Origin of the sequence: Rhizobium sp. BK418 (assembly GCF_004341105.1) — a bacterium.
GTDB lineage: Bacteria > Pseudomonadota > Alphaproteobacteria > Rhizobiales > Rhizobiaceae > Rhizobium.
In genome coordinates this window covers 113,719-170,601 of the sequence record NZ_SLZK01000003.1, presented here as the reverse complement: position 1 = coordinate 170,601, position 56,883 = coordinate 113,719, and the positions used below count along the sequence as shown (strand labels likewise).

At 59.2% G+C, this 56,883-nt stretch carries 55 protein-coding genes (2 of these 55 cut by a window edge); 22 read left to right on the top strand and 33 right to left on the bottom strand.

Annotated features, from left to right (window positions below; genetic code table 11):
- From EV281_RS12325 to EV281_RS12300, 6 genes are all read right to left on the bottom strand, one after another.
- A protein-coding gene (locus tag EV281_RS12325; RefSeq protein WP_132653390.1) for a branched-chain amino acid ABC transporter substrate-binding protein crosses the window boundary here: on the bottom strand, positions 1-277 show its 5' end (the start). The gene continues 845 nt to the left of window position 1, outside the view; only the first 277 of its 1,122 coding nucleotides appear in the window; it begins with the start codon at positions 275-277; its stop codon lies beyond the left edge, outside the window.
- A 120-nt stretch (positions 278-397) separates the two neighbouring features.
- Entirely contained in the window at positions 398-751 is a 354-nt protein-coding gene (locus tag EV281_RS12320) for a DUF6867 family protein (RefSeq protein WP_132653389.1), read from the bottom strand.
- 25 nt (positions 752-776) lie between these two features.
- Entirely contained in the window at positions 777-1,508 is a 732-nt protein-coding gene (locus tag EV281_RS12315) for an ABC transporter ATP-binding protein (protein ID WP_132653388.1), read from the bottom strand.
- Positions 1,508-2,374: an ABC transporter ATP-binding protein gene (locus tag EV281_RS12310; protein ID WP_132653387.1), complete on the bottom strand. Its 867-nt coding sequence runs from the start codon at positions 2,372-2,374 to the stop codon at positions 1,508-1,510. The genes EV281_RS12315 and EV281_RS12310 overlap by 1 nt, the downstream gene beginning before the upstream one ends.
- The gene (livM, locus tag EV281_RS12305) at positions 2,374-3,771 is read right to left on the bottom strand and encodes a high-affinity branched-chain amino acid ABC transporter permease LivM (RefSeq protein WP_132653386.1); all 1,398 of its coding nucleotides are present in this window, start codon (positions 3,769-3,771) and stop codon (positions 2,374-2,376) included. The genes EV281_RS12310 and livM overlap by 1 nt, the downstream gene beginning before the upstream one ends.
- 3 nt (positions 3,772-3,774) lie before the next feature.
- Positions 3,775-4,677 carry a branched-chain amino acid ABC transporter permease LivH gene (locus EV281_RS12300; protein ID WP_132653385.1) on the bottom strand — a complete coding sequence of 301 codons (903 nt, stop codon included), beginning with the start codon at positions 4,675-4,677 and terminating at the stop codon, positions 3,775-3,777.
- Between the two features lie 502 nt (positions 4,678-5,179).
- On the opposite strand from EV281_RS12300, the gene cysQ reads away from it, so the two are divergent.
- A complete protein-coding gene (cysQ, locus tag EV281_RS12295) occupies positions 5,180-5,977 on the top strand; it encodes a 3'(2'),5'-bisphosphate nucleotidase CysQ (RefSeq protein ID WP_132653384.1) in 798 nt (265 codons plus the stop codon).
- Positions 5,978-6,627: 650 nt separating this feature from the next.
- Positions 6,628-7,353 carry a sugar transferase gene (locus EV281_RS12290; RefSeq protein WP_165911882.1) on the top strand — a complete coding sequence of 242 codons (726 nt, stop codon included), beginning with the start codon at positions 6,628-6,630 and terminating at the stop codon, positions 7,351-7,353.
- 29 nt (positions 7,354-7,382) lie between these two features.
- Here EV281_RS12290 and EV281_RS12285 read toward each other — a convergent pair whose 3' ends face one another.
- Positions 7,383-8,129, bottom strand: coding sequence for a LuxR C-terminal-related transcriptional regulator (locus EV281_RS12285; RefSeq protein WP_132653383.1), 747 nt, complete (start codon positions 8,127-8,129; stop codon positions 7,383-7,385).
- A gap of 400 nt (positions 8,130-8,529) precedes the next feature.
- On the opposite strand from EV281_RS12285, the gene EV281_RS12280 reads away from it, so the two are divergent.
- On the top strand, positions 8,530-8,805 hold the full coding sequence (locus tag EV281_RS12280) for a DUF1153 domain-containing protein (RefSeq protein ID WP_007533628.1): 276 nt from the start codon (positions 8,530-8,532) through the stop codon (positions 8,803-8,805).
- Positions 8,806-8,825: 20 nt separating this feature from the next.
- Here EV281_RS12280 and EV281_RS12275 read toward each other — a convergent pair whose 3' ends face one another.
- Complete coding sequence (locus EV281_RS12275) at positions 8,826-9,338, bottom strand: paraquat-inducible protein A (RefSeq protein ID WP_184326772.1); 513 nt, start codon at positions 9,336-9,338, stop codon at positions 8,826-8,828.
- Between the two features lie 52 nt (positions 9,339-9,390).
- Here EV281_RS12275 and EV281_RS12270 point away from each other — a divergent pair, with 52 nt between their 5' ends.
- Positions 9,391-9,669 carry a GNAT family N-acetyltransferase gene (locus tag EV281_RS12270; RefSeq protein WP_132653381.1) on the top strand — a complete coding sequence of 93 codons (279 nt, stop codon included), beginning with the start codon at positions 9,391-9,393 and terminating at the stop codon, positions 9,667-9,669.
- A 118-nt stretch (positions 9,670-9,787) separates the two neighbouring features.
- On the opposite strand, the gene EV281_RS12265 is transcribed toward EV281_RS12270, so the two are convergent.
- On the bottom strand, positions 9,788-10,138 hold the full coding sequence (locus EV281_RS12265; protein WP_132653380.1) for a flagellar export protein FliJ: 351 nt from the start codon (positions 10,136-10,138) through the stop codon (positions 9,788-9,790).
- 436 nt (positions 10,139-10,574) lie between these two features.
- Between EV281_RS12265 and ctrA the strand changes: the two genes are divergently transcribed.
- On the top strand, positions 10,575-11,276 hold the full coding sequence (gene ctrA, locus EV281_RS12260; RefSeq protein WP_112562832.1) for a cell cycle two-component system response regulator CtrA: 702 nt from the start codon (positions 10,575-10,577) through the stop codon (positions 11,274-11,276).
- 125 nt (positions 11,277-11,401) lie between these two features.
- On the opposite strand, the gene EV281_RS12255 is transcribed toward ctrA, so the two are convergent.
- Both EV281_RS12255 and EV281_RS12250 read right to left on the bottom strand, forming a co-directional pair.
- Positions 11,402-11,764 (bottom strand): response regulator, encoded by a 363-nt coding sequence (locus EV281_RS12255; protein ID WP_132653379.1) that lies wholly within the window; start codon positions 11,762-11,764, stop codon positions 11,402-11,404.
- A 112-nt stretch (positions 11,765-11,876) separates the two neighbouring features.
- Positions 11,877-12,524, bottom strand: coding sequence for a histidine phosphotransferase family protein (locus EV281_RS12250; protein ID WP_132653378.1), 648 nt, complete (start codon positions 12,522-12,524; stop codon positions 11,877-11,879).
- A gap of 181 nt (positions 12,525-12,705) precedes the next feature.
- Between EV281_RS12250 and EV281_RS12245 the strand changes: the two genes are divergently transcribed.
- On the top strand, positions 12,706-13,293 hold the full coding sequence (locus EV281_RS12245; RefSeq protein WP_132653377.1) for an EipA family protein: 588 nt from the start codon (positions 12,706-12,708) through the stop codon (positions 13,291-13,293).
- A gap of 129 nt (positions 13,294-13,422) precedes the next feature.
- Positions 13,423-14,583 carry a hypothetical protein gene (locus EV281_RS12240; RefSeq protein WP_132653376.1) on the top strand — a complete coding sequence of 387 codons (1,161 nt, stop codon included), beginning with the start codon at positions 13,423-13,425 and terminating at the stop codon, positions 14,581-14,583.
- 6 nt (positions 14,584-14,589) lie between these two features.
- On the opposite strand, the gene EV281_RS12235 is transcribed toward EV281_RS12240, so the two are convergent.
- The gene (locus EV281_RS12235) at positions 14,590-15,414 is read right to left on the bottom strand and encodes an RNA methyltransferase (RefSeq protein ID WP_132653375.1); all 825 of its coding nucleotides are present in this window, start codon (positions 15,412-15,414) and stop codon (positions 14,590-14,592) included.
- A gap of 7 nt (positions 15,415-15,421) precedes the next feature.
- Complete coding sequence (locus EV281_RS12230; protein ID WP_132653374.1) at positions 15,422-15,814, bottom strand: hypothetical protein; 393 nt, start codon at positions 15,812-15,814, stop codon at positions 15,422-15,424.
- Between the two features lie 42 nt (positions 15,815-15,856).
- Here EV281_RS12230 and EV281_RS12225 point away from each other — a divergent pair, with 42 nt between their 5' ends.
- Positions 15,857-16,882 (top strand): RluA family pseudouridine synthase, encoded by a 1,026-nt coding sequence (locus EV281_RS12225; protein ID WP_132653373.1) that lies wholly within the window; start codon positions 15,857-15,859, stop codon positions 16,880-16,882.
- Between the two features lie 13 nt (positions 16,883-16,895).
- On the opposite strand, the gene EV281_RS12220 is transcribed toward EV281_RS12225, so the two are convergent.
- Positions 16,896-17,057, bottom strand: a complete 162-nt coding sequence (locus tag EV281_RS12220) for an entericidin (RefSeq protein ID WP_132653372.1) — start codon at positions 17,055-17,057, stop codon at positions 16,896-16,898.
- 267 nt (positions 17,058-17,324) lie between these two features.
- On the opposite strand from EV281_RS12220, the gene rpoH reads away from it, so the two are divergent.
- Positions 17,325-18,233 carry an RNA polymerase sigma factor RpoH gene (rpoH, locus tag EV281_RS12215; protein ID WP_132653371.1) on the top strand — a complete coding sequence of 303 codons (909 nt, stop codon included), beginning with the start codon at positions 17,325-17,327 and terminating at the stop codon, positions 18,231-18,233.
- A gap of 82 nt (positions 18,234-18,315) precedes the next feature.
- Here rpoH and EV281_RS12210 read toward each other — a convergent pair whose 3' ends face one another.
- A complete protein-coding gene (locus EV281_RS12210) occupies positions 18,316-20,694 on the bottom strand; it encodes a hypothetical protein (RefSeq protein ID WP_132653370.1) in 2,379 nt (792 codons plus the stop codon).
- Between the two features lie 60 nt (positions 20,695-20,754).
- Entirely contained in the window at positions 20,755-22,053 is a 1,299-nt protein-coding gene (locus EV281_RS12205) for an adenylosuccinate synthase (RefSeq protein ID WP_132653369.1), read from the bottom strand.
- 187 nt (positions 22,054-22,240) lie between these two features.
- On the opposite strand from EV281_RS12205, the gene EV281_RS12200 reads away from it, so the two are divergent.
- On the top strand, positions 22,241-23,158 hold the full coding sequence (locus EV281_RS12200; protein ID WP_132653368.1) for a DMT family transporter: 918 nt from the start codon (positions 22,241-22,243) through the stop codon (positions 23,156-23,158).
- Here EV281_RS12200 and EV281_RS12195 read toward each other — a convergent pair.
- Together EV281_RS12195 and EV281_RS12190 are read right to left on the bottom strand one after the other, a co-directional pair.
- Positions 23,155-24,003, bottom strand: a complete 849-nt coding sequence (locus EV281_RS12195; protein ID WP_132653367.1) for a GNAT family N-acetyltransferase — start codon at positions 24,001-24,003, stop codon at positions 23,155-23,157. The two genes, EV281_RS12200 and EV281_RS12195, sit on opposite strands and share 4 nt — an antisense overlap.
- A 266-nt stretch (positions 24,004-24,269) precedes the next feature.
- Positions 24,270-24,608, bottom strand: coding sequence for a hypothetical protein (locus tag EV281_RS12190; protein WP_132653366.1), 339 nt, complete (start codon positions 24,606-24,608; stop codon positions 24,270-24,272).
- A gap of 265 nt (positions 24,609-24,873) precedes the next feature.
- Here EV281_RS12190 and EV281_RS12185 point away from each other — a divergent pair, with 265 nt between their 5' ends.
- The 3 genes from EV281_RS12185 to EV281_RS12175 all read left to right on the top strand — a co-directional run bounded on the left by EV281_RS12185 (position 24,874) and on the right by EV281_RS12175 (position 26,473).
- A complete protein-coding gene (locus tag EV281_RS12185; protein WP_132653365.1) occupies positions 24,874-25,083 on the top strand; it encodes a KTSC domain-containing protein in 210 nt (69 codons plus the stop codon).
- Between the two features lie 129 nt (positions 25,084-25,212).
- Positions 25,213-26,055 carry a DUF6030 family protein gene (locus tag EV281_RS12180; RefSeq protein WP_132653364.1) on the top strand — a complete coding sequence of 281 codons (843 nt, stop codon included), beginning with the start codon at positions 25,213-25,215 and terminating at the stop codon, positions 26,053-26,055.
- Between the two features lie 217 nt (positions 26,056-26,272).
- Positions 26,273-26,473: a KTSC domain-containing protein gene (locus EV281_RS12175; protein ID WP_132653363.1), complete on the top strand. Its 201-nt coding sequence runs from the start codon at positions 26,273-26,275 to the stop codon at positions 26,471-26,473.
- A 100-nt stretch (positions 26,474-26,573) separates the two neighbouring features.
- Here EV281_RS12175 and EV281_RS12170 read toward each other — a convergent pair whose 3' ends face one another.
- From EV281_RS12170 to EV281_RS12145, 6 genes are all read right to left on the bottom strand, one after another.
- Positions 26,574-28,355: a GGDEF domain-containing phosphodiesterase gene (locus EV281_RS12170; protein WP_132653362.1), complete on the bottom strand. Its 1,782-nt coding sequence runs from the start codon at positions 28,353-28,355 to the stop codon at positions 26,574-26,576.
- 158 nt (positions 28,356-28,513) lie between these two features.
- Positions 28,514-30,298: an IlvD/Edd family dehydratase gene (locus EV281_RS12165; RefSeq protein ID WP_132653361.1), complete on the bottom strand. Its 1,785-nt coding sequence runs from the start codon at positions 30,296-30,298 to the stop codon at positions 28,514-28,516.
- Positions 30,295-31,251 (bottom strand): NAD(P)-dependent oxidoreductase, encoded by a 957-nt coding sequence (locus tag EV281_RS12160; protein WP_281026258.1) that lies wholly within the window; start codon positions 31,249-31,251, stop codon positions 30,295-30,297. The genes EV281_RS12165 and EV281_RS12160 overlap by 4 nt, the downstream gene beginning before the upstream one ends.
- A gap of 106 nt (positions 31,252-31,357) precedes the next feature.
- Entirely contained in the window at positions 31,358-34,555 is a 3,198-nt protein-coding gene (locus EV281_RS12155) for an efflux RND transporter permease subunit (RefSeq protein ID WP_132653359.1), read from the bottom strand.
- Between the two features lie 122 nt (positions 34,556-34,677).
- Complete coding sequence (locus EV281_RS12150; protein WP_132653358.1) at positions 34,678-35,868, bottom strand: efflux RND transporter periplasmic adaptor subunit; 1,191 nt, start codon at positions 35,866-35,868, stop codon at positions 34,678-34,680.
- A 46-nt stretch (positions 35,869-35,914) separates the two neighbouring features.
- Positions 35,915-36,727 (bottom strand): alpha/beta hydrolase, encoded by an 813-nt coding sequence (locus EV281_RS12145; RefSeq protein WP_132654268.1) that lies wholly within the window; start codon positions 36,725-36,727, stop codon positions 35,915-35,917.
- Between the two features lie 165 nt (positions 36,728-36,892).
- Here EV281_RS12145 and EV281_RS12140 point away from each other — a divergent pair, with 165 nt between their 5' ends.
- Positions 36,893-37,804: a LysR family transcriptional regulator gene (locus EV281_RS12140; protein ID WP_132653357.1), complete on the top strand. Its 912-nt coding sequence runs from the start codon at positions 36,893-36,895 to the stop codon at positions 37,802-37,804.
- Positions 37,805-38,041: 237 nt separating this feature from the next.
- Here the strand turns inward: EV281_RS12140 and EV281_RS12135 are convergent, their stop codons facing one another.
- Both EV281_RS12135 and EV281_RS12130 read right to left on the bottom strand, forming a co-directional pair.
- A complete protein-coding gene (locus tag EV281_RS12135; protein ID WP_132653356.1) occupies positions 38,042-38,944 on the bottom strand; it encodes an SDR family oxidoreductase in 903 nt (300 codons plus the stop codon).
- 83 nt (positions 38,945-39,027) lie between these two features.
- A complete protein-coding gene (locus tag EV281_RS12130) occupies positions 39,028-39,768 on the bottom strand; it encodes an SDR family oxidoreductase (protein ID WP_132653355.1) in 741 nt (246 codons plus the stop codon).
- A 120-nt stretch (positions 39,769-39,888) separates the two neighbouring features.
- On the opposite strand from EV281_RS12130, the gene EV281_RS12125 reads away from it, so the two are divergent.
- The 3 genes from EV281_RS12125 (at position 39,889) to EV281_RS12115 (ending at position 41,838) form a co-directional block, all read left to right on the top strand.
- Positions 39,889-40,803 (top strand): LysR family transcriptional regulator, encoded by a 915-nt coding sequence (locus EV281_RS12125; RefSeq protein ID WP_132653354.1) that lies wholly within the window; start codon positions 39,889-39,891, stop codon positions 40,801-40,803.
- 19 nt (positions 40,804-40,822) lie between these two features.
- Positions 40,823-41,137: a hypothetical protein gene (locus EV281_RS12120; RefSeq protein ID WP_132653353.1), complete on the top strand. Its 315-nt coding sequence runs from the start codon at positions 40,823-40,825 to the stop codon at positions 41,135-41,137.
- An 86-nt stretch (positions 41,138-41,223) separates the two neighbouring features.
- Positions 41,224-41,838 (top strand): DNA-3-methyladenine glycosylase, encoded by a 615-nt coding sequence (locus EV281_RS12115; protein ID WP_132653352.1) that lies wholly within the window; start codon positions 41,224-41,226, stop codon positions 41,836-41,838.
- A gap of 30 nt (positions 41,839-41,868) precedes the next feature.
- Here EV281_RS12115 and EV281_RS12110 read toward each other — a convergent pair whose 3' ends face one another.
- From EV281_RS12110 to EV281_RS12100, 3 genes are read right to left on the bottom strand one after another with little or no spacing between them, the layout of a single operon-like run.
- Positions 41,869-43,410, bottom strand: coding sequence for a DHA2 family efflux MFS transporter permease subunit (locus EV281_RS12110; protein WP_132653351.1), 1,542 nt, complete (start codon positions 43,408-43,410; stop codon positions 41,869-41,871).
- Positions 43,411-43,415: 5 nt separating this feature from the next.
- Positions 43,416-44,639 carry an HlyD family secretion protein gene (locus tag EV281_RS12105; protein WP_132653350.1) on the bottom strand — a complete coding sequence of 408 codons (1,224 nt, stop codon included), beginning with the start codon at positions 44,637-44,639 and terminating at the stop codon, positions 43,416-43,418.
- Positions 44,632-45,096, bottom strand: a complete 465-nt coding sequence (locus tag EV281_RS12100) for a MarR family transcriptional regulator (RefSeq protein ID WP_132653349.1) — start codon at positions 45,094-45,096, stop codon at positions 44,632-44,634. Before EV281_RS12100 ends, EV281_RS12105 begins: the two co-directional genes overlap by 8 nt.
- Before the next feature lie 495 nt (positions 45,097-45,591).
- Here EV281_RS12100 and EV281_RS12095 point away from each other — a divergent pair, with 495 nt between their 5' ends.
- Together EV281_RS12095 and EV281_RS12090 are read left to right on the top strand one after the other, a co-directional pair.
- Complete coding sequence (locus EV281_RS12095; protein WP_132653348.1) at positions 45,592-46,767, top strand: efflux RND transporter periplasmic adaptor subunit; 1,176 nt, start codon at positions 45,592-45,594, stop codon at positions 46,765-46,767.
- On the top strand, positions 46,764-49,943 hold the full coding sequence (locus EV281_RS12090; protein WP_132653347.1) for a multidrug efflux RND transporter permease subunit: 3,180 nt from the start codon (positions 46,764-46,766) through the stop codon (positions 49,941-49,943). Before EV281_RS12095 ends, EV281_RS12090 begins: the two co-directional genes overlap by 4 nt.
- A gap of 102 nt (positions 49,944-50,045) precedes the next feature.
- On the opposite strand, the gene EV281_RS12085 is transcribed toward EV281_RS12090, so the two are convergent.
- Positions 50,046-50,822, bottom strand: coding sequence for a metallophosphoesterase (locus tag EV281_RS12085; protein WP_132653346.1), 777 nt, complete (start codon positions 50,820-50,822; stop codon positions 50,046-50,048).
- 161 nt (positions 50,823-50,983) lie between these two features.
- On the opposite strand from EV281_RS12085, the gene EV281_RS12080 reads away from it, so the two are divergent.
- Positions 50,984-52,108, top strand: coding sequence for an acyl-CoA dehydrogenase family protein (locus tag EV281_RS12080; protein ID WP_132653345.1), 1,125 nt, complete (start codon positions 50,984-50,986; stop codon positions 52,106-52,108).
- Positions 52,109-52,172: 64 nt separating this feature from the next.
- Here the strand turns inward: EV281_RS12080 and EV281_RS12075 are convergent, their stop codons facing one another.
- Entirely contained in the window at positions 52,173-52,634 is a 462-nt protein-coding gene (locus EV281_RS12075) for an Rrf2 family transcriptional regulator (protein ID WP_132653344.1), read from the bottom strand.
- A gap of 212 nt (positions 52,635-52,846) precedes the next feature.
- Positions 52,847-53,635 carry an SDR family oxidoreductase gene (locus EV281_RS12070; RefSeq protein ID WP_132654266.1) on the bottom strand — a complete coding sequence of 263 codons (789 nt, stop codon included), beginning with the start codon at positions 53,633-53,635 and terminating at the stop codon, positions 52,847-52,849.
- Positions 53,636-53,799: 164 nt separating this feature from the next.
- On the opposite strand from EV281_RS12070, the gene EV281_RS12065 reads away from it, so the two are divergent.
- Positions 53,800-54,567, top strand: coding sequence for a TIM barrel protein (locus EV281_RS12065; RefSeq protein ID WP_132653343.1), 768 nt, complete (start codon positions 53,800-53,802; stop codon positions 54,565-54,567).
- A 36-nt stretch (positions 54,568-54,603) separates the two neighbouring features.
- Here the strand turns inward: EV281_RS12065 and EV281_RS12060 are convergent, their stop codons facing one another.
- Entirely contained in the window at positions 54,604-55,662 is a 1,059-nt protein-coding gene (locus EV281_RS12060; protein WP_132653342.1) for a LacI family DNA-binding transcriptional regulator, read from the bottom strand.
- 185 nt (positions 55,663-55,847) lie between these two features.
- Here EV281_RS12060 and EV281_RS12055 point away from each other — a divergent pair, with 185 nt between their 5' ends.
- On the top strand, positions 55,848-56,883 hold the 5' portion of the coding sequence (locus tag EV281_RS12055) for an ABC transporter substrate-binding protein (RefSeq protein ID WP_132653341.1). The gene runs 890 nt beyond the window's last position; only the first 1,036 of its 1,926 coding nucleotides appear in the window; it begins with the start codon at positions 55,848-55,850; its stop codon lies beyond the right edge, outside the window.

Genomic DNA, 56,883 nt, shown 5'->3' with positions numbered 1-56,883 from the left:
TCACGCCGTCAGCAACGAACTTGTTGGCGACGGAGATACCCTGCTTCGGGTCGGAAACGTCGTCGCCGAGCTCGATCTTGATCTTCTCGCCGTTGATGCCGCCAGCAGCGTTGATGTCGGCGGCTGCCTGCTCCGCACCCTTCTGAAGCTGGGCGCCGAATGCAGCGTTTGGACCCGTCAGCGGGCCGCCAACGCCGATCACGATGTCAGCTCGTGCAATGCCGCCGAACGCGACGATCGCCGTCAGTGCCACCGCTGACAAGAGAGACTTCTTCATATTGTTACTCCCAATTTTTGGGCGGGTTTTGTTCCACGACCCGGCGCACTACCCACCATTGACTACGCCGGGAAAGCTGTTCCACTCTGAAGGCAATTCATGCCTAGTTTCAACGGGCTGTCAATGTTTCTCCTTCCACGAAAACGCGGAAGTTTTTTCGTACAGCCAGTAATAGTTGTTGACCATTTGTTGGGTGCGGCGATAGCGGAACCCGGCCGTCGAGAAGATCAGCAAAGTTACGAAATCGATGATGTAGAAGAAGGCGCTGAGCATTGGTCCATTGAACAGCGCATGGTGCAGAAATTGCATCGCCCAGGCGAGCAGGAAAGTGTAGACGACGACCAGCGGGTAGGTGTTCCAACCGTCCGCAACCGCCCTGCCAGCGCGCCACGCCGTCCAGAAACCGATCAGCACCACAAACGCACGGATGACGAGCTTTACGCCGTTATCGCTTTCGAAGAAAAGTCCCTGCATAGTCAAACTCTCCCTTCCGCGGCGCTCAATGCCGTCCGCCTTCGAGATAGGCGGCGCGAACTTCCGGATTGGCAAGCAATTCCTTGCCACTGCCGCTCATCGTCACCTTGCCGTTGACGAGCACATAGGCCCGGTGCGACAGTTTGAGCGCTGCGAATGCATTCTGCTCCACCAAGAAGACGGTTAGCCCCTCCTTCTCGTTCAGCTGTTTGATCGCTTCGAAAATGCCCTTGACGATCAGCGGCGCGAGGCCGAGCGAAGGCTCGTCGAGCAGAAGGAGCTTTGGACGTGCCATCAGCGCGCGACCGATCGACAGCATCTGCTGCTCACCGCCCGAAAGGGTGCCGCCGCGCTGCGACTGGCGCTCCTTGAGGCGCGGGAACATCACGAAGATCTTCTCCACGTCCTCATTGAAATATTTGAGGTTGTCGAGGCCGGCTCCCATCTGGAGGTTTTCCAGCACGGTCATGCGCGGGAAGATGCGGCGACCTTCCGGCGATTGTGCAATACGCAGCCGCGCAATCTCATGCGTCGGCAGCTTGGTAATGTCCTGGCCGTCGAAGATGATCGAGCCGGTGCGGGCCTGCGGGCTGCCACAGATCGTCATCATCAGCGTGGACTTGCCGGCGCCGTTGGCGCCGATGAGGCTGACGATCTCGCCCTTTTTCACTTCGACATCGATCCCGGCAAGGGCGCGGATGTTGCCGTAATAGGTTTCGACGCCCTGAACCCTGAGAAGCTGTTCGCCGGCCGCCATCAGATTGCGCCCCCTTCTACGGTCGCAATGACCTCTTCGACTTCTTCATCCTCGACACCCAGATAGGCCGCAATAACCCTCGGGTCGTTCCTCACATCGTCGGGCGTGCCGTCGGAAATCTTCTGGCCATATTCCAGAACAATGACGTGGTCGGAGATTTCCATGACCACCGACATGTCGTGTTCAATGAGCAGGATAGAGGTACCGGTTTCGGTGCGGATACCCTTCAGCAGCGCGTTGAGCGCTGCCGATTCACGCGGATTGAGGCCTGCCGCTGGCTCGTCGAGGCAAAGCAGCTCCGGACCGGTACACATGGCACGGGCAATTTCCAGGCGGCGTTGAGCGCCATACGGCAGATCGCCGGCCGGATCGTCGGCGCGGTCGATCAGGTCTGCCTTCTCAAGCCAATGGCGCGCAAGCTCGATGGCAGCGGCAGCTTCCCGCTTGTAGGGACCGATCCCAAGCAGACCAAGCACGGTGAAACCCGAAGCCCTCATCAGCTTGTTGTGCTGTGCGACGAGCAGGTTTTCCAGAACAGTGAGGCCCGAAAACAGGCGGATGTTCTGGAAAGTACGTGCGACCTTTGCTTCCTTGGTGATGCGGAAGTCCGGCAGGCGCTCGAGCAGGTATTGCTTACCGCTGTTCTGCGTCAGCGTGATCATACCCATCGTCGGCTTGTAGAAGCCGGTAATGCAGTTGAAGACAGTCGTTTTGCCTGCGCCGTTCGGACCGATCAGCGCGGTGATTTCGCCACGCTTGGCCTCGAAGGAGAAGTCATTGATGGCCATCAGGCCGCCGAACTTCATCGACAGGTGCTCGACCTTGAGCAAAGTGTCATTCGACATCGTGTTCTCTACAGGGCTCATCAACCATGGCCCTCCTTGGTAAAGCTTCCGGATACGGCCTTGCGCTCTTTGAGGAAGGCAGTCGGTTCACGCGAGCCGACAAAACCGCGCGGCTTGAACAACATGACGACGACCATGGCGAGGCCGAAGAGCAGCATACGGTAGAGTTCAGGCGTGAACTCCGGTCCGAAGACGACCTTGAGGAAGTCCATTTCACGTAGCACTTCCGTACCGCCGACCATGACGACGGCGGCGATCGCTATACCTGTCAGCGAGCCCATGCCGCCGAGAACGACGATGGCGAGAATGACCGCCGATTCCAGGAACACGAAGGACTCCGGCGACACGAAGCCCTGGCGGGCAGCGAAGAAGGAGCCGGCGAAGCCGCCGAACATCGCGCCAGTGGCGAAAGCCGTCAGCTTCGTCGTCACCGTATTGATGCCAAGCGAACGGCAAGCGATTTCATCTTCGCGAAGCGCTTCCCACGCACGGCCGATCGGCATGCGGCGCAGCCGGATCGTCACATAGGCGGTCAGCATGCAGAGCGCCAGAATAACGTAGAACAGGAAGATCTTGTAATAGGCCGATGACGACGGCAGGCCGAAGGCCTTGGTGAAATTGTTCGCCTTGCCGACATCAAAAGTCCAGATGCCGAAGATCGAAGCCTTGGCGATGCCGGAGATGCCGAAGGTGCCCTTGGTTACCTCAGTCCAGTTGACGATGACGAGACGGATGATTTCACCGAAGGCAAGCGTCACGATCGCCAGATAGTCGCCGCGCAGGCGCAGCACCGGAAAGCCGAGGATGACACCCCAGAGAGCTGCGAAGATGCCGGCGAGCGGCAGCAGCACCCAGAAGGACAGGCCGAAATGGGCCGACAACAGCGCGTATGAATAGGCGCCGACCGCATAGAAGGCGACATAGCCGAGGTCGAGCAGGCCGGCGAGACCCACGACGATGTTCAGGCCCCATGCGAGCATGACGTAAATCAGGATCTGGATGCCGAAATTGTCCACCCATTTCAGCGCACCCTGTGGGCCAAGGAAATAGGCCGTCGCAAGCGGATAGACCAGAAGGAATGCGAGGGCGATCTTCAGGAAATGGGTCCGCAAGAAGCCCTTTTCCGTCGAAATCTCGAGTTCGCCGTGACGAGCCTTCGAGAGCTTGCGCTGATCAAGATGCGGCCTGACGAAAACGACCATGATGAATCGGCCGATGGCAGCGATCAGCACGAAAACTGCAAGCAGACCCCAGCGCTGAACGATGATCAGCTCGTTGTTGATGTTCTGCTGCGTGCCGAGGCCGACGTAGAGAACGAACATGCCGAGCGCGATGAGGCCGGTAAAGAAGGCTTCCTTAAGCCCCTTCTGGACAAGCGCGGCGTCGAGCTTGCCAGAGGAAGTGTCGATGTTTGCCATGACTTATACCTTCTCGACTTCCGGTCGCCCGAGAATACCTGTCGGCTTGAAGATCAGCACGAAAGCGAGGATGGCGAAGGTGGCGACATCCTTGTACGCAATAGTGAAATAGGCCGACCAAAGAGATTCGATCAGACCAATCATCAGCCCGCCGAGAACGGCGCCGGGCAATGAACCGATGCCCCCGAGAACGGCCGCGGTAAAAGCCTTGACCCCCGGAATGAAGCCGTCCGTGAAGGAAGCAACACCATAGTACATCAGGTACATGGTCCCGGCGACGGCAGCGAGTGCCGCACCCATGATGAAAGTGATGGAGATCGTCTGGTCGACATTGACGCCGAGCAGAGCCGCCATCTTGCGGTCCTGTTCCGTCGCGCGCTGGGCGCGCCCGAGAGCCGTCTTGTTGACGATGAACCAGAAAGCCGCAAGCAGGACGACGGTGACGACGATGATGATGATCTGCTTCAGCGAGATCGACAGGCCGCCAATATTATAAACCGTGCCGACGAGCGGCGGGATAGGCTTGTTGCGCGGGCCCTGCGTGACCTGGATGAAGTTCGACAGCGTAATAGACATGCCGATCGCGGTAATCAGCGGCGCCAGGCGGAATGAACCGCGCAGCGGGCGGTAGGCGACGCGCTCGATCGTCCAATTCCACAAACTCGTCATCAGCATCGCGATCACAAGCATCGCCAGCAGCAACACCGCTACCGGAAGACCTGCAAAGATGGATGTGAGAACGAGAAAGACGATAAGAGCAGCGAAACCACCAAGCATGAAAATGTCGCCATGGGCGAAGTTGATCATGCCGATAATGCCGTAAACCATCGTATAGCCAATAGCCACAAGACCATAGATGGATCCGAGAGTCAGCCCGTTGAAGAGCTGCTGGACGAAATACTCCATATGTCATTTCCCCTGGATGCGAACCAAATTTAAGTTGCATCTCTTATTGGTTTTATCGCTCATGCTTTCACATGAGCCACTGGCTCGCATTGCATAGCGGTTTCGTCGAAAATGTGAAGACAAAAAGGGGTTACTTCGCCAGAATCTTGGGCAACCAGCTGTAAATGGCGCAATTCAGACCAAAATCCACACAAAAACGGCACTGGCTGGCATTTTTTTAGCCAGAACGAGATTCGGTAATTGATCTTCTAGCCCTCAAATGGGACTGGAACCGTCACTTTGCGCGTAAACTGTTCCACAAGTAAGGAAGATAACGAAATTTCAAACTCGAAGATCTCATTATTTGCGGAACGCCATTTCACAGGCAAATGCTCATAACGTACTTTGTGGACGCGCATAAGATTGATAGTATTTATCCAGCGCGGCAAGGGATGCGGCGGCACTCTTCCAACACTATATCAAATGACGATCACGGGCGAATTCGCAGACGAACGGCAGGAAAATGCTGAAGACATTTGAACGGGCAGCGCTCGAAGCCGGCAAGGCCATCATAAAGGTCTTCTGCAACGGTTGTCCGGTAGAAATGAAGGCTGATGCAAGCCCGGTCACGATCGCTGATCAGGAGGCCGAGCGCATAATACTCGCCTATCTGGAGCGCGACTTCCCTGATATTCCGGTTATTGCCGAGGAATCCGTGGCCGCCGGCAAGATTCCTGATATCGCCGGAAAGTCCTTCTTCCTCGTCGATCCGCTCGACGGCACCCGTGAATTCCTCGACAAGCGCAATGAGTTCACCGTCAATATCGCTTATGTGGAAAACGGTATCCCCATTGCCGGAATCGTCTATGCCCCGGCGCTCTGTACGGCTTTTTCCGGCGAACGCGGAAGCGCGGAGAAACTGATGATCAACGAGAATTTCGCAGTCGTCGAGAGAAAACCGATCAGAGTCCGCAAGCAGCCGACCGAGAGTGTTGCGCTCGCAAGCTTTCGCCACGACAGCCCCGAGACTGGTCTCTTTCTCGCGCGCCATGCGATCTCAAAATGCACCAATATGGGCTCGTCCCTGAAATTCTGCCTGCTGGCCGAAGGCAAGGCGGATGTCTACCCGCGCTTCACCCGAACCATGGAGTGGGATACGGCCGCCGGTGACGCCGTTTTGCGCGCAGCCGGTGGATCGACCGTCACGATGGACGGCCAGCCGCTCATTTACGGCAAAACCGGCGTGGCTGGTGATGTCGACTTCGCAAACCCGAACTTCGTCTCCTGGGGCAGCATCAGGCCTTCACTTGAGCGGGCATAGCCCACGAAGTTCGGCATGCGTCCTTCGGCCGGAGCGATACCGCTGCCGGAAAGTTGTGCCTCTATGGCTGCCAGGGACGGGCGATTCGCCACCTCCATCGTTGTTGATTCGGAGGTGGCAATTGCTCCTCGGCTTTACCCAGTTGAGGACACAATCTAGCCACAATTACCGTCGGTTTCGCCATGTTATTTCGGCAACACGGCAGGAAGACACTTCTATAATTATGGCAGCTTAGCCGCAGCTCAGGCGGTCTCGCCCTGCCCTCTGTCGGCCATTCTCGTTATGGGACAATACAACCTGAATTCGATCGCGACAGGACCGGGATCGCGCTGATCTTGCAGCGGATGGCCCGTTTCGGCACGGTGTAGACCGCAACCACCACAACCCTCCGTTTATCGTCCCGAATCTGCCAAGCTCCTAAAATTCCTAATAAAACGCTGGTTGAAAAATAAAACCCCTGATTTTGCATTAACTTAACGCAGGTGCGAAATTTGTTGCGATGCGAAATTTCTCTGGACTCGGTTAAACAAATGTCGCAAATTTAGGATGTAGTAGGGTTAAACGTCGCCTAACATTGTGGCGCCTTATTCTGGCGCTACCAAGCCATTGAACGACATCACCGAAAGCTTCAAAATACAAAGGGTAGATCCTTGAGCGTCATGGACCTTAACAAAAGTATTTCTGAAGAGAGCTTTCGCGTTGCGCCTGTTCGCCAGGTAAATGCGAGGTTCCCAGTTGCCGCACTCGACACCATCGTTCCGCCACCTGCCTCCGTGCAGTTCGCGCTGAAGCGAGCATTCGATATTTTTGCGTCGATCAGCGCACTCATCGTGCTCGCTCCGCTTCTTTTGGTCGTCGCCGCCCTGATTAAGGTGGACAGCCCCGGCCCGGTGCTTTTCAAGCAGACCCGGTGGGGCAAGAATTGCCGCGCCATCAAGGTCTACAAGTTCCGCTCCATGCGCACGGATATGCAAGACGTCACTGGCGTTGCCCAAACCGTCAAGAACGATCCGCGCGTCACCCGTGTCGGCGCTTTCCTGCGTCGCTCGAACATTGACGAACTGCCACAATTGCTCAACGTTCTGAAGGGTGACATGTCGGTTGTCGGGCCGCGCTGCCATGCAATCGGCATGCGTGCCGGCGGTATGCTGTACGAAGAGCTGGTTCCGCAATACCATCATCGCCACGCCATGCGTCCGGGTATCACCGGTCTGGCGCAGATGCGCGGCCTTCGTGGCCCGACGGACCGCCCCGCCAAGGCGCGCGCCCGTATCGCCAGCGATCTCTACTATGTCGAGAATTTCTCGCTGCTGATGGACATTCGCATCATCTTCGGAACGCTGATTTCCGAGCTGAACGGCGGCAAAGGCTTCTGATCCGATTGGAAAAGAAAGCGTATCGGCTGCTACAGCAGCCGATACCGGAAGGCTCGAGCCACGGCCTGCATGCGGTTGACCGAATCCAGCTTACGCATAGCACTCTTCAGATATCCCACCACAGTATGCGATGAGAGATCGAGAATGATCGCAATCTCGTCGCTGCTTTTGCCAGCAGCCGACCAGCGCAGGCATTCGATTTCCCGCGGGGTGAGACTCTCCGATGGCCGATCTTTCGGCTTCTCGTCGCTCGAGAGCGAGTCCAGAAGTTCCATACAGCCAAAAAGCAGCGCCGTCGCTTCTTCGCGGGAAGGCATGGCGCGCGCGCCCGAAAAAGCGAATATGTATTGTTTCAGGTCAGCATCGTGCAACGCGAATCCGAAGGTATGTTTCAGCCCGTGCATCTGAAACATCGTGTTCAAGCGACGGTTTTCCTGATTTGCTGCATTGCCCCCAAAAGGCCCTTCGTCGCAGAAGACAGGCATGATGGTGCGCTTCATGACAGCGACCAGCTTGCTGCAATGGAAGAGGTCCGCCTCCTCGTAAAAATTGACGAGGCTCTGCGGCCAGTTGCTGATCAGCTTGTTTTCGAGAAAGGCCGTCCGGTCCCCGCGCGGGAACACGGAAAACAGGTAGAATTCGAACCCGGCAGCCTTCGTCAGCTCGTCCAGGCGGCTTGCACCGTTGATGGCCGAAATGCCCGCAGGACGGGCTCCGAAAGGCGAAAATGCAGTATCATCGGCGCAGTCGCGGACGGCGCGTTCACGTCTCTTCATTCTCTTGTTCCTTCACGGACCTGGCTTCGGCTCGGCTCGCAACCGACTGCGGATTAAACGCGCCGGACGATCAGGAAAGACGGCATTTGCCCCGCATCAGAAAGATACGAAGCATTCAAAATGGCAATCTTTATTGATACTACGAGGAGAACGGAGACGAAGTCTTTGCGCTCATGCTTATGTTGCAGCGCTTATAAAAGCGTCCGAGAAAAATATGTAACATTTATTCCGCATGGCTCCCATGCAGCCGCCTCAAATTGACGTAGCGGCAGACGGCCAGCAAATCACCCTGCAACCCAGCGTCTAAAATTATTATCAAAGTCTTACGATGGGTTTAGGCAATTTTTAAATGTGGCAAGTTAGAGTGGCGTCCGTGGTCTTGCGTTGTGTAGAGAGTCCAATGACCGAAATGATACGTCCCCGAGTAAAATATGTCATCGGCCCCGATGGCAGCCCCCTGACGATTGCGGATCTTCCGCCGCCAAATACGCGGCGCTGGGTTATCCGCCGGAAGGCAGAGGTTGTCGCGGCTGTTCGCGGTGGCCTGTTGAGCTTGGAAGAAGCCTGCGAGCGTTACACGCTCACTGTCGAAGAATTCCTTTCCTGGCAGTCCTCCATCAACAGCCATGGCCTCGCCGGCCTGCGTACCACACGCATCCAGCAGTATCGCCACTGATTACGTTCCATTCGAGTTGATTATTTCGGGCCGGGCACATTTCCGTCGAGGGAATGAAGAAGGCCCGAAATCATTGCCGAGGCCGCGTAACACCAGAGACCGGGCTGCGTAAACGCATTCGCAAGCCCCGTCGTCTTCGCAGCCGCAATCACGATCGCAACGAGCAGCACGTCCATCATGGACCACTTGGACAGATGCGGCACGACGTTGCGATAAAACAGGCTGCCGGCGCCGCCGGCAGCCATGGATTCCGCAGCAATCCCGATCATCTTCAGAACCGGCAGCACGATCGAGACGAACGCAACGAGTGCTGCGAGCGCCACATCACCACCACTCCAGAGTGAAGCCACGATTTCCAGCAGCGACGGCGTCTCATCGAAGAACCAGAGCTTCTCGAAGCGGACAAGCGGCAGGACAAGGCCAAGCGCCAGAAGAAACGGTGCTGCAACCAGCAATACGGGCCGGACTACCGAAAGCCTGTTCAATTTTCCGCCCCCCTTTGAACACACTGTTTCCTGCCGCCGGCTTGGCATGCCGAGATCGCCATGTCACGTTCCCGATCACATAATTCATCAGGAGACAGAAATGGATATCAGGATTGAGGAAAACACGTCGGGCGGTCGCTACGTCGCGACTGTGGAAGGTCATGATGCGGAAATGACCTATTCCCGCACATCGCCGAAACTCATAATCATCGATCATACCGGCGTGCCGGACGCTTTGCGCGGCAAGGGTGTCGGCCAGGCACTGGCACTTCATGCGGTCGAGGCAGCCCGAAAGGGTGGCTGGAAGATTATCCCGCTCTGTCCCTTCTTCAAATCACAGGCCCAGCGTCACCCTGAATGGAACGACGTGGTCAGTTGAGAACGCATCTGCCATAGGATAGAAACACCAAAAGCCATGCATGACGGGCGCAGTATCCGTCATGCATGGCTTCTGTGCTTACCCCCCAAGGCGCCGGGACCGGCGCCTGCAATATTCGTCAGGCCCGGGCGCGAACTGCGCCGTCGCGCTCTTCGAGCGCCGTTGCCCTGGCATATTCCGCCTGCATTTCCTCGAGCACCAGTTCCAGTGCCTCCTCCTGAACCTTCAGTTCCTTGATCGAAACCTGAAGATTGTCGGCGCGCTGACGTGCGGCCTTTGCAAAGGTCGGATATGCGAAGTGATTCGGGTCGGAAATACCGGACTTCTTTTCTTCGACGACGATCTGGCTTTCCAGATCCTTCGTCATCCGTTCAAATTCGGACATCATCATCTGCAACTGCTGCAGCTGACGACGTTTTTCGTTCACCTGAAACTCTTTCAGACGAACGAGGCTCTCTCGCGACTTCATACGCATTACTCCCGTGATGCGAGACCCCGGCTCAACTTGAAACCGCCCTTGCGCGCCGCTTTGACACGGTTTGCCGAAAAAATTCCTGCGATATTAACAAAAACCTACCGCTGGTAACCTTTCGTTTACGGGCATCGTTAATGATAGGCCCGATGATTTAAGGCTCGGTAAACACCAGGACAGGAAAGCCGAACCTTTTCATTAGCGAGTCGGATGAATCACTTAGCGCGATTTCTTAATGTCGAAGTTGAGAACTGCGTTATGAGATTTCCATTGGAAAACAGAGAAATGGAAAAATTATTTAATAAATTCGATACTCCTTGCCAGAGTGAATTAGAATTTGTTAACCATTTCGTGGCAGCTTCCAAATCACGTAGCTTATTCGGTATCGCGTAGGGGGCCATGCCACCTTTCGGCGGCGGTAAAGGGGATAATTATGCGGGTACTTCTCATCGAGGATGACAGCGCTACAGCGCAGAGCATCGAACTGATGCTCAAATCTGAGAGTTTCAATGTTTATACGACAGATCTCGGCGAAGAAGGCGTGGATCTGGGCAAGTTGTATGATTATGACATCATCCTTCTCGATCTGAACCTTCCCGACATGTCCGGATATGAAGTGCTTCGCACTCTCCGCCTGTCGAAGGTCAAGACGCCGATCCTGATCCTTTCGGGCATGGCCGGCATCGAAGACAAGGTTCGCGGTCTCGGTTTCGGCGCCGACGATTACATGACCAAGCCGTTCCACAAGGACGAGCTGGTCGCCCGTATCCACGCAATCGTTCGCCGCTCCAAGGGCCATGCCCAGTCGGTCATCGTCACGGGCGAACTCATCGTCAACCTCGACGCCAAGACCGTCGAAGTCGGCGGCCAGCGCGTTCACCTGACGGGTAAGGAATACCAGATGCTGGAGCTTCTTTCGCTCCGCAAGGGCACCACGCTCACCAAGGAAATGTTCCTGAACCACCTCTATGGCGGTATGGACGAGCCGGAACTGAAGATCATCGACGTCTTCATCTGCAAGCTGCGCAAGAAGCTCGCAAATGCTGCAGGCGGCGCCAATTACATCGAAACTGTCTGGGGCCGCGGCTATGTGCTGCGCGAGCCCGATGGTGCCGAATACGCCGAAACCGCCTGATCCGCCGAATCCCTTTATCGAATGAAAATCCCGCCTCATCTGGCGGGATTTTTTATTGGTCATCAATGTCCTGAAATGGAAAAGCCGCACTTTCGGGCGGCTCTTGTTAACGACGTGCGCGCTGATTAAGCCGCGATTGCACGATTTCCGAACACGGCGGTCAGGATCTTGCGGTCAAAAGGCTTGAGCAGGAAATCGGTCGCCCCTGCCCGTTTGCCGGCCATGAGCTTCTTCAGGTCGGCCTCGATGACGCAATAATAGATTTTCACCTCTTTGCCGCCGTCCATGGCGCGAATGCTTGCAATGAGATCGAGCGCGCCTTCCATGCCCGAATCGACGATGAGATATTCGGGAAGCTCGGCTTGGCAGCGCTGCAGCGCCTCTTCGGCATTCGAAGCTTCGCTGACCAGAAAATCGAGTTCGGAAAGGATTCGCTTGCCGACTTTGCGAACGATGTCCGAACTGTCGGTGATCATGAATCTCTGCATGACGGTTCCTTACCCCTCGCGCTGTCTCCGTCGAGGCCTTCCTAACCTTCGAAGATAGGTTCATCAGGCTAACGAATCGTTACCGTACCCGCTTCGACCAGCGATCGATGAACTAGGCTGCAGCGGTCCTGGCGGTAAAGACGATCTCTTCGGCACTGACCGCGTGATCCAGAACCATGCTGCATTCCTCAGCCAACAGCACAGTGTAATAAGGCTGGATCGAATGCGCGTCGATCGCTTCCTCGACGGTGCCCGTGGCGATCTCGACGAATTTCGGCGGCATGCGCATCAGCTTGCCCTTGGCAACGAGCTTGAAGGTGGCGTCGAATTCCGGATTTTCCAGCGTGATCTCCAGATTGCCGCCGCGCGGAATGGAAGAATAGGCGACTAGGAAGAGGTTGAGGAGCAGCTTGACTCTGTTCTTGGCGACAATCGCGCGCGGGCCGTTCCAGCTCACTTCGGTCTTCTTCTCCGCCGCGGCAAAATCCTTGGCTGCGCGCTCTGCCTCACCCGTATCGATCGAAGCGCCGACGGAGCCGGACGCACCGAAGGCAAGGCGTGCGAATTTGAGACGGACTGAAGCATTGAGCGCGCTGGTGCGGATGAGATCCATCGCGTCCGAATCTGCCCCGCCTTCGTCTAAAAGCTCCAGACCGTTGTTGATCGCGCCAACGGGCGAGATCACGTCATGGCATACGCGGCTGCACAGGAGCGCAGCGAGGTCCGGGCCGGACAAAGTGAGATTCGGGTTCTTGGACATCATCGTCTCCTGAGGGCGGCAGTGTCATTCCACCCGGTAGTGTGCTTGATCAAAATTGCGCGAAGTTTGCGACCGTACTCGCCGCCATAATGACACCATATTTGGTAAACCGATTGTTAAGACGATCGGCGCAAAATGCATCAAATGCCACTGTCCCCGACAATGACGAATGGATGACATCATGCGGCTCCAAATTCTCGGAAGATTCATCGGCTTCTGCAGGCTGCTGACGGTGCTTACAGTATCGTCGCTTGTTCTGACAGAGCAGGCTGCGGCTCAGGAGAATGGCCAGTACACGATGCAGGAGATCGTCGATGCCGGCCACTCCTTCTTCGGCTCCACAAGCGGCGGTCTGGCCAAGGTTGTCGAAAATGCCTTCCAGAAATACGGCCTGCCGAACGGCTATATTCTCGGCCAAGAGGGAGGCGGCGCCTTCATCGCCGGTCTCACCTACGGCGAAGGTCAGCTCAATACCAAGAATGCCGGCGAGCATCCGCTTTACTGGCAAGGTCCGTCTCTCGGTCTTGATTACGGTGGCCAGGGCTCCCGCGTCATGATGCTGGTCTACGACCTGCCATCAATCGACTCCATCTACGCGCGCTTCGGTGGCGTCAGCGGCTCGGCCTATGTCATAGCCGGCTTCGGCATGACGCTTCTTAAGAACAACAATGTTCTGGTCGTGCCGATCCGCACCGGCGTCGGCGCCCGCCTCGGTATCAATGTCGGATATTTGAAGGTCACTCCGAACCCGACCTGGAATCCCTTCTGAAAAGCGCAAACCTGCGGTATTGTCATAGGGAATGTGGTCTTGCCGGTGTCTGCAGCCTTGCCGATATGCGCACTGCGTGCTTAATCATCTGAGCTGACCCGTATCAACCTTCGAATCGATGGCCGCGCCGTGATCGAATACGCTCTTTTGTTCGGATTGGGCTTCCTGACCGCGGCCTTTCTCGTCTTTTTGGTCTCGCCTGCCGTCCACCGCCGAATTGTCTGGTATACCGAAAACCGCCTCAAGGCGACGATGCCCCTGAGTCCACAGGAAGTACGGGCGCAGAAGGACATGGTGCGCGCGCTTTACGCTGCCGAAAACGCCCGCACCGCGCAGGATCTGCACCGCGAACGCGAAAAATCGCTTTCTCTCCAACTTCGCCATGATTCACTCGCTGTCGATGCCGGCAGGCTTGCCTCGGAACTCAACGAGGCGCGCGCGCAGATCGGCGAAATGCAGGTGGAAGCCGCCGAACAGCGCTCGCACTTGCGCAAGGACGAGAACTATATCAGCCAGTTGAAGACAAGCCTGCATATTGCCGAACAGGCCAATTCCAACAAGGACAGCGAACTGGAAACGCTGCGCGCCCGACTTTCCAAGCTGCAGGAACAGACTGATAATCTGAAGATCGACCTGGCCGCGCGCGATACCGAAGCCGAGAGCCTCAAGTTCCGCACGAATGCGATGCGAGAAGAACGTGATCGGATGCGCCAGGACTTCACGATCCTGCAGAAGCGCGCCAAAGAGGCCGAGCAGAAGCTCAGCCAACAACAGCACATGGTCATCCGCCTGGAAGACAAGGCTGCCCGTGAGGCCGCCTCTGCCGCAGACAAGGAAGCGCTGCTCGGCCGCCGCCAACAGGAGATCACCAAGCTGAAGGAGCAGTTGAAGGCGGCCAATGCCGAAATCCGCAAGGCCGCCAAAATATTGCGCGATGCCGGCCTTTCCAAAGCAGTTGCCGATCTGCCGGCCGAAGTCGCTGACGGCGAACCCGAGCCTTCTGCACTCGATGTCGCAGCCGTCACCGCGCAAATGGGCGACAACGTGCGCAGGCGCAGCGCAGCACTTGCCGAGCATTTGCAAAAGGCAAGAAACAATACCGGTCGTGACAGCGCCCTTCGCGAGGAAATTACCTCGATTGCCGCGAGTGTGGTGGCGCTCACCGCGCTCAAGGAAGGCCCCTCCTCTCCCATCCTATCCCTGATGCCCGATAAGCCGAAAACGGGATCGAACGACCGCGTAAATCTCGCCGACCGCGCAGCGGCTATTATTGCCGATCCGCAGCGCTGAACTTGCTCAGATTCGGGTCATCGTCGAAGATATCACAAAGAGCGCAATTCCCGTAGCCGTCGCCACGTTGAGACTGTCGAGCCCTTCAGACTGCGGAATGCGCGCACTGCGGAAACGGGAAAGCACCTTCTCTGGCAGGCCCTCCCCCTCCGTGCCGACAACGAGCGCCATGCGATCGGAAGCCGGTATCTGCCGGATATCCGTCTCGCCACGTGGTGAAAGCGTCCAGATCGTAAAACCGCGCTCGGCAAGGCTCAGGAGAAGAGCGAGTGCGTCGCCGCCGCGGTGATACGGCATGCTCAAGACAGAGCCGACGGAAACGCGCAGCGCCTTGCGATAGAGCGGGTCACAGCAGGTCTCGTCGAGGAGGATGGCATCCGCCTTGAACGCCGCGGCATTGCGAAACATCGACCCGGCATTGTCGTGATTGGAAATGCCGCAGCCGACGAGGACCAGCGCCTGCTCGGGCAATGCGTCGAGAAGCGCGGCTTCCGCCACTTGCTCTCTCCGGCCGAGCGCCAGCACGCCGCGATGCATATTGAAGCCGACGATACCATCAAGAACATCTGCGTCGGCCACATAGACGGGCACGTCTTCGGGAAAGCGGCTGAGGATTTCGGTTACGCCGCCCAGCCGATTGCGAAGCAGCAGGATCTTCTGGGCAGAAAATCCCCTGCCCGCTGCATGCGCTTCGGCAAGCATGCGCAATACGACCGTGCCTTCGGCAATAAAGCGGTTTTGCCGGCCCGTCAGATCACGCTCGCGAATATCCCGAAACTCGGCAATCCGTGGATCGTCGGCACGTTCGATCGTCAGGATCTGTCCGGCCATGTCGGCCTCAATTTCCCGACAGCGTGATGTTGGCCACGATACGGCTGGCCTTGATGTCGAGAACCAGCGCCTTGCGCTTGCCGTCCACAGCTGTGCCGTAAAACAGGATTTGCCCGCCCGAAAGCGACGTCTGCTCGATCTTGAAGCCGAGCGGCAGCGATGCCGTCGAGCTCACCGGCGCGTCAGAGGGAACGCCGAAAGAACCAGCTGATGTTGTGGCCTGCGAAGGCTCGGGGCGCGTCACCTTGTAGACAACCGCGCCGAAGACCGCCATAAGGCTCACGAACATGATGGCGCCCGAGACGATCTGCAGGCGGATCATTTTGCGCCGGACATTTTCCATAGCCGGGTCGAGGGGCTTTTCTTCCAGCTCGTCATCGGCCAGCTCGAATTTCGTCATCTATGGCGTTCCATTCTAAAAATACGTCGGAGAAGAAGCGTCTTGAGCGACCCCTTTAAACAAGCAGATGACAATAGAAAAGTCCTGACTGCCGATGAGACGGCTGAAGGTCGCCTTGACGCATGGCTGACCGCGCAGCTCGGCGAGGAGTTTTCCCGCAGCCGCATCAAGGCACTGATCAAGGACGGGCAAGTCCTTTTGAAGGGTGAACCGGTTACCGATCCGCAACGCAAGGTGCGAGCCGGTGATGGCTACGAGATCACTTTGCCTGAGCCGGAAGATCCGGCCCCGAAGGGCGAGAACATTCCGCTCGATATCCTCTACGAGGATGAAGACGTTGTCGTCATCTCCAAGCCTGCCGGCCTCGTCGTGCATCCCGGTCCCGGCAATTGGACAGGTACGCTCGTCAACGCGCTGATCCACCATTGCGGCAACACCCTTTCCGGCATTGGCGGCGTACGCCGCCCCGGCATCGTTCACCGCCTCGACAAGGATACGACAGGCGTCATGGTCGTCGCCAAGAACGATATGGCCCATCGCCACCTTTCGCTGCAGTTCGCCGACCACGGCCGCACCATGCCGCTGGAACGCGCCTACCGAGCAATCGTCTGGGGTCGTCCGCGCGCGCTTTCAGGAACGATCGACGCGCCGCTCGGCCGCGCGACCGGCGACCGCACCCGCCGCGCCGTCAAGCGCGCGGACAGCGAAAGTGCCGACGAAGCGATCACCCATTACGAAGTGCTCGAGCGCTTCCATGAGAGCCCGGACGCGACTGCGCTTGCCTCGCTCGTCGAATGCCATCTGGAAACGGGCCGCACGCACCAGATCCGGGTCCACATGGCCCATATCGGCCATCCGCTGCTGGGTGATGCCGTCTATGGCGCGGGCTTCAAGACAAAGGCCAATCTTCTGCCTGACGAGGCCCGCAGGGTCGTCAAGGCGTTCGACCGCCAGGCACTGCACGCCTTCATGCTGCAATTCGAGCATCCGCGCACGGGCGAGGTGATGCATTTCGAGGTGCCGCTGCCCGATGACATGGTGGAACTCACTGACGCACTGCGCGGATGAGACATGCCGGCTGCTATTTCTTCGAGCCGGCACTCAGAACCCGATGCGTGGCATTGTCGAGAGCGTGGCTCGTGTCGCGCCCGTCCTGCGCCAGTCCCCTTGCGGTATTTCCGCAAGATGAAAGAGCGGCCGAAAGCGTGAGCAGCAGGATGGCGGCAAGGACTGGTCTGATCATCTGGTTCCCCATAAAAGCGCGGCTAGGCAAGAATGCCCACCACTGGAAAAATGCGGCAGCCGCCTATAAAATCAATGGCTCAGGTCGGCTCCGATGGCGGCGGGATAACGCCCTCGTGATAGCCCTGATGACCTTGAATCCCTGTTTCGCCACACTTATCTGTATATGGACTTAGTGCGGGCTTGGAGAGAGCCGCATGTCCCGGTTTGCCTTTAACGCGAGGGCGCGTTCCATCGGGAACCGGAATCCAGATAAGGAGGGTGCATTATGGCCCGAAATACCTTGCCGTCCATAACCGCCGGCGAAGCCGGTCTCAATCGTTACCTCGACGAAATTCGTAAATTCCCGATGCTGGAGCCGCAGGAAGAGTACATGCTCGCCAAGCGTTACTCCGAGCACGGCGACCGCGATGCCGCACACAGGCTCGTCACCAGCCATCTTCGCCTCGTTGCGAAGATCGCAATGGGCTATCGCGGCTACGGCCTGCCGATCGGCGAAGTCGTGTCTGAAGGCAATGTCGGCCTCATGCAGGCTGTCAAGAAGTTCGATCCGGAACGTGGTTTCCGCCTCGCCACCTATGCAATGTGGTGGATCAAGGCCTCGATCCAGGAATACATCCTGCGCTCGTGGTCTCTCGTGAAGATGGGTACGACCGCCAACCAGAAGCGCCTGTTCTTCAACCTGCGTCGCCTGAAGGGCCGCATCCAGGCCATTGATGACGGCGATCTGAAGCCCGAGCATGTGACCGAGATCGCCACCAAGTTAAACGTCTCAGAGGAAGAAGTCGTTTCGATGAACCGCCGCCTCTCTGGCGACGCTTCGCTGAACGCTCCTATCAAGGCTTCCGAGGGCGACAGCGGCCAGTGGCAGGATTGGCTGGTGGACGACCACGACAGCCAGGAAGATGTGCTGATCGAGCAGGACGAGCTCGATACCCGCCGCCGTATGTTGGCCAAGGCCATGAGTGTGCTGAATGATCGCGAACGCCGCATCTTCGAGGCTCGCCGCCTTGCTGAAGATCCGGTAACGCTTGAAGACCTTTCGGCCGAGTTCGACATCAGCCGTGAGCGTGTCCGCCAGATCGAAGTCCGCGCCTTTGAAAAGGTGCAGGATGCGGTCCGCAAGGAGGCGCTGGAGCGTGCCAAGGCCGTGCGCGTGGTCGAAGCGACCGCGTAAGACGGTTATGTCTAGATGATATGAAAAAGGCGGGTTCTTGTGGCCCGCCTTTTTGTTTTATACGTTTCCGGAAGCACCGGCATTACTGGCTGGTCGAAAGGTCCCCGAGCGCAGTCCATTCCTTGATCGCCGTATTGAAGGCATTGCTTCCCGTGGCGCCCTTCTGCAGGGTCAGGAGCGCCCGTCGCCCGTTGCGGTAGGTGATCGGAATGTCGATCCAATCGCGATTGCCAAGCAGGTCCAGATTGGCCTTGCGCGCATCCGGATAATCGTTGAGCGCGATCATGTGGAAATCGTCGGTAATCTTGGCCGGTACCGCAATCAGCGGATCACCGCGATCCTGCTCCGTACGCTTCATCGAGATGCGCTGAACGCTGTCGATGCTGCCGCCCTCGAAATTCGGCGGAACGGAGAAGACGATTTCGACCAGATGGCTTGCCGGCAGCGATGGATCAGAATTGCGCTTGAAGGTCAGGAGAGCCGAAAGATTGCGCTCCGGTACAGTAACGTTACCCTGCACGGTGGCTTCCTGGCGACCGCCCTGTCCGGCCTCATGCTGTACGGTCCAGACGACCGATCCCTCGATTGCCGTTGGCGAGCTTTCGCCGATCCGCTCTTCGTAGAGGAACATCTTTTCCGTGGCGCCGACGGGCGGAACCTGCGCCGGTGCGGCCGCCGGACCGTTCGGCGTCAGATTTTCGGCAGGCGCGGCATCGGACTGGACAGTCGGCGCGCTTGTATCGGCTGCAGCGACATTCTGCTCGGCAACCGACTTGCCTTCCGCCGTGGGCGTGCCCGGCACTGGCGCCGCGCCGTTATCGACTTCTGTCCCATCGGCGAGCAACCGCTGGGTGAACTTGGTATTGGCGGCCGAGCCGTCTAGTGACGCAACCTCCTGGTTGGGTCGCGCCGGCTGCGCTCCAGCATTCTGATTTGCCGGCGGTGTCGTGGCCGGCGTACTGCTCTGCTGCGTCGACGGGGTTGTCGCCGGTGTGACCGCTGTCTCACTGCGCGCAGCCTGTGACGGTGCGGAACTGACGAGGCCGTCGACCATCTCCTTCACCGCCTCGCGGTTCATCCAGCCGGCGTAGGCGCCGCCGGCGATAATGCCCAGCGTGACGAGGATCGCCAGAATCGTGCCGATGCCGAAGCGGCGGCGCTTCGGTTCCATGCGGAAGCTCTTGCCATGCAGCTTGGAAGCGACGATCTGGTCCAGATCCATCGGCGGGTTGCCGTCGTCATCGTCAGCGGTGACGGCATTACGGCGGTCATAGCCGCGCAGCGCACGCGCCTCGCGCCAGCCTTCGCTTGGAGCGGCCGGTGCGGGGGTCGCAGAGCCGGAACCATTGCCGCCGTGCACTTCCGCAAAGATATCGACGTCGTCGAAATGTGCGGAAGCAGGCGTCTTCTTGCCGGTGCCCGCTTCGATCGGCGGCAGGTCATCGAAAGCTGCCGCTTCCCACGAGAAATTCTCCTTGGCAGTCGGCATGACGACCGGCGAAGCGCTGTTTCCGAGTGTCGAGATGACCTCTTCGAATGCGCGCGCCGAAGCATCGGCGGGAACGACTGGCGTAGCCTCGGCGTACGAGTGAAGCTCTTCGCGTGCCCATTCGGTCTCGGCTTCCTGCGGTGCAGGGGCCGGCGTTTCGGTCGCTGGCTCGGACCACATGCGATCGAAGTGCGCCGCCGCATCCGCAGCAAGCGGTTCTTCGCGTGCGTGCTCGACGAATTCTTCGACTTGCGGCTGCGGCGCGAAATCAGCCATCGGCTCCACGAGTCGGTTCGACGCATGCTCCATGCCGCGCGAAACCGGCTGGTGAGCCTCTTCGTGCTGAAGCACTTCTTCCACTTCATGAATGGTTTCGGCTACCGGCTCGGCTGCAACCTCTTCAGGCTGCCGTTCTTCCGGATAATGCTCTTCCAGAGGCTCAGCAAAACGCCCGGGCTCGGCATGAACGTCTGCCTGCTCCGGCGCATGCCACTCCTCTGCAGGCGCCTCTTCCTCATGAGGCGGATGCCACTCGGCATGCTCGGGCACCACCTCTTCGGCTGAAGCGGCCGCATGAGCGACCTCTTCCGGCTCGGCAGGCTCCTCGCGGGCTGGCTGTTCCGTTTCTTGCTGCTCGCGGCTCTCGTAGATGGGAGCCTCTGCGACAGGCGTTGCCTCGGCTATCGGCTCGTGCTCTAGAGGGGCCTCTTGATGGACCTCGGACTCCGGGGCGGCTGCGGCCGACTCCTCGACAACGATGGCCTCGGCATGTTCGCCCTCGACTTCACGGATTGCGGCTTCAAGCTTATCAAGCTGGCGTTGCAGCATAGCTTCCGGCGGACGCGGTTTCATGTTCTCGAGCTGCCGCTGCACAGCGCCTCGCGCACGCTCGTAGACCTTCACCCGCATCTCAGGGGTATTTTCAGACAGGCCGTCGACTGCCCGCCGAATAACTGCAATAAAATCCGCCATCAGTACTTTCTCAAGAAGTCCGGCTCACTCCCGAACACTCACGCTAGGTGACCCGCGACATTAATCCTCAAACGGATCAGTCACAAGTATGGTGTCGTCACGCTCAGGGCTCGTCGAGAGAAGCGCGACAGGCGCGCCGATCAGCTCTTCGACCTGACGAACATATTTAATCGCCTGGGCCGGCAGATCTGCCCAGCTGCGGGCGCCAACCGTCGATTCCTTCCAACCTTCCAGCGTGACGTAGAGCGGCTCGACACGAGCCTGCGCCGCCTGGCTTGCCGGAAGATGGTCGATCTGCTCGCCGTCGAGCATGTAGCCGACGCAGATTTTCAGTTCATCGAGACCGTCGAGCACGTCGAGCTTGGTGAGCGCAATGCCGCTGATGCCATTGGTGGCGACCGACTGGCGCACGAGTGCAGCGTCAAACCAGCCGCAGCGGCGCTTACGGCCCGTGACGGTACCGAATTCGTGTCCCTTTTCACCGAGGAACTGGCCGATCTCATCCGTCAGTTCGGTCGGGAACGGACCTTCGCCGACGCGCGTCGTATAGGCCTTGGTGATGCCGAGAATATAGCCGAGCGAACCCGGACCCATGCCCGAACCCGCGGCGGCCTGACCGGCCACCGTGTTGGAGGAAGTCACGAAGGGATAGGTGCCGTGATCGATATCGAGGAGGCTGCCCTGCGCCCCTTCGAAAAGGATGCGGGCGCCCTTGCGGCGCTGCTTGTCGAGGAAAAGCCACACGGTATCGCGGAAGGGCAGCACGCGGTCAGCGATCGAGGTCAGTTCGTCCATGATCGTCTGATGGCTGACTTCGGCAACGCCGAGACCGCGGCGAAGTGCGTTGTGATGGGTCAGGATACGATCGACCTTGCCCGGCAGGGCTTCGAGGTCTGCGAGGTCCATGACGCGGATGGCGCGGCGGCCGACCTTGTCTTCATAGGCCGGGCCGATGCCGCGCCGCGTCGTGCCGATCTTGGTGCCGCTGTTGGAGGCTGCGTCCTCGCGATAGGCATCGAGCTCGCGGTGCAGGGAGAGGATGAGGGTGGCATTGTCGGCGATGCGCAGGTTCTCAGGTGTGACCTTCACGCCTTGTGCTTCCAGCCGGCCGATCTCGGCGATCAGCGCATGCGGATCGACGACGACACCATTGCCGATGACGGCCATCTTGCCGGGGCGGACCACGCCTGATGGCAGCAGCGAGAGCTTATAGCTCGTACCGTCGATGACGAGCGTATGGCCGGCATTGTGTCCGCCCTGATAGCGCACGACGATATCCGCACGCTCCGAAAGCCAATCGACAATCTTGCCCTTGCCTTCGTCACCCCATTGCGAACCGACCACGACTACGTTCGTCATCAAACTCTTCCTGTTACCGGCGGAGAACCGCACACCTGCTCAAACCCGCGCATCTATAAAGCTTTGTTTTCGGGAAAGCGACCCTGTTGTCACAGCAGATTCGGCTTTTTACGTGACAAATCAGCCGCCGGCAGGCTAAGCCCGACCATAAAGCCTGCCAGAGATGACAAAGACGGGAAGATCGCCCTTGCAAGCCACAGCCTATATCTGCCTTGTCATTGCTACTCTCTGCTGGGGCGGCAATGCCGTCGCGGGCAAGCTTGCGCTTGGCCATGTCAGCCCGATGATGCTGACCTTCCTGCGCTGGTTCCTGGCCATCGTGCTGATCGCCGCCGTCTCGCTGCCGCAACTGAAGAAAGACTGGCCGGTGGCGCGCAAGAACCTGCCCCTTCTCCTCTTCTATGGCGTGATCGGCTACACCACCTTCAACGCCATGCTCTATTCAGCCGTGCAGTACACGACAGCGATCAATGTCGCGATCGAGCAAGCCGGCATCCCCATGCTGATCTTCCTGCTGAATTTCCTCTTTTTCCGAACCGGCGTTTCGCTGGCCCAGGTCGTCGGTTTTGGCATGACGCTTGTCGGTGTTGCACTGACGGCGGCCCATGGCGATCTCGCCACCCTGCTGCAACTGAGCCTCAACCGCGGCGATGCGCTGATGCTGATCGCTGTCGCAGCCTATGCCGTCTATACGATCTTCCTACGTTGGAAGCCCGTCGTCGACTGGCGCACTTTAATGGCGATCCCCGCCCTCGGCGCTGCCCTCACCGCCCTGCCCCTTTTGTTGTGGGAAGCCTCTAGCGGCGCGGCCCGATGGCCTGATCAAGAAGGCTGGCTGATTGCCTTCTACACGGCTATCTTCGCCTCGCTGTTGGCGCAGATACTCTATATCAAAGGCGTCGAAGAAATCGGTGCCAATCGCGCCGGCCTGTTCATCAACCTCGTACCGGTTTTCGGCACGCTGCTTTCCGTCGCACTGCTCGGTGAAAGGCTGCAGCTTTTCCATATGATTGCGCTGGTGCTCGCGCTCGGTGGCATCGCCATCGCAGAAAGGGGACGCCCGAAGACTGCCGCGCTCACCGTGCCGGCGTCACCTGTCGACTAACCAAGCTCCAGCGTCGTCACGCCATAGACGCTCTTCAGCGGGATTTCCGGCGCCGGACCGCGATACATGCGCGCGGTCTCCATGACCGGCTCGAGCCCCACACTTTCTGCCAGCGCAATCGCCTCGGCATTGGCGGCGGGGATATCGATATAGATCGACGCGCCGTGTGCCTGAGGAATGAGGCCAGCCAGAAGGGCGGCAGCGCTGTCCGCGTCCCCAGCGAAAAGCGGGCCGATCTTGTAGCCCTCGTAACAGCGGCGGATCGTGCCGTAACCGCGAATCTTGCCGCTCTTGCGCACGACGACCGAACTGCGCCCCTTGCGGCCGGTACACCAGGCGGCAAGGAAAGCCGCACGGGGCTCTGGGAAAATTCCGCTATCGTATCGGAGCAGGCCTTCGAGACGCGTATCCAGAACCGGCTGCGCGACGAGCGACGATTGCGGCACCGATGTCGGCACACCACCATAACGGATCGTCTTATAAGCCACCTCGAAGCCGGCTTTGCGATAGGCTTCCTGCTGAGCGGCAACACCATCGAGACCGATCGTACGGTCTCCCGCCGACGCGATGCCGGCGTTCCAGATCGCCTTGCCAAAACCCTGGCCACGGAAATCGGGGTGCACGATGTAAAGACCGAGGAACGCAAAGGTGTCGCCATATTTGACGACCGAAATCGAGCCGACCGGCACCTCACCGATGACGCCAACGAAAAATCCGGAAGGATCGGCTTCGTGGAATGCGATCGCATCGTCGAGGCCGGGGTTCCAGCCCTCTTGACGTGCCCATTCCAGTGCAAGCTCCAGTTCACCGGGCCGCATGGAACGAACGGCAAATTCCGAATTCATACAACCTTCCCAGATTGAAATCCGCAAGTCCATTCCGCGATGCGCAAAGCAATCGTCAAGTCGATTGCTCGTGCGCTCAGACCGGTCATGATGAACTCGCGTTCACGGCTTGAACGATGTGTGTCGTCGTTTTGAAATGCAATGCAAAAGAACTTCGACCTCGCACTACCATGAAACAATGTAATTGCAATCTCAAGAAAATTACTGCGCCCGCAAGATGCTTCCGGCGAGCGCAGGTGGAAAGACGGCAGCATAATATCTGGCCGTTAGCGCAGAAACGGACCCAACGCTTCGGCAGTCCCGAAGGTCTGGACAGCTTGGTTGAGAACGCTGCCAAAAACGAACCCGACGGCGATGGTCAGCTGGTGCGAATAGGCCTTCAGCGCATATCCATCGCTTCCGACCTGTGCCGGAGCGCGCAAGGCAAAGGGCACGTTCGGGCGGACGAAGCCGGCGCTCGTCGTCAGCGGCTCCTCGGGCAGATGGCCGATGGCCGACGTGTACATGAGGTCACGGCCAAAGCCGCCCGGACCGAAGGCAAAAGCCGGCTGGCTTGCAGCCGATACAGTGATTGCGAGCGTGGCGGCGAGAAGAAGTCTGCTCATCCTGAAGTCCCCATTTTCCAGTCGGCCGGCGATTTCTGCCTGGCCGCAGCGCCGGTCGCATCTGTCCATGCCCGGCCGCTTTCATGAGGGCACTCTACACGCCGGTTATTTGCAGGCCTTTTAAGCCGATCCGTACAATTTTATTGAAAGCCGATATTTTAGACTGTCGCTATTCGGGTAGAAAACAATCTTTACCATACGTCTTGACGGTATCTTCGCATCCTTACTTCTAAGGTGCCCCAAAACAAAACAGGGCCAGAAAATAATGCACGAAGTTCCAGTCAAATCCCGGATCATCCAGAACGTTTATTTCAGCCAGGAAGACGGGCGGTTGCGCATCTGCTTCCGCAACGGCGAAGAGCGGCTGTTCGAAGGCGTGCCGGCCGCCGATGTCGAGACCATGGTGACCGCACCTTCACCAGGCCAGTACTATATCGACCGGATAAGAAAACAGTATCGCCGTATCGCGGCTTAAACGCGCCGCGATATCCTCGTCGAAGCGACCCTAAATCGATCATGCCATGCTTCGGCCGAGATCGATTGCCACATCGGTGCGAGCCTTATAAATGATGACTTCTACTGTCGGAGGTCTCGCGAACTGACGATGCAATCGTCCGATCAGAACATGAAACTGGCGCCGCAGCCGCGAAAGGGCCGCGCCGTCATGTGGTTGCTGATCATTCTGTCCTTTTCGATCGTCGCCGCTACAGTGCTGCTGTCGAATGATATGCGCCACCTGAAATCGCTGGCCCATTACTTTGGCGTAGAGCTTTTTCCAGCACCGGCGCCGCCACCGCCGCCACCGCCTAAAATCTTCCGGCGCACCGAGCCCTTGAGTATCAGGATCCCGCCGCGCATGTTCGCGCAGCCGCAACCGGCTCTCGCGAGCGTCTTCTTGCGCACCTGGCGCATTTCCGGCCCAGCCATGTGCGAAGCGCTGCGCTCTGCCGGCGTCGAAATGAGCGAATGGGCAGAAACTGCCTTCAATTCCGACACGTTCGAGTGCTCCTTCGAACATATCTACAAGAAGGAGAAAGAGCATATCGTCAGCTCGCTCTTCCTCGTCGTGCGCGGCAATGGCAGAGGCGCAATTACAAGCATGCGCGTGAAGCTGGTCGATCCTGCGACCGACAGCAACGGGCAGCTTGATCCCAGTGTGTTGCGCATTTTCGAGACCATGCTGACACAACCGGCGTGGCTGGATTTCCATGAAGCGCTCTCGGCAATCCGCAATCTCAAGGACATGAAGGAAGAAGGTTTCGGGGCCCTCATCAATTTCAGCCAGGAATACTCGCGTCGCGGCAGCTTCAACTTCACATTGCTGCTGCAAGAAACGTCTGCCCAGCAGCGTCGCACGAAGGATTATTTTTCGCCAAAGACCTGGCTGCCCGCGCCAGACCCCTCCTGGCAAGTGCCTGAACTCATCTTCTGGCGCCGCGCCTTATGATCTGTCGCCGGCAACGAGTTGAGGCACCTCATCTTCACGATAGGCCCGGCCTAATTTAGCGCGTCAAACTTCAGACGCATTTAACTCAAAATAGCTACGGCCAAGCTCTTTCGATCCTTGACTTGAATCGGCCAGGGATTAGCTTTGACGCTGTCTTGAGCCGCTCGTCGGATCCAGCAGCCACCTCTCTCGCGCGAAACACATCGGGGAGCACCGCATGGAAACTAGACTGCAGTCCAAACTTATCGAGGCGATTGATTACAAGCGCGAGACTCGACACCTCACGCTCTATTTGACCAACGGCCAACGCCGTCATTACGAAGATGTCCCTGAGGGCATCGTCGTCGGATTAACCGCAGCAGCGTCTCCTGGTGACTTCTACATGAGCCAGATTCGGGGCCGCTTCCGCACTGCCTGAAAAATACGGCACGCACCCAAGGCGTGCCGTCTCAGTGCGCCAATGCTAGCCCAAAATAATTACTCATTGGACTGATCGAAATCCCCGCATCGGCTCAACATCAGCCGGCCACACTTCGCGATTTGCCGTGGCCAGTTGATGCAAGAAGGCGTCCAATATCGGCAGCGCTAGAAGGATAGCCAAGCGCAAAGCCCTGCAAACTGTCGCAGCCCAGCCATGTGAGCGTTACGGCGTGGGCTTCGGTCTCCACTCCTTCGGCAATCACTTCCACACCAAGAGCCTTGGCGATCTCAACGATCGATCCGACCACACGTCTCTGCTCTGCCGATTCCACAACATCGGTGACGAGCTGACGGTCGATCTTCAACCGCTTCGGTTTCAGTCGCACGAGACCAATGAGCGAGGCATGACCGGAACCGAAATCATCGATCTCGATATCGATGCCCATCTGCTTGATAAGGTCGATATTGGCGAGGAACTTCTCATCGCAGTCGTCGAGAAAGATCGTTTCCACCAGCTCGAAGACGATGGCTCTCGGCGGAATGGCAAGCCGACGAAGTTTGTCCAGCAAAGCTGGATCGGCAAGACGCGCAGGCGAGATATTAACAGCGATACGCGGCACGCTGCACCCCATCGCCTGCCAGGCGAGGCGATCTTCGAGCGCGCGCTGCAGAACCACGGCATCGATCTCCGCAGAAAGCCCGTACTCGTCGGCAATGCGTAGGAAGACACCCGGCGTAAGTACACCCTTTTCCGGATGGTTCCAGCGTGCCAGCGCTTCCAGTCCCGTAATCTCTCGGGTGCGCGCATCGAGCTGAACCTGATAGTAGGGAACAACCTGACCCTGCTCCAAGGCTTGGGCGAGTTCCTCGGCGAGGCGGCGCTTGCCGCGCAGGTCTTCCTGCAGCTGCCGGCTGAAGAATTCGATGCGGTTACGGCCGAGCTTTTTCGCCTGATAGAGCGCCAAATCGGATTCGGCGAGCAGATTGCGCGCCCGCCTGTCGCTGCTCCAGGATACGCCGATCGACGCACCAGACTGCAGCATCTCCTGTCCGAAACGGATTTTCTTCCGCAATCGACGCTGAACATCCTCGACGATCGCCTGCAGCTCGCCGAGGCCGGCGAAGTTGATCAGCACGATGACGAATTCGTCGCCGCCGACACGCGCAGCCATGCCATTTGCAGGAACGGCGGCAGCAATTCTCAGTGATGCCACGCGCAACACGGCATCACCAGCCGCGTGACCATGGCGGTCATTGATCTGTTTGAACTGGTCGAGATCGAGATGCAGTACAGCAAGCGTGGACACGCTTTTGTCCATTGACAGCTCGACAAGCCGCTTATCCAGCAAACGTCGGTTCGGCATGCCGGTCAGATAGTCATGGTCGGCTACATGCTCGATCCGGGCATTGCTTTCCTCGAGCGCCAGCGCCCGGGCCTCGGCCATCATCTTCTGCTTGCCGAGCTCGGCATTGAGCAGCACATCGGACGTCACGTCCCATTCGGCACCAATGAAGGACGGAGCGCCCTCCTCATTGACATAGAAATGCGCTCGCGACCTTAAATGCCGGATCTCTCCACTCGGCAGGATGATGCGAAACTGGGAATTATAGGCACCGCGGGTGGCGACCGCTCGCTCGAAGTCCTGCTCGGCCCGTTCCCTGTCCTCGGGATGTAAGGCATTCGTCCAGACCCACGTCGGCACAGCTCTGTCTACCAGGCCTGTACAATAGAGGCGGTGCATTTGCGCATCCCAGAGAATAGCATCTTTGTTGATGCTGTGCTCCCACACACCAATTTGCGAAGCATCAAGCGCCAATTCCAGTCGCCGTAGAAGATCCTGGAACTCTCGCTCTGATCGCGTTGGTTTATTCTCGGGCAATTGGTCTCAGCCTTCGAAACCTGCAGAAATTGACAATATAGTCGCAAGCCCTCATTAATGAAGCCTTTTCGTAAGTATCGAACTAGTTACTAGGTGAACTGTTCGTTACGACCGCCTCCTTTTTGACCAGCATCGTTTTAGCCGGAGAATTATTTCAATCAGTGATTGTGTCGTGGCGGATTCTTAGCAATCTGCCGGAAGTCAATCGCGCCCTCAATGACCGCCCCGTCCGAAAGCTGCGTCACCGTATTGCGGTAGATGCGCTGCCACGGCGTCGCATCGGCTGGCACCGGCGGGATTCCGTCGCTCTTGCGCCGGGCGATTTCGGCCTCATCGACCAGCATATCGCAACGACCCTCGTTGAAATCGATGCGAATGATGTCACCGGTCCTGAGCCAGGCCAAGCCACCGCCTGCTGCACTTTCCGGCGAGGCGTTGAGGATCGAGGGACTGTCGGAAGTGCCGGACTGCCGCCCGTCACCGATCGTCGGCAAGCTCTTGATGCCGCGCTTCAGAATATGATCCGGCGGCTGCATGTTGACGACTTCCGCCGAGCCCGGCCAGCCAAGCGGACCGGCGCCGCGGATGGCGAGGATCGTGTTTTCGTCGATACCAAGCTCCGGATCGTTGATGCGCCTATGGTAATCTTCGGAGCCATCGAAGACGACAGCCTTGCCTTCGAACACGCCCTCGCGGCCGGGCTCCTGCAGGTAACGCTTGCGGAAATCTTCAGATACGACGCTCATCTTCATAATGGCGAAATCGAAGAGATTGCCCTTGAGAACGAGGAAGCCGGCGCGTTCCTTCAAAGGCTCGTTATAGGGCTTGATGACATCGCGATCGCGCGCCTCGCGTCCTTTGAGATTCTCGGCCATGCTCTTGCCCGTGACGGTGCGACAGTCACCGTCGAGCTTGCCGGCCTGCAGCAATTCCCACATGACAGCAGGCGTGCCCCCGGCACGATGAAACTTCTCGCCGAGATAGGCACCCGCCGGCTGTACGTTTGCCAGCAGCGGAATGTCGAACCCATGCACCTGCCAGTCTTCAGGATAGAGCTCGACACCCGCATGTTTCGCCATGGCGGCGAGGTGCGGCTGGGCGTTGGTCGATCCGCCGATGGCAGAATTGGTCTTGATGGCATTGAGGAAGGCTTCGCGCGTCAGGATATCAGACGGCTTGAGGTCTTCGAATACGATCTCGACGGCGCGGCGACCTGTCCGATAAGCCATCTGGCCGCGCTCGCGATAGGCAGCCGGGATATTGCCGCAGCCCGTCAGCGACAGACCCAGCGCCTCGGCGAGAGCATTCATGGTCGAGGCCGTACCCATCGTGTTGCAATGGCCGACGGAAGGTGCCGAATCCATCGCCGTCTGTAGGAACTCCTCTTCATCTATCTCGCCAGCCGCCAGCTTGCGGCGCGACTGCCAGATCGCCATGCCGGAGCCGGCGAGCTTGCCCTCGTGCCAGCCGTCGAGCATAGGCCCGCCCGAGAGAACAATCGCGGGAATATCAACCGTCGACGCTGCCATGATCGCCGAAGGCGTGGTCTTGTCGCAGCCCGTCGTCAGCACGACGCCGTCGAGCGGATAGCCGTAGAGGATTTCGACGAGGCCGAGATAGGCAAGATTGCGGTCGAGTGCAGCCGTCGGACGTTTGCAATTTTCGAAGATCGGATGGGTCGGAAATTCGATCGCAATGCCGCCCGCATCGCGGATGCCGTCACGAACACGCTTGGCCAGCTCGAGGTGGACACGGTTGCAGGGCGTCAGGTCGCTGCCGCTCTGGGCGATGCCGATGATCGGCTTACCGGACCGCAACTCCTCCGGCGTCACCCCATAGTTCATGAAGCGCTCCAGATAGAGCGCCGTCATGTCGATATGGTCGGGGTTATCGAACCAGTCCTGCGAACGCAGGCGGCGCTTGGCGGTCTTGCTGTCAGTCATTTCTTTCCTCCCGGTCGGGCATTCCTGTCTTCGAGATGGAGCAGTAAGGCGCTGTGATCCGTCTCGCCATTGCCTTTGGCAACAAATTCCGTGAACTCCGCGTGCACCGCTTCCGTCAGCGGCAGCGTGAGGGACAAAGCCTTCGCCGTCGCCATGACGGCGTCGAGGTCCTTCAGTTGGTTAGCAGAGGAACCACCCGGTGCGAACTGCCGGTCGATCATGCGCTTGCCGTGAATCTCCAGAATGCGGCTATCGGCAAAGCCGCCACGCACGGCATCCCGGAAGGCGGCAGGGGAACCGCCGCCCGCCTCGATCAACATCATCGCTTCGGCGACGGCACCGATCGTCACGGCAACGATCTGCTGGTTGGCGAGCTTGGCAAGCTGCCCCGACCCGCTCGGTCCGACATGGGTAACACGCCCCATAGGCGCGAAGACATCGGCCAGTTCGGCGATAGCGCCAGCGTCCCCGCCTGCCATGATGGCAAGCGTCCCGGCCGAAGCACCGACCACGCCACCGGAAACCGGCGCATCGATATGACGTATGTCGCGCTCAGCCAGTTTCTCGGCATGCTCGCGCGCAAAAGGCGGCGCGATAGAGCTCATGTCTATGACGACAGCGCCCGGTCTCATGGCCTCGACGGTGCCCATGTCGAACAGCACCTGACCTACGGCCTGAGCATTGGTCAGCATGGAGATGACAATGTCGGCTGCAGCAGCGGCTTCGGCGGGCGAAGAAGCGACCTTGGCGCCCTCACCCGAAAGAGCTTCGGCCTTGGTGCGATCACGGTTCCAGACGGTGACGGAAAAGCCTGCGGTAAGCAGACGCCGCACCATCGGCGCTCCCATGAGGCCGGTGCCGAGGAAAGCGATCCTGCGCTTCCCGTTATCTTTTGATGCGTGTGTCACCCAGCCCTCCCGAACTGTGTTGCCTGCCCTTGATACCCCCCTCACCTCAGCATGCAACTATTTTGATGGACGTAACGCAATTTTGTGGCATGCCCAAAACGAAACGGGCGAGAACCGAGGTTCCCGCCCGATTTACCCGACAAAGGAGAGGTTACTCCGCAGCGACCTTCATATGGTCGTCTTCGTCCTGCGGATGATTGTCGTTGTGCTGGATGAGCGGACGATTGCCCGTCATCCGGCGCAGGAGCACGTAGAATACCGGCGTCATGAAGATACCGAAGAAGGTGACGCCAATCATGCCCGAGAACACTGCGACACCCATCGCCGCACGCATTTCCGAACCGGCACCAGTCGAGGTGACGAGCGGCACGACGCCCATGATGAAGGCCATCGACGTCATCAGGATCGGACGCAGACGCAGGCGGCTGGCCTCGATCGCGGCTTCACGCGGCGTCCTGCCTTCGAACTCCAGTTCGCGGGCAAATTCCACGATCAGGATCGCGTTCTTGGCCGATAGACCGACAAGGACGACGAGGCCGATCTGCGTGAAGATGTTATTGTCGCCACCGGTGAGCCAGACGCCGGTCAAGGCGGCCAGAACACCCATTGGCACGATCATGATGATCGCCAGCGGCAACGTCAGACTTTCGTACTGCGCAGCGAGCACCAGGAAGACCAGCAACAGCGCCAGCGGGAAGACGACGACGCTGGAGTTACCGGCAAGGATCTGCTGGTAGGTCAGGTCCGTCCACTCGAAGTCGATACCAGCTGGCAGCGTCTCGTGCAGGATCTTCTCGATCGCAGCCTGAGCCTGGCCGGACGAGAAACCCGGTGCTGGACCGCCGTTGATATCGGCAGCGAGGAAGCCGTTATAACGGTTAGCACGTTCCGGACCGGTGCTGGCATCCACCTTCAGGAGAGCCGCAAGCGGGATCATCTGGCCCGATGCCGAGCGAACCTTCAACTGGCCGATATCTTCCGGCTGGGCACGGAACTTGGCATCGGCTTGCACACGGACGCTGTACGTGCGGCCGAAGGCGTTGAAGTCGTTCACATAAAGCGAACCGAGGTAGATCTGCAGCGTCTGGAAGACGTCGGTGACGGAGACTCCAAGCTGCTCGGCCTTGGCACGGTCGAGGTCGGCATAAAGCTGCGGCACGTTGATCTGGAAGCTGGAGAACAGCCCGGCAAGTTCAGGCGTCTGATAGGCCTTGGCAAGCACCGCCTTGGTGGCTTCGTCGAGCGCCTGGTTACCGAGGCCCGCACGGTCCTCGATCTGCAGCTTGAAACCACCCGTCGTGCCGAGACCATTGACCGGCGGCGGCGGGAACATGGCGATGAAGGCATCCTGAATGGCACCGAACTTCTGGTTCAGGGCCATGGCAATCGCCCCGCCCGAAAGATCAGGCGTCTTGCGCTCCTCGAAATCCTTCAGCGTCACAAAGACGATGCCGGCATTCGACGAGTTGGTGAAGCCGTTGATCGACAGGCCCGGGAAGGCAATCGCGTTGGCAACGCCCGGCTGCTTTAGGGCGATATCGGTCATGCGCTTGATGACGTCTTCCGTACGGTCGAGACTTGCGGCATCCGGCAGCTGGGCGAAGCCGATCAGATACTGCTTGTCCTGCGACGGCACGAAACCGCCGGGAACCGTATTGAAGATGCTGTAGGTCGCACCGACAAGCGCAAGATAGATCACCATGACGATGCTCTTGCGCGAGACGAGACCGCCGACGCCCTTTCCGTAGGCGTTCGAACCGGCACCGAAGGCGCGGTTGAAACCACGGAAGAACCAACCGAAGATCGCATCCATGAACCGCGTCAGCCAGTCCTTCGGAGCGTGATGGCCCTTTAGAAGAAGGGCGGCAAGTGCCGGAGACAGCGTCAGCGAGTTGAAGGCCGAGATGACGGTCGAGATCGCGATCGTCAGCGCGAACTGCCGATAGAACTGACCCGACAGGCCGGAGATGAAGGCGAGCGGCACGAAGACCGCGACAAGCACCAGCGCGATCGCGATGATCGGACCTGACACTTCCTTCATGGCCTTGTAGGTCGCCTGACGCGGATTGAGTCCCGCCTCGATGTTGCGTTCGACGTTTTCGACGACGACGATCGCGTCGTCCACGACGATACCGATCGCCAGCACCAGGCCGAACAGGCTGAGCGCGTTGATCGAGAAGCCGAACATATACATGACCGCGAACGTACCGATGATCGATACCGGAACGGCGATCAGCGGAATGATCGAGGCACGCCATGTCTGCAGGAACAGGATGACGACGAGAACGACGAGAGCGATGGCTTCGAGCAGCGTGTCGATGACCTTCTCGATCGAGGCGCGAACGAACTTCGTCGTATCGTAGACGATCTCGTATTTCACGCCTGTCGGCATGGCCTGCTGCAGCTCGTCCATGGTCGCGCGCACATTGTCGGCAATCTCGATGGCGTTGGAGCCCGGCGCCTGTAGAACGGCGACAGCGACCGCCGGCTTGCCGTCGAGCAGCGAGCGCAGCGTATAGTCGGCCGCACCGAGTTCGATCCGCGCAACGTCGCGCAGACGGGTGATCTCGCCATTGGCGCCCGTCTTGACGATGATGTTGCCGAATTCCTCAGGCGTACGCAGACGGCCCTGGGCGTTCACGTTGAGCTGCAGATCGACGCCCGGTTGGCTTGGCGAGGCACCGATAATGCCGGCCGCCGCCTGAACGTTCTGCGAACTGATCGCGTTGCTGATGTCGCTTGCGGCAAGGTTATGCTCGGCAGCCTTCTGCGGATCGATCCACACGCGCATCGAATAGTCGCCGGCGCCGAAGACCTGCACCTGGCCGACACCGGCAATGCGGGCGAGCCTGTCCTTGACGTTCAGCGTCGCGTAATTGCGCAGATAGGTGATGTCATGGCTGTCTCCGTCGGAGACGAGGTTGACAACCATGATGAAGTCCGGCGAGCTCTTGACCGTGGTAATGCCGAGCGCGCGCACTTCCGCTGGCAGGCGGGGTTCTGCCTGCGACACGCGGTTCTGCACGAGTTGCTGCGCCTTATCCGGGTCGGTTCCGAGCTTGAAAGTGACTGTGACGTTCAAAACGCCGTCCGATGTCGCCTGGCTCGCCATGTAAAGCATGCCTTCGACGCCGTTGATCTGCTCTTCGAGCGGTGTCGCCACCGTCTCGGCAATGACGGACGGGTTTGCGCCGGGATAAGTGGCGCGCACGACGATCGACGGCGGCACGACCTCGGGATATTCCGAAATCGGCAGCGCCCGGAGGCCGATGAGGCCGGCGACCACAATGAGGACCGAAAGAACACCGGCAAACACCGGGCGGTCGACAAAGAATCTGGATATGTTCATTTTAGAGCCCTCTCCGGGGTGAACATGGATGCAAAGTCCCTCTCCGGTGGCTTAAGGGCTCGCCGGCAGGTCATTTCATGTTGGGTTAGCTGCCTCCTCCCCAGAGGAAGGAGGCTGCATATTTACTGAGCGGTCGCGACCTTCTCTTCCATCTGGGGCGCAACGACTGCGCCCGGACGAATGCGCTGCAGCCCATTAACGACGATCTTGTCGCCGGCCACGAGGCCGCCTTCGACCACGCGCTGACCATCGAAAAGCGAGCCGAGCCGGACCTGTCGGTAATTGACCTTGTTCTGATCGTCGACCACAAAGACGAACTTCTTGTCCTGATCGGTGCCAACGGCGCGATCATTGATGACAATCTTGTTCTCGGCCTTCGGCTGGCCCATGCGCACCCGCACGAACTGGCCGGGGATCAGCCTTCCACCGGGATTGTCGAAGACGGCCCGCACCGCAATGGTGCCGCTGGCCGCATCGACCTCGTTGTCGACGAGCTGCAGCTTGCCCTTGATCGGCGTGCCGTCATCGGCAAGCGTACCGATTTCAACCGGGATCTGCTCGACAGCCGGCAGTGCTGCGTCCGTCGCCGGAAGCTCCGACAGCGCCTTTGTGACCATCTCTTCGCTCGCATTGAAGCTTGCATAGATCGGATCGACGGAGACGAGCGTCGTCAGCTCGGGCGAAGCCGAACCAGCCGCGACAATATTGCCGACCGTAACCTCGATCTTGCCGATACGGCCGGAAACCGGAGCGCGCACCTGCGTGTAGTCGAGATCGAGCTGCGCCGACTGGAGGGCTGCCTGCGCCGAACGCAGGCTTGCCTGGGCTTCAGCCAGCGTGCTCTGGCGCTGGTCGAGATCGCTCTGTGAGATCGTTCTATTATCCGAGAGACGGCGACCGCGGTCGAGTTCGGTCTGTGCCAGGCTGACCTTGGCTTCGGCCGAAGCGACCTGACCCTGCGCCTGCGAGACAGCCGCCTGATAGGGAGCCGGATCGATGGTGAACAGCAGGTCGCCCTGCTTCACCAAAGCGCCTTCACGAAAATGCACGGACTGGATGGCGCCCCCGACGCGGGGACGGATCTGCACGCGATCTATGGCTTCGAGACGCCCGGAGAAGTTCTCCCAGTTCGTCACGTCGCGACTGGCGACGACAGCAACCGTCACCGGCACGGCCGGCGGCTGCGCAGGTTCGGAGGCAGCCGTGGCGGTTGCGCTCATCGGCAGTTCGAAAAAGATGGCTGCGGCGGAAACAGACGCAGCAAGACCGAGGCCGGCGCCCACAAGGGCCCAGCGCTTATTTTTGGACGTCATTGGTACTCTCCTTGCGGCCCAAACGGCCGTAAAAATCAGTTCGTCGTCAATGCAATTGTGGCTGAACGCTCACGTCCTGAAGGAAATCTCCGAAATGGCGGCTGACGTTGTCCTGCCAGGTCGAAGTTCCCTCAGATTTTCCGCCATAAATGGAAGGCCAGCCTGTCCCGGCGGGGAGAACATGCTGGCGCACGCCAACGCCTGCCTTCTTCAGGCGCGCGGCGTAACCGAGTGTTTCGTCATGCAGCGGATCGTCCTCCGCCGTAAAAATCAGGGCCGGCGCAACGCCGGATATACGCGAACAGAGGCAAGGCGCCGCATAGGGATGGCAGCCGCCGCCGCTCAGATAATGGCTCCAGCCTTCCGTCCAGCGCTGGCGCATGCCGATCTTGTCCGCCTTGCGGATAGAGGACGTACCCATGAAAGGATCGAGGAGCGGAGAAATCAGGATCTGGCCGTCAAGCGCATCCGGAATCTGATCGCGCGCCTTCAGCGCCACACCGGCAGCGATATTGCCACCCGCCTCTTCACCGGCGACGAAAAGCAGCGACTTGCGGTCACCAAGGCCGGCTTTTTTGAGAGCTAAATAGGACAGGATCGAGAAGGAAACTTCGAGCGCCTTCGGAAAGACATTGCCCGAAAGGGTGCTGTAGTCAGCCGAAACAACGATCGCACCCGCCTTTGCCAGGCTCTCTGCGATCGGGCGATGGCCGTTGGGATCGCTATCAAGAAATGCCCCGCCGTGCAGATAAAGCACGATCGGCGGGCCTTTGCCGAAATCGGCGCCCATATAGACACGCGCGGAAACGGGGCCGGCGGCCACCTTTTCCAGCACCATGTCTTTGATTTCGGGCACCATCATCTCTATCTCTTCGCTGCTTTGCACATGAGGGGACAACGCCCGCCTCTTGCATTTTGCACCAAAAAGATATTGTTATTCAAATCGGGGAATAAGAAGCGATATCGCGATAACACTATTCCAAATCCCGAACAATGTTGCAACGCAAACTGCGGAATTGAACCGATGGATCAGCTCTCGGCAATGCGAGTCTTCATCCGCGTGGTGGAGACGGGCAATTTCACCCGCGCCGCCGACATGCTCGCCATGCCCAAGGCAACGGTGACCAATCTCATTCAGGGGCTGGAAGCGCACCTGCGCACCAAGCTTCTCAACCGCACGACGCGCCGGGTGATGGTGACGACGGACGGCGCCCTTTATTACGAACGTGCGGCACAGATCATTTCAGAACTGGAAGAGCTGGACGGCAGCCTTTCGAATTCCCAGAGCCTGCCAACGGGACGACTGCGCGTCGAGATGGCCGGCGCCTTCGCCGACTCCATCCTCGTGCCGGCGCTCTGCGATTTCTACCAGCGTTATCCCGATATCCGCATAGACCTCGGCGTCGGCGATCGCACCGTCGATTACCTTGCCGAAAATGTCGACTGCGCGCTGCGCGCCGGCACCCCGGCTGATCAGTCGCTGATCGCCAGACGCGTCTCTGAGGTCGAGATGATCACCTGCGCCGCGCCGCTTTATGTGGAAAAATTCGGCCTGCCCCAGCGGCCCGAAGAGCTGGAAACGGAACATTATTCCGTCAACTATTTTCGTGCCCAGAACAATCGCACGGTGCCGTTCGAATTCCGCAAGGGCAATGAGATCATCGAGGTCAATCCGCGCTATATCGTCTCCGTCAACGACAGCCGCACCTATATGACCGCGACGCTGGCTGGCCTCGGCATCGCCCAGATTCCGATCTTCATGGCGCGTGAGCCACTGGCCAGGGGTGAACTGGTGGAGACCTTGACGGAATGGAGGCGCGAGTCACTGCCGCTCTACGTCGTCTATCCGCCGAACCGGCACCTCAGTAACAAGGTCCGCGTCTTCGTCGACTGGCTGGTGAAGCTGCTGGCGGACGCAAAACTCAACGCTCGCTGACAAGCGCCCTTACAAAAGAAAGCGGCCCGTGATGGGAGGGATAACCGTCACGAGCCTTGATCTGATGTCTGAAACTTGAAGGCCTGTCGCACCGCAGGAAAGGCGCGGCAGGCCCTGGAGTGGAGGTCAGGGGCCGGCGGTGTATGCCGTCCGCCCCGTCCATGCTGATATAGGTGCGCTCAGCCGGATGATAAGGGGTCGCACCGAAGAGACCGTTCACAAGTTTGCGACAGGCGGTTATTTCCTGACAACGGGCTTCAGCAGATCCTCGATGCCGATGCGGCGGAAGAGTTCGGCACGGACACGATCGGCAACACCGTTGACGATTTCTGCGCCGTCTTCCGACGGATCAATATGGGTGCGGAACGGCCGTTTGCCGAAAGGCATATTCACCACATCGACGATGGCGGTCGCAACAGTAGCGGCATCCGCATCAGCAGGCTCGAGCGCGGCGAGACCCTTCAGCGCCTGTTCCGGCACGCCCTTGTAGGGACCTTCGTTATATTCGGCGGCGCGGGCTGTGTCGGCAGGCGAACCGGAATGAGCGAAGTGGTTTGTACCCTTGGTGAAGGCGCCGGGAACGATGATTGCCGTTTCGATACCCCAGCGCGTCAGTTCGCTGGCATAGGAGACCGCAACCGAGTCCATCGCGGCTTTGGCGGCGAAATAGGGAGCGAGGAAGGGAGGCGTGCCGCCACGAGTGCTCGAGGAGGAGACCCAGACGACCAAGCCGCTGCCCTGCTTACGCAGATGCGGAAGCACCGCGCGGTTCACGCGCTGGGTTGAAAGCACGTTGATATCGAAAAGCTCGGCATATTGCTCTGGCGTAAAGGCCTCGGCCGGGCCGAAGGACATATGACCGGCATTGTGGACGATCGTGTCGATATGGCCCTCGGCGGCAATCACCTTGGCAATGCCGGCTTCGACGGAGGCATCGGAGGCGACATCCAGTTCGACGGCCTTCAATTCGACGCCGTTTTCTTTGGAGAAGGCTTCGACGGCCTCGACCTGCGGGTGGTTGCGGCCTTCCGTTTCTCGCATCGAGGCATAGACGGTGTGGCCGGCCCTGGCGAGCGCGCGGGCAGTAAGAGCGCCGAAGCCGCTGGAAGCGCCGGTGATGACGATAACTTGCTTGCTCATGATCCTATTCCTTTCAGAGTGAATTGGTTGAAAGAATGCGAAGGAAGAGCGTGACGGCGCGTCACGCCGCCACGAATTTTGTGTCAAACCATGCCGCCATTGGCGCGCAGCACCTGACCGTTGATCCAGGCGCCATCCGGGCCGGCGAGGAAGGCAACGACGCCTGCGATATCTTCGGGCCTGCCGAGGCGTTCGAGCGGATTTGCTTTGGCAAGACGGTCGATCAGCTCATCCGACTTTCCGTTGAGGAATAGGTCGGTGCCTGTCGGGCCGGGGGCGACCGTATTGACGGTGATCTGGCGGCCACGCATTTCCTTGGACAGGATAGCACCCATCGTCTCGACGGCAGCCTTGGTGGCGGCATAGACGCTGTAGGTTTCGGGCTTCAGGCCGACGACCGAGCTCGAGAAGTTGATGACCCGGCCACCGTCGCGCAGACGCTTGGCAGCTTCGCGCAGCGTGTTGAATGTGCCCTTGAGGTTGATGCTGATCTGGCGGTCGAAGGTTGCGTCGTCGACATCGGCAAGACGGGAGAGCAGCATGATGCCGGCATTGTTGACGAGGACGTCGACGCCGCCGAATGCTGCTTCCGCAGCATCGAACATGCGGCGCACGGCGTCAGCATCGGCGACGTCAGCCTGTGCCGTCAGTGCCTTGCCGCCGGCTTTCTCGATTTTCTGCGCCAGTTCTTCGGCAAGAGCGGCATTGCCGGCATAGTTGATAACGACGGTGAAGCCGTCCTTTGCCAGACGTTCAGCGATCGAGGCACCGATGCCGCGGGAAGCGCCGGTAACGAGAGCGACCTTGTTTTGATTGGCAGACATTTTCTTCTCCTTTGGTTCGGCGCCGCAGCGCCCTTTCGATGAGAAGAAGATGCCCCTTTTCACTTTGCGGATAATCGACCATTATTCGGCATCACTATCCGGTAAACACGAACAAATAGAATGGACAGATTTGACGCCATGCGGGTCTTTTCCCGCGTCGTGGAGCGCCGCAGCTTCACACTTGCCGCCGAAGATACCGGCCTGCCGCGCTCGACCGTGACGGACGCGGTCAAACAGCTGGAGGCACGCCTCGGCGTGCGCCTGCTCCAGCGCACGACGCGCCATGTCAGCCCGACGCTCGACGGTGAAGCCTACTACCAGCGCTGCCTGTCGATCCTTGCCGACATCGAAGATGCCGAAGGCGCCTTTGCCGGCGCCAAGCCAAAGGGGCTGCTGCGGGTCGACGTACACGGCACGCTTGCCCGGCATTTCGTGCTGCCGAGCCTGCCATCATTTCTGGAGACCTATCCCGATATCGAATTCTATATGAGCGAGGGCGACCGGCTGGTGGATCTCGTGCGTGAAGGCATCGATTGCGTGTTGCGGGTCGGTGTGCCGCAGGACAGCGACATGGTTGCCCGTCGCGTCGCCATGCTGGACGAAGTCACCCTCGCCTCGCCCTCCTATATCGCCGCTTTCGGCTACCCCGAACATCCTGACAAGCTCGACACGCACCGCATGGTCGGCTTTCGCGCCACCGGCGGCGCCGGTCCGCTGCCGTTGGAATTCATCGTTGATGGCAGCGTCCGCTACATCACCATCCCTGCGACCGTGACCGTTAATGCCGCCGAAAGTTATATTTCCGTTGCTCGCATGGGCCTCGGAATGATCCAGATCCCGCGTTACCACGCCGAACAGGATTTGGTCGCCGGTACTCTCCTGAAGGTGCTCGCCGACTTCCCGCCTACGCAGACGCCGGTCTCGCTGCTCTATCCGCGAAACCGCCAGCTTTCGCCGCGCGTGCGTGTCTTCATCGACTGGCTGGTGAAGGTCTTTGCTCGACAAAATGCCGAAAACGCGGTTCACTCATATTAGCGCTTTCGGAGGAACGGATATGGCACTCAGCGACATCATCGTCTACCAGACCGATGAGGGCTTCGTCGTGGAATTCGGCGGCGAAGGGGAAGACCGGATCGCAGTCATGCTGCGCGAAGCTGCAGACCTCACCCAGGACAATGCCATTGCCAAGGCCAGAGCGCTGCTGGCCACCGCACTAGAGCCCGTTCATGGAGACAGCGCGCGCAATAAGGATGCCGCTCTTCTGGAGGAGGAACTGGACGAAGGTCTCGAAGACTCCTTCCCCGCAAGCGATCCTGTCTCCGTCACCGTGTCCTCCATTCCGATGCGCGACCCGAATGCCGGCCACTAAATCTGCGCTGAAATGATAGTGTCGGTGCTTGCATTCCAAACGCCGGCCGGCAAATCGTTGTTCCGGGTGGCGGATGGGCAAAGAGGATGTTATCGGCACGCACCATGACGACCGATATGATGAGCGGCGCGATCGGCGCCGGCCCGCTTGCCGGGGAAAGCCTGCGCCATTTCTTCGAACGCGATGCAATTGAAGTTGCCCGCGATCTGCTCGGCTGCCATCTCACAGTGAACGGTTCAGGCGGACGGATCACCGAGACGGAAGCCTATTATCCTGACGACGAAGCCTCCCACAGCTTCCGCGGCCCGACAAAACGCAACGGCGCCATGTATGGCCTCCCTGGCAATGTCTATATCTACCGCATCTACGGCATGTACTGGTGCCTGAATTTCGTTTGCACACCGGGTTCGGCGGTGCTGATTCGTGCCTTGGAGCCAGAAATCGGTCTGCTGGGCATGATGGAACGACGCGGCACTGATGCGCTGACGCAGCTCTGCAGCGGCCCCGGCAAGCTCTGCCAGGCGCTCGGCATCGATATCTCCATCAATGACCGGAGGCTCGACCAGCGGCCCTATGCAATCTCGCCGTCTGCGCCCGTACCAATCGTCTCAGGCAAGCGCATAGGCATCACGAAAAATGCCGAAGCACCGTGGCGCTTCGGCATTCAGGGATCGCGATATCTGAGCAAGCCGTTTCGCTAGGGCAATTCCAGAAAAACGGGATGTGCAACCTCACTCCACGACGGCACTGTGGTCCATGGCCGGCGCGACCTTTGGCTTGCGAAGCATCAGAACGAGCGGCATCACGGCAAGCGACATCAGCATCAGCAGTTTGAAGTCGTCCATATAGGCGATGATGGTCGACTGCAGTGTGATGACCTCGTTCAACGCCGCGCGGCCGACCGCCGTCAGCGGGCTGAGACCCTGCGCCGCCGGTGCATTGAAGGCGTGGTTGAACGGCGTCACATAGGCCGCGATCGACTCATGATTGCTCTGGGTGTTCTCGACGATCAGCGCCGAGACGATCGAAATGCCGACCGAAGAGCCGATGTTACGGGACAGGTTGTAAAGGCCGGTCCCGTCACCGCGCATGTGGGCCGGCAGCGTCGCGAAGGCGATCGTCGTCAGCGGCACAAAAAGGAAACCGAGACCTGCCCCTTGGATGAAGCCGACCGAAACGATCGTCCACTGCGAAACGTCAGGCGTCCAGCCGGTCATGTCATACATCGCCCAAGCGGTCAGGCCGAGACCGAGCAGCAGCAGCCAGCGCGTATCCACCTTACCGATCAGCCGACCGACGATGAACATGCAGAGCATGGTTCCGAGACCACGCGGACCCATGACGATACCCGCGGTAATGACCGGATAACCCATCAATGTCTGCAGATACGGTGTCATCAGCGCCAGCGAGGCGAGATAGGTGATGCCGATCACGAAGATGAAGATCATGCTGACTGTGAAATTCTGGTCGAGGAACAGCCGCGGATTGACGAAGGATTTCTCCGCCGTCAGCGTGTGCACCAGAAGCAGATAGAAGGCTGCGGCGCAGACGATTGCTTCGATGACGATTTCGCCGGACGAAAACCAGTCGAGCTGCTCGCCGCGGTCGAGGAAAAGCTGCAGCGAGGCGATGAACAGGCTCATCATCCCGAAGCCGAACCAGTCCAGTTTGGCAAGCGCATCCCGCTTCGTCTCCGAAACGAAGATGACGATGCCGGCAAAGGCGAGCGCGCCGATCGGCACGTTGATATAGAAGACCCAGCGCCAGCTGATATTGTCCGTCAGCCAGCCACCGATAACGGGACCCAGAACCGGCCCGACCATGACCGAGACGCCGAATAGGGCCATGGCCGAGCCGCGCTCCTCAACCGTATAGATGTCGAGGAGAATGCCTTGGGAAAGCGGAACCAGCGAGGCGCCAAAGAGGCCCTGCAGCAGGCGAAAAGCGACGATCTGCGGCAGCGACTGTGCCAGACCGCAGAGCACAGAGGCAACGACGAAGCCGACGATCGCCGTCAAAAGCACCCGCTTGCGGCCAAATTTGGCAGCAAGGAAACCCGATGGCGGCGTCATAATCGCGGCTGCGACGATGTAGGAGGTCAAGACCCAGTTGATCTGGTCGGCGGAAGCCGAAACGCTGCCCTGGATATAGGGCAGCGCCACGTTCGCAATCGTCGTATCCAGTGCCTGCATGATGACGGCCAGAATAACGCAGGCCGTGATCGCGCCGCGATTGGCAACCGGGGTTGCCGGTGATGCAGGAGCATTGCTCATGGCCGTTACTCGTGGCCCTTGGCCTGGCCCAGAAGGTTGTTGACGAAGTCAGGCAGGCCACGCGCATGGCCGGTGTCGATCTCGACAACCGTGCTCATGCCGACGCGAAGCGGCGGCTTGCCTTCGGTCGCATCGATGCTGACGCGCATCGGAATACGCTGCACGACCTTTACCCAGTTGCCGGTGGTGTTCTGTGCCGGCAGCAGCGAGAAGGAAGAACCGGAAGCCGGGCTGATGCTCTCGACCTTGCCCTTCCACATGACGCCCGGATAGGTGTCGACATAGATATCGACCGGCTGGCCGGGCTTCACATAGGTGAGCTCGGTTTCCTTCGGGCTGGCTGCGATCCACAGATGCGAGGTCGAAACCAGCGAGAAGGCCTGTTGTGATGCCTGCAGATAGGAGCCGACCTGCAACGCATTGACGTTGGTGACGATACCGTCGAAGGGCGCCTTGACGACGCTATGGTCGAGCTCGCGTTGAGCATTGTCTACCTGCGACTTGGCCTGCAGGTAGAGTGGGTTTTCTTCGACCGGCTGGTCGGCACTGCCGCCGAGTTGAGCAAGCGTCGTTGCGGCTTCCGCCTTGGCAACGGAAACCTTCTGCCGCGCCGCTTCGAGATTATGCTTGGCTTCGTCATAGGCCGACTGCGTCGCGCTGCCGTTGTTGACGAGATTCTGCTGACGGTCGAACTGGTCCTGATAATAGGGCAGATCGGCTTCGGCCTGCGTGATCTCGGCAAGCGACTGCTGGTAGCTGGCCTTGAGGTTCATGATCTGATTGCGCTGGGCGCCGAGCTGCGCCTTGGCGCCATCCAGCGCGATCTTGAAGGGATCCGACTGCAGGCTGAAAAGCACCTGCCCTGCCTTGACCTGCTCGTTCTCATGCACGTTGATCTTGTCGACGATGCCCGAAACGTCGGTCGTGATGCCCACCATATCGGCCTGAATATAGGCATTGTCGGTCGACATGATCTGACCGCCATTGACGTAATAATAACCGCCGACGACGAGCGCCACGGGTAACAGGGCAAACAGGACAGGACGGGTGAAGCTGCGCCGGCGGCGGACCTTGTTGCCGCCAGGCGCAGCCACCGCGGCAGCCGCAGGCGCTGAATTGGATGAAGGCGCCTCAGCCACCGTTTCCGGTTGTTGGCTAATTTCTTTCTCTTCGACAGGATTTTTGGCATTCGCGTCAGACACGACACGCAGGGAGGATTGATCAGCCATGTTTCGTCTCATTATCGGCGACCGGAGTCCGGCACGCCTGAACCAGGTTCGTCTTCATTATGAATAGGATTTGGAAAAGCTGGTCGCGCTGTTCGGGGGTGACACCATCAAGCGCTTCGCCGCGGGTCACGTCCCCGATCTTGCGCATTTCGGCAAGAATCGGATGGGCTTGCTCGCGCATGTAAAGCAGCCAGATACGCCGGTCGGTCGGATGCTGACGGCGCTCGATCAGGCCACGTTCGGCGAGCTTGTCGAGGATGCGGACGAGCGTGATCGGCTCGATTTCGAGGATTTCGGCAAGACCGCTCTGATGAATGCCCTCGTTATTGGCGAGATAGGCAAGCGTCTGCCACTGAGACCGCGTCAGCCCAAGGTCTTTTGCGCGCTGCTCGAACCGCTTGCGCAGCAGACGGGCAACGTCGTGCAGAAGAAAACCGAGTGTTGGATTGTTGGTCATATACCTTCGCCGGCTAGTAATAAGCATCCTTATGATGTTGATAGATATATTGAGCATCTGCAATGCACAAGGATGCAACCATAAGATTCCGCACTTGCGGCTAAAATGCCGCAGCCCACGGTTAAGCGGAGCTCCAGATGCAGCCCTTTGATAAGTTGAAGCGGCGGATAAAAGCCCTCTCGACAACGTGATAAACCGATATACCGCCGAAAATGCTGGGGGTTGCCGGACTCCAATTCCGCGCACTCAATTGGCATTTGCAATTTTTGGATTCTCCCGTTTATAGTCTGTCTTCAGAGGCTTACGGAGATCGTGGTTTTCCTCCTCCGGTTGATTTCGAGATGCAGGATTGCATCTGTCATCTTCCCGGCAGCCACGCATGAGTAAATTCGGACTTAGGACGAAGGCTCATGCTTTCGTTCCAGCAGGCATGGACAGCTTATCTCAGGCATAGGTTCAGGCGGCTGCGTTCGGCCGCCCGCAAGGGGGACCGGAATGGCTTATTCGCTTCGACAGACACTGGTGCTCGGCTGCTTTGCGGCCTTTTTACCGCTCATCGCCGAGGCGCAGCAGGCGCCTGCTCCCCCGCCCGTTACCGTCGCCAAGCCCGTCGTGCGCGACGTGGTCGATAATGACGAATTCATCGGTCGCTTCGAACCGGTCGACGAAGTCTCCGTCCGATCGCGGGTCGGCGGCTATTTGCAGGAAATCGACTTCACTGACGGTGCTCTGGTGAAGAAAGGAGACCGGCTATTCGTCATCGATCAGCGACCGTTTGTCACCGCGCTCAATCAGGCCAATGCAGCACTCGAAGCGTCGAAATCGACACTAGTCTTTGCCGACGCGCAGTATAAGCGTGCGCAGTCGCTTGCTTCGAGCGGCAGCCAGTCGGCGCAGACACTGGACGACCGCCGCCGCGAATTCGATTCGGCCCAGGCCAATGTCCGCGGTGCGCAAGCTGCCGCCGATCGCGCAGCTCTCGACTTGGAATATACGGAGATCGTTGCGCCGCTGGGCGGCCGCATCGACCGCCGCCTGATCTCCGCCGGTAACCTCGTGCAGACCGATCAGACCGTACTGACAACGATCGTGTCCCTCGACCCCATCGATTTCTATTTCGACGTCGACGAGCGCCGGCTGCTGAATTTCGCCGACACGGCGCGCAAACTCGGCAAGGATCTCCAGCAGGGCGGCGGCGGACTGGATGTCACGGTCACGATCTCGGATCCCAATGCCAAGCCATTCAAGGGAAAACTCGATTTCGCCGAGAACCGGATCGACAATGAGAGCGGCACGATTCGTCTGCGTGCCCGCTTCCCCAACCCCGATCTCGTCCTACAGCCTGGCCTCTTCGGCCGCATTCAAGTCGAGGCTTCCAACACCTATCAGGCCGTTCTCGTCCCCGATGAGGCTATCGGCTCTGACCAGAATGAGCGCGTCGTTTATGTCGTCGCCGCAGACGGCACGGTTTCTACCAAGCCGGTGCGGCCCGGTCCGCGACTCTATGGCTATCGCGTCATTCGCGAGGGGCTCGACGGCACCGAGACTATCATCGTCAACGGCCTGATCCGCGCCCGGCCTGGCGCAAAGGTCACGCCTCAGATGACCGAACTGCCGAAGGAGCGGACGGACGCTCCACCGGAAACCGCCGGTGCGGAGAACAGCCAATGAGGTTTGCTCACTTCTTCGTAGACCGGCCGATCTTTGCGGCCGTCATCTCCATTGTCCTTCTCGTCGTCGGCAGCATCGCCTATACGCAATTGCCGGTCTCCCAGTATCCCGAGATCGCGCCGCCGACCATTGTCGTGCGCACCTCCTATCCGGGCGCCGATCCACAGACGATCGCCGACACGGTTTCGACGCCGCTCGAACAGCAGATCAATGGCGTCGAAGACATGCTTTATATGTCTTCCTATTCCAGCGCCGACGGCGCCATGTCGCTGACGATCACTTTCAAGCTCGGAACCGATCTCGACAAGGTTCAGGTTCTGGTTCAGAACCGCGTCTCCATCGCCCTGCCCCGCCTTCCCGATGAAGTCCAGCGCCTTGGTGTGACGACCGACAAAAGTTCGCCCGACCTGATGATGGTGGTGCATCTGCTGTCGCCGTCGCACCGTTATGATCAGCTCTATGTCTCAAATTACGCCCGCAACCGCATCCGCGACGTTCTCGTGCGTCTCGATGGCGTCGGCGACGTGCAACTGTTCGGCGAGCGCCAGTATTCGATGCGTATCTGGCTCGACCCTGAAAAGCTCTCCGCCTACGGAATGACATCCGATGATGTCGTCGCCGCGTTGAGGGATCAGAACGTTCAGGTGTCAGGCGGCAAGATCGGCGCTCCGCCTGTCACCGGCAAGAATGCCTTCGAATATACGGTGCGAACGGACGGGCGCTTTTCGGACGTGCGGCAGTTTCGCTATGTCATTGTAAAATCGACAGCCACTGGTCGGCTTGTGGCGTTGCAGGATGTCGCCCGTATCGAACTTGGTGCTCAGGACTACGTTACCAACAGCTATCTCAACAACGACCCCGCAGTTGCCCTCGGCATCTTCGCCCGCCCGGGAACCAACGCGCTGGATACTGCCCATCAGATCCAGGGCATCATGAAGGATCTTTCACAGAATTTCCCGCCGGGTCTGGAGTACCGTATCGTTTACGATACGACCGAATTCATCTCGGATTCGATCTATGAGGTCTATAGGACCATCGCTGAAGCTGCGATCCTCGTGGCGATCGTCGTCCTCGTCTTCCTGCAATCCTGGCGCACAGCCCTCATCCCGATCATCGCCATCCCTGTATCGCTGATCGGCACCTTCGCAATTCTGCTCGCCTTCGGCTTCTCGCTCAACATGCTGACCTTGTTCGGCCTTGTGTTGGCGATTGGTATTGTCGTCGACGACGCGATCGTGGTGGTGGAAAATGTCGAACGAAACCTGGCGCAGGGCATGACGCCGAAAGAGGCTGCGCATGTCACGATGGACGAAGTCGGCACCGCCGTCGTCGCCATCTCACTGGTGCTGATCGCAGTATTCGTGCCGACGGCCTTCATTCCAGGCATTTCCGGACAGTTCTACAGACAGTTCGCGGTCACGATTTCGGTCACGACAGCCATTTCGGCTTTGAATTCGCTCACACTGTCACCTGCGCTGGCGGGCATATTGCTGAAAACTCATGATCATGAGAGCAGGCCCAAGAATATCTTCTCCCAGATCGGAAGCGGCCTCGCAAACGGCTTCAACCGCGGATTCGATCGGCTGAGCTCGGGCTATTCCTGGATCGTCCGGCACCTGGTCAGCAGCTGGGTGGGATTGACCTGCTCTTTGATTGCCTTCGCCTGCCTGCTCGGGGCGACCTGGTATATGGGCCAGAGAGTCCCCTCCGGCTTCATCCCGACAATGGATCAGGGGTACGCAATCGTCGTCATCCAGCTTCCTGATGGAGCTTCCCTTGCGCGTACCGACGCTGTCGTCAAACAGGTAGGCGAGATCGCCCGCACGGTGCCCGGTGTCGGCAATGCCGTGCAATTTGCCGGCTTTAGCGGCGCGACCTTCACCAATGCCTCAAATGCCGGCGTCGTTTTTGTCCCGTTCAAATCCTTTGCCGAACGCGAAGAAGGCGGAGAGACTGCAAACAAGATCATCGGTGAGCTTTACGGCAAGCTTCAAAGCATCCAGGAAGCCTTCATCATTGCCATCCCGCCGCCATCCGTGCGCGGCGTCGGCAATTCGGGCGGCTTCAAGATGCAGATTTTGGACCTTGAGAACTCCGACATGACGCGCGTCCTCGGTCTCGCCCGCCAGATGATGGGCGCTGCCGCAACGACCCCGGGGCTGACAGGCGTCTTTACGACATTCTCGGATGCGAGCCCGCAATATTTCCTTGCGATCGACCGCGACAAGGCACGCTTCCTGAACGTGCCAATCCCCAACATCTTCAACGCATTGTCCATCAACCTCGGCGTCGCCTACGTGAACGATTTCAATGCATTCGGACGCGTCTACCAGGTTCGCGCCCAGGCTGACCGGCAATATCGCATGGACAGGGACGACATTCTCGCGCTGAAGGTTCGATCGGCGACGGGCGCGCTGGTTCCGCTTGGCACCCTGATGGATATCCAGGACTCCAGTGGTCCGGCACTCGTCCAGCGCTACAACATGTATGTCTCGGTACCGCTTCAGGGCAATCCGACACCCGGCACATCGACCGGCGATGCCATCAAGAAGATGGAAACGCTGGCGGCTCAGATCCTGCCGCCGGGCACGAGCTTCGAATGGACGGAACTTGCCTATCAGGAAACCCACACGGGCAACACGGCGGTCTATATCTTCGCTCTGTCGGTGATCTTCGTCTTCCTTGCGCTCGCAGCGCAATATGAAAGCTGGATCCTGCCTTTGGCCATCATCCTCATCGTTCCGCTTGCAGTGCTCGCCGCACTGATCGGCGTGTCGCTGAGGGGAATGGACAACAACGTCCTGACGCAGATCGGTCTGATCGTCCTCATCGGCCTTGCGGCCAAGAACGCCATTCTGATCGTCGAATTTGCAAGACAGGCGGAAGAAGAGGGCAAGAGCGCCGTGGATGCCGCAATCGAGGCAAGTCACCTTCGCCTGCGCCCGATCCTGATGACGGCCTTCGCCTTCATCTTCGGCGTTCTGCCGCTTGCCATCGCCACCGGTCCCGGTGCTGAAATGCGCCAGTCGCTCGGCACAGCCGTCTTCTCAGGCATGCTGGGTGTGACATTCTTCGGCCTGTTCCTGACGCCGGTCTTCTACGTCGTGCTGCGCGGCTGGCGCAAAAAGCCGGCGGAGGCGCCAGCTCAAGCAGATGCTGAAGAAAATGCCGCCTGAGGCAAACCCGGCCAAACGGCGTTATAGTTCTGCGTTCGGAATTGGGTGAAAATAAAGAGATAGAGTATTTCGTGTTTCGAAGAAGGCGGAAGTGCTCTGGGCTCAGGTGGAGAAGAGGTGAACCTGCCCCTGCCAGAAACGGGCAACGGAGAGCTTCCCACTGCGGAAGGCGCGGGTATCGAGATTCAGCCGCATCGGCTGCACATCCGGCTGGTCACCCGGTGTGTGTCCGTGCACGACGAGTTTTGGCAACGGCAGCGAGCTCTCCAGGAAACGCTGGCGGATGAAGGCTAGGTCATCATCCGCTTGCTCTTCAAGTGGCACGCGCGGGTCGATGCCCGCATGCACGAAGACGATGTCGGGCGTATCGAGCATGATCGGCATGGCGCGGATGAAATCGATGTGCGTGTGCGGCAGCGACTGGCGGATGAACGCGTCGAGCTGCGCACCGGAGCGGAAGAGTAGCGGCAGATGATCGGGATCGAGACCGTAGGATCTCAAAAGCTCGGCGGCACCCATGGTCATCCAGTCATCATAAGATGCCCAGCCGTCGATATAGTCCAGCATGACGATCTCATGGTTTCCCGCAAGGCAGATGCGCTCGAAGCCCTCCGGCGTCGGGTCCATGAGATGGCTGATGACATGCGCCGATTGCGGGCCGCGGTCGATATAGTCACCGAGCATGACGATCAGCTTCCTACCCGGCAGACGCTCCGCATCGCGCACAATCGCCTCTTCGGCTTTCTGCAGCAGATCGAGGCGCCCATGTACGTCGCCGATGGCATAGGTCGGGATTTCGGCTATATCCATGCTCAGGCGCGGACGCGGCTGACGTCCAGCCTTCGAACCCTCGCGGCTTCGTGCAAGCGAATCGCTCATCATCATTCCTGATCAATTGGGCGTCCCTTAACCATACGTAGAGCATACGGCAAGGCGATCAAGCTGGTAAGAAAATTCAGCCGGTCGGGCTTTTGAGGAAAAACCGGCCTTACATAAGCCGATGCAATCACGCACTTTTTAACATCGGGAAAGAGTGGCAGATGGGCACCGTATCGCAGTTGCACGACAATGTACGCCCTCCGGCGCACCGCATCGAGACCGAAGAAGAAGCGGTTTCCACGGCTCGTGAGCTTGCGGTCGCCTTTCGCCGACAGGCAAGCGAGCGCGATATCAACCGCCTTATGCCCAGCGCCGAACTCGATACGCTGTCGCAATCCGGCCTGACGGGGATCACCGTGCCCGCGGAATATCAGGGGCTCGACATTTCCAACGCCCTGCTCGCCGAGATCGTCGCCATTATCACCGAAAGCGATGCTTCCATCGGCAATGTACTGGCGGCCCATTTCCGCGTCCTGGAGGGACTGCGCAATCAGTCTTCGGAAGAGCTGAAGACCGACCTCTTCACTCGAGCCCTGGATGGCGACCGTTTCGCCGCGACCCGTTTTGCCGATCAGGCAAGCCTCGTTACCGAAGGCTCCGGCTTTCGCCTGACGGGCCGGTCGGAACAAGCCGCAGCCATTCTTTTCTCCGACTGGATCGCCGCAGCGGCGATCGACCCCGGCGGCCGCAGGGTGACGCTCCATCTCCAGCGTGACAGCGACGAACTGCAGACGGTAGATGATTGGGATGCCTTTGGCCTGCGCACCAACGGCACGGCAACATTGATTGCAGGCAAGCTGCATGTGAATGCCGATACCGTCACCACCGCCTTATCCAGCGATCATGCTACGGAAAAATCCCTCGGCCTCCTGTTACAGGCGGCTGTCGGCCTCGGTATCGCCCGCGCCGCCTTTGCCGACCTGCTCATGATGGTGAAAGACCCTGCGGCCCTCTTTGACAAGATCGGCTGGCGCGCCGTCAGCATCGAAACCGCGACCGGAGCGCTGGAACAGGCAGGCCGTAAGCTTGATATCGCCCAGGTAAGCCCCGCCGAAGCAGCCTTGGCGGAAGCGTATTTCTCCACCGCATCCGTCTGCCTTTCGGCAACCGATGTGGCACTGGCCACGGCAAATGCTCTTTTCGAACTGGCACGCGGCGCGACGGGCAGCATAGCGCTCAACCTCGACCGTCACTGGCGCAATGCCCGTATCCACGACATGACGATAGAGCGCGAGCCGCTATTGAAGGCAGCTGGCGCGCATATTCTGAGAATCCGCGAAAGCTGAAGCAATTCCAGCAGAACTGCGCAGTGGCTTGCGTCCGGAATTGGGGAAGCAAAGGGAGTGCGGATCAGCTCGCAACGGAAGCCGGCAGCTTCTCTTCGACCGTTTCGATGCCGCCGCCGGCAACAAACTGTTCGAGCGACATATTGTCGAGAATGGCGGCGATCGCGTCCCGGACTTCGGTCATCGAGCGCCGCACCTGACAGGTCTCGGGATCGGCGCAATCGTCGCAAGCCTCGTAAGCCGTACGGCTGGCACAGCGGATCGGCGCGAGCGGCCCGTCCAGCGTGCGGATAACATGGCCGATACGGATTTCCGATGCAGGCCGCGAGAGCGAATAACCGCCGCCCGGCCCCTTCTTCGATCGCAGGATGCCGACATTGCGCAGTTCGAGCAGGATCGTATCGAGGAACTTCTTCGGGATGTTGTTGCGCGAAGCAATATCGTTGATGAAGGCAGTCTCGCCCGGCGCCAGCCGCGCCAGATCAACCAGCGCCTTCAATCCGTATTTTCCCTTTTTCGTCAACATCTCGGTCGCCCTGCCCTTCGCGGCATTATGCTTCTGTAATAACAGGGAAATAGAGTCAAAACCATGAAGAGACAACAAAATAACTCGTTTTTATAGGTTATTTGGCGATTTATGTTGCCGTTAACCACTCTTTTGAAGTCTCCCTATGTTTTGCAATTTCGGCATGCCGGTCCCACACCGACAGATCGATGCGAGACCGGATACCGCGGCAGCTAAACCGTCTTCAGCATGCCGCCGTCGACGAAATAGGTCGAACCGATGCTGTAGCTCGACCGGTCGGAGCAGAGGAAAACGAAGAAGTTCGCGAGTTCCTCGGGCGTGCCGAAGCGCTTGGAAGAGGCATGCTCATCCGCCACACTTTGCAGGTAACCCTCCCAGTCGCCGCCGGTTTCAGCCGTCAGCTGCTTGGCAGTCTTGATCCAGTCGGGTGTCAGAATGAGGCCGGCATTGACGCAGTTGACGCGAATCTTGTCCTTCACCAGCTCGGTGGAGAGCGCCTTGGAAAACATCATCAGCGCCGCTTTGGTAACGTTGTAGATCGGCTCGTACCAGAGTGGCTGCACCGCGCAAATCGAGGCATTGTGGAGGATGACGCCGCCACCGCGTTTCTTCATCTGTGGCGCGATTCCGCGAGCGAGACGCACGGCCGCCATGACGTGCAGATCCCAATAGGCCTGCCATTTCTCGTCCGGCGCTTCCATGACCGTCTCATTGGAACCGGTGCCGGCATTGTTGATGAGAATATCCGCTCCGCCGCGTTCGGCGGCGGCCGCGATGATCGCCTCCGTACCCTCCACGGTCGCGACATCACTTTCGACCGCAACCGCGCTAACGCCATATTTGCCGGCGATGCGCGCAGCCTCGGCGTCCAACCGCTCGCGTCCGCGTGCCGATAGCACAAGATTAGCGCCCTCCGCCGCCAGCCCTTCGGCGATGGCAAGCCCAATGCCGACGGAACCACCGGTGATGACGGCAGTCTTTCCCTTCAATCCAAGATCCATGAAATCCTCCCAATGCGGCTGGCAGACCCAGCCGATGCGCGACTCTTCCGGCATTGGTTCTGCCCGTCAAGTCGTGACAGAAAATCATCGGCATCGAAACCGATCCCTCTTGCCGCAGGCTGCGTTCTGTCGCATGCCTGCAGGCAGATTGTGGGGAGCTTTACATGCGACTTTATTCAGCTTGCATCGAATGGCTGTTCGCCGAGGAAGGCGACATCTTTGCCGACCGCATCCACCGCGCCCATGCCGCCGGCCTCAAGGCCATCGAATTCTGGCGCTGGACGGATAAGGACCTCGGCGCGATCGAAGCCGCATTGAAGGAAACCGGCCTCAAGGTGACGAGCCTCGTCGCCGAGCCGATGATCGCGCTGACCAACGCCGCCAATTGCGAGACCTGGCTGAAGGGCCTTGCCGATTCCGTCGCCGTTGCGAAACGTCTCGGCGCACCGATCCTGATCGCGCAGGCTGGCGACGATCTCGCAGGCTTCACGCGGGATGAACAGCGTAAGGCACTGACTGAAACGCTAGGGGCTGGCGCCGACATCCTCAAAGGTAGCGGAGTGCGCCTTGGCGTCGAACCGCTCAATATCCGCATCGACCATATCGGCTATTTCTTGGATTCCACCCGCGAGGGGTTGGATATCGTCGATGATGTCGCCCGGCCGGAAATTGGCATTGTCTATGATATCTACCATTCTGCCGTCATGGGCGAGCGCACGGAAGATGTTCTGGCCGGCCGCATCAATAGCGTTTTCCACGTCCACGTCGCCGATCATCCGGGCCGCAACGAGCCAGGCACCGGAACGATCGATCTCGCCCACCGCCTGAACTGGATTTTTACCAACGGTTATGCCGGCGCCGTCGGACTGGAATACAGGCCGACCAGACCGGGTGCGGACGCAGTCAAGGCCGCAATAGCGACGATGGCTTGACATCAGCGTAGCCGGTCGCTGATGAGACCGGCTCACTTATCGGGCAGGCACTGTGCCGCGCTGAATGCGCTCCGCCTCGACCTGTCTTGGATCGATCGCCGCAGGCGCTTTGCAGGGGCCTGCCGACCGACGCTCGACAATGCGCGAAGCGATCATCACGCGCCGGGCGGGCATGCCAGGCAGACGCGGATTTTCGATCCGCTCCAGCAGCAGCCGGAGGCCGACGGCCCCGCCCTCCTGCCCTTCCATCTTCACCGTCGTCAGCGGCGGCGAAATCTGCGTAGCTGGCGAGAAGTCGCCGAAGCCGACGACAGATACATCATCGGGAATGCGATAGCCCTGCCCCAGCAATTCAGAAACAACCGTGAGCGCCAGTCCGTCATGGGCGCAGAAGAAGGCCGTCGGATGAATACCCTTTTCCTTCAGCTCCCGAAACGCCTCGCCGAATCCGATCTGCTCGTCGAACCGCAGCACATGCAGCGAGACGTCCTCGCAGCGCTCGGCGATCTCCCGCGCCCCGTAAAAGCGCTCACGCCTGCCACGGAAACCTGGGGTGCCGTTGACATAGCAGATCGACCGGTGGCCGAGCCCGATGAGATATTGAAGCACCGCCTGGCCTGCCTCATGGTCCGTGCCGGTAATCTGATCTGCCTGTTCCAGAGGATCTACCCAGCCGAAACGAACGATAGGCACGCCGGTCGCCGTTGCCGCGACGATCGCCTCCCGGTCATGCGGGCCGACCAACAACAGCCCGGCGCAGGAACGCGCCAGTTCCTCAAGCTGATCGGAACTATGGGTCCAGCGGATACGCAGCGCCATGCCGAGCCTGTGCGCCTCACGCTGCACGCCGTTCTGGATCTGCATGTAGAGCTCACTATTGACGGCGTCGAGATCGTGGAAGACCACGGCGATATCGTTCGTCTGCGATTGGCCGGTGGGACGCGTATAGCCTAACCGCTCGGCCGTCGCGCGGATCAGCGCCCGCGTCTCCTCACTGACGCCGCTCTTGCCTGCCAGCGAGCGTGAAACCGCATATTTCGAGAGTCCGACCTCTCGCGCGATCGTCTGTAAGGTAACTCGCCCCCTGCTTCCCACTCTCCACCTCAATATCTTGTCCGGCATTCGGTGCGCTTCGCTACACCTTTCCGACCGGAACTGCAAATTCTTGCACTAACAAAACATAACGCTTTACCTAACAATATCCAAATGTATTCTCTTCGTTATCCCAGCCTGAAAGCAAAAAAAACGATAAGGGCTTTGGATTTTTGGAGGAGAACCCTATGATCAAGCTGAAACGTCGCGCGTTTCTGGCCGGAACCTCGGCCGTTCTGATCCTGCCGGCTCTGCCGGTTTTCGCCGCCGACTTCAAGGAAGCGGACATCCTGAAAGACAAAGTTTCAAGCGGCGCGCTGCCGGCCCTGAAGGACCGGCTGCCAGAAAACCCGCTCGTCATCAAACCGGTGGAAAGCGTCGGCAAATACGGCGGCGACTGGAATATGGCGCTCGTCGGCGGCGGTTCGCTGTCCATGCTGTTCCGCTACCAGGCCTATGAACCGCTGCTGCGCTATACGCCCGACTGGTCCGGCGTGACTCTGAACGTCGCCGAAGCCTTCGATGGCAATGCGGATTCCACGGAATATACCATCCGCCTGCGCAAGGGCATGAAGTGGTCGGACGGCCACCCCTATACCACAGCTGACGTAAAATTCTGGTACGACACTATCCTGACCGACAAGCGCGTTGCCGTCACCGGCCAGGGCCACTGGAAGACCGCCGGCAAGCCCGCGAAGCTCGAAATCGTCGACGAACAGACGTTTAAAGTTATCTTCTCGAAACCTAACGGTATGTTCCCGTTACAGATCGCCTGGGCCAATAGTGACCACACGACGCGCTGCCCCAAGCATTATCTCGAGCAGTTCCACATCGACTATAATCCGAAGGCCGACGAACTCGCCAAACAACGCGGCTTCGAAAGCTGGATCGCCGCCTTCCAGTCCGCCTCCGGCTTCCAGGACGACAACGCCTTCTTCCTGAATTCCTCGAAGAAGCCTTGCCTGAACGCCTGGATGTTCACGATCGCCCCCGGCGAGAACACCGAACGGGCCATCGCCGAACGTAACCCCTTCTACTGGAAGGTGGATACGGAAGGTAACCAGCTCCCTTATATGGACCGCATCGTCTATCAGATGGTCGCCGACCCGCAGGTGCTGCTCTTGAAGGCCATGCAGGGCGAAATCGACCTGATGGATCAGTATATCGCGACACCGAACAACAAGTCGGTGCTCTATGATGCGCGCGAGCAGGGAAAATATGATT

Coding starts and splice junctions, on each gene's coding strand:
- EV281_RS12320 (WP_132653389.1), bottom strand. CDS start 751: ATGCAGGGACTTTTCTTCGAAAGCGATAACGGCGTAAAGCTCGTCATC.
- EV281_RS12315 (WP_132653388.1), bottom strand. CDS start 1,508: ATGGCGGCCGGCGAACAGCTTCTCAGGGTTCAGGGCGTCGAAACCTAT.
- EV281_RS12310 (WP_132653387.1), bottom strand. CDS start 2,374: ATGAGCCCTGTAGAGAACACGATGTCGAATGACACTTTGCTCAAGGTC.
- livM (WP_132653386.1), bottom strand. CDS start 3,771: ATGGCAAACATCGACACTTCCTCTGGCAAGCTCGACGCCGCGCTTGTC.
- EV281_RS12300 (WP_132653385.1), bottom strand. CDS start 4,677: ATGGAGTATTTCGTCCAGCAGCTCTTCAACGGGCTGACTCTCGGATCC.
- cysQ (WP_132653384.1), top strand. CDS start 5,180: ATGCTGAAGACATTTGAACGGGCAGCGCTCGAAGCCGGCAAGGCCATC.
- EV281_RS12285 (WP_132653383.1), bottom strand. CDS start 8,129: ATGAAGAGACGTGAACGCGCCGTCCGCGACTGCGCCGATGATACTGCA.
- EV281_RS12280 (WP_007533628.1), top strand. CDS start 8,530: ATGACCGAAATGATACGTCCCCGAGTAAAATATGTCATCGGCCCCGAT.
- EV281_RS12275 (WP_184326772.1), bottom strand. CDS start 9,338: ATGCCAAGCCGGCGGCAGGAAACAGTGTGTTCAAAGGGGGGCGGAAAA.
- EV281_RS12270 (WP_132653381.1), top strand. CDS start 9,391: ATGGATATCAGGATTGAGGAAAACACGTCGGGCGGTCGCTACGTCGCG.
- EV281_RS12265 (WP_132653380.1), bottom strand. CDS start 10,138: ATGAAGTCGCGAGAGAGCCTCGTTCGTCTGAAAGAGTTTCAGGTGAAC.
- ctrA (WP_112562832.1), top strand. CDS start 10,575: ATGCGGGTACTTCTCATCGAGGATGACAGCGCTACAGCGCAGAGCATC.
- EV281_RS12255 (WP_132653379.1), bottom strand. CDS start 11,764: ATGCAGAGATTCATGATCACCGACAGTTCGGACATCGTTCGCAAAGTC.
- EV281_RS12250 (WP_132653378.1), bottom strand. CDS start 12,524: ATGTCCAAGAACCCGAATCTCACTTTGTCCGGCCCGGACCTCGCTGCG.
- EV281_RS12245 (WP_132653377.1), top strand. CDS start 12,706: ATGCGGCTCCAAATTCTCGGAAGATTCATCGGCTTCTGCAGGCTGCTG.
- EV281_RS12235 (WP_132653375.1), bottom strand. CDS start 15,414: ATGGCCGGACAGATCCTGACGATCGAACGTGCCGACGATCCACGGATT.
- EV281_RS12230 (WP_132653374.1), bottom strand. CDS start 15,814: ATGACGAAATTCGAGCTGGCCGATGACGAGCTGGAAGAAAAGCCCCTC.
- EV281_RS12220 (WP_132653372.1), bottom strand. CDS start 17,057: ATGATCAGACCAGTCCTTGCCGCCATCCTGCTGCTCACGCTTTCGGCC.
- rpoH (WP_132653371.1), top strand. CDS start 17,325: ATGGCCCGAAATACCTTGCCGTCCATAACCGCCGGCGAAGCCGGTCTC.
- EV281_RS12210 (WP_132653370.1), bottom strand. CDS start 20,694: ATGGCGGATTTTATTGCAGTTATTCGGCGGGCAGTCGACGGCCTGTCT.
- EV281_RS12205 (WP_132653369.1), bottom strand. CDS start 22,053: ATGACGAACGTAGTCGTGGTCGGTTCGCAATGGGGTGACGAAGGCAAG.
- EV281_RS12195 (WP_132653367.1), bottom strand. CDS start 24,003: ATGAATTCGGAATTTGCCGTTCGTTCCATGCGGCCCGGTGAACTGGAG.
- EV281_RS12190 (WP_132653366.1), bottom strand. CDS start 24,608: ATGAGCAGACTTCTTCTCGCCGCCACGCTCGCAATCACTGTATCGGCT.
- EV281_RS12185 (WP_132653365.1), top strand. CDS start 24,874: ATGCACGAAGTTCCAGTCAAATCCCGGATCATCCAGAACGTTTATTTC.
- EV281_RS12180 (WP_132653364.1), top strand. CDS start 25,213: ATGCAATCGTCCGATCAGAACATGAAACTGGCGCCGCAGCCGCGAAAG.
- EV281_RS12175 (WP_132653363.1), top strand. CDS start 26,273: ATGGAAACTAGACTGCAGTCCAAACTTATCGAGGCGATTGATTACAAG.
- EV281_RS12165 (WP_132653361.1), bottom strand. CDS start 30,298: ATGACTGACAGCAAGACCGCCAAGCGCCGCCTGCGTTCGCAGGACTGG.
- EV281_RS12155 (WP_132653359.1), bottom strand. CDS start 34,555: ATGAACATATCCAGATTCTTTGTCGACCGCCCGGTGTTTGCCGGTGTT.
- EV281_RS12150 (WP_132653358.1), bottom strand. CDS start 35,868: ATGACGTCCAAAAATAAGCGCTGGGCCCTTGTGGGCGCCGGCCTCGGT.
- EV281_RS12145 (WP_132654268.1), bottom strand. CDS start 36,727: ATGGTGCCCGAAATCAAAGACATGGTGCTGGAAAAGGTGGCCGCCGGC.
- EV281_RS12140 (WP_132653357.1), top strand. CDS start 36,893: ATGGATCAGCTCTCGGCAATGCGAGTCTTCATCCGCGTGGTGGAGACG.
- EV281_RS12135 (WP_132653356.1), bottom strand. CDS start 38,944: ATGAGCAAGCAAGTTATCGTCATCACCGGCGCTTCCAGCGGCTTCGGC.
- EV281_RS12130 (WP_132653355.1), bottom strand. CDS start 39,768: ATGTCTGCCAATCAAAACAAGGTCGCTCTCGTTACCGGCGCTTCCCGC.
- EV281_RS12125 (WP_132653354.1), top strand. CDS start 39,889: ATGGACAGATTTGACGCCATGCGGGTCTTTTCCCGCGTCGTGGAGCGC.
- EV281_RS12120 (WP_132653353.1), top strand. CDS start 40,823: ATGGCACTCAGCGACATCATCGTCTACCAGACCGATGAGGGCTTCGTC.
- EV281_RS12115 (WP_132653352.1), top strand. CDS start 41,224: ATGTTATCGGCACGCACCATGACGACCGATATGATGAGCGGCGCGATC.
- EV281_RS12110 (WP_132653351.1), bottom strand. CDS start 43,410: ATGAGCAATGCTCCTGCATCACCGGCAACCCCGGTTGCCAATCGCGGC.
- EV281_RS12105 (WP_132653350.1), bottom strand. CDS start 44,639: ATGGCTGATCAATCCTCCCTGCGTGTCGTGTCTGACGCGAATGCCAAA.
- EV281_RS12100 (WP_132653349.1), bottom strand. CDS start 45,096: ATGACCAACAATCCAACACTCGGTTTTCTTCTGCACGACGTTGCCCGT.
- EV281_RS12095 (WP_132653348.1), top strand. CDS start 45,592: ATGGCTTATTCGCTTCGACAGACACTGGTGCTCGGCTGCTTTGCGGCC.
- EV281_RS12090 (WP_132653347.1), top strand. CDS start 46,764: ATGAGGTTTGCTCACTTCTTCGTAGACCGGCCGATCTTTGCGGCCGTC.
- EV281_RS12085 (WP_132653346.1), bottom strand. CDS start 50,822: ATGAGCGATTCGCTTGCACGAAGCCGCGAGGGTTCGAAGGCTGGACGT.
- EV281_RS12080 (WP_132653345.1), top strand. CDS start 50,984: ATGGGCACCGTATCGCAGTTGCACGACAATGTACGCCCTCCGGCGCAC.
- EV281_RS12075 (WP_132653344.1), bottom strand. CDS start 52,634: ATGTTGACGAAAAAGGGAAAATACGGATTGAAGGCGCTGGTTGATCTG.
- EV281_RS12070 (WP_132654266.1), bottom strand. CDS start 53,635: ATGGATCTTGGATTGAAGGGAAAGACTGCCGTCATCACCGGTGGTTCC.
- EV281_RS12065 (WP_132653343.1), top strand. CDS start 53,800: ATGCGACTTTATTCAGCTTGCATCGAATGGCTGTTCGCCGAGGAAGGC.